The organism is Methylobacterium sp. UNC300MFChir4.1, assembly GCF_900110155.1.
Taxonomy (GTDB): Bacteria; Pseudomonadota; Alphaproteobacteria; order Rhizobiales; family Beijerinckiaceae; genus Methylobacterium.
This window is the reverse complement of the sequence record NZ_FOCS01000008.1, coordinates 113,696-165,826: the sequence shown is the minus strand read 5'-3', so window position 1 is coordinate 165,826 and position 52,131 is coordinate 113,696. Positions and strand designations below refer to the sequence as shown.

61 protein-coding genes and 1 pseudogene (2 of these 62 only partly in view) are annotated in these 52,131 nt (G+C 72.3%); 28 read left to right on the top strand and 34 right to left on the bottom strand.

The window, feature by feature from the left end:
- On the bottom strand, positions 1-1,490 hold the 5' portion of the coding sequence (locus tag BMY19_RS13505; RefSeq protein WP_100252024.1) for a L,D-transpeptidase family protein. It extends 25 nt beyond the left edge of the window; 1,490 of the gene's 1,515 nt are visible here — the first part of the coding sequence; it begins with the start codon at positions 1,488-1,490; its stop codon lies beyond the left edge, outside the window.
- Positions 1,491-1,931: 441 nt separating this feature from the next.
- Here BMY19_RS13505 and BMY19_RS13500 point away from each other — a divergent pair, with 441 nt between their 5' ends.
- Complete coding sequence (locus BMY19_RS13500; RefSeq protein ID WP_020095238.1) at positions 1,932-2,183, top strand: CCDC90 family protein; 252 nt, start codon at positions 1,932-1,934, stop codon at positions 2,181-2,183.
- Between the two features lie 57 nt (positions 2,184-2,240).
- Here BMY19_RS13500 and BMY19_RS13495 read toward each other — a convergent pair whose 3' ends face one another.
- The 5 genes from BMY19_RS13495 to BMY19_RS13475 all read right to left on the bottom strand — a co-directional run bounded on the left by BMY19_RS13495 (position 2,241) and on the right by BMY19_RS13475 (position 7,311).
- Positions 2,241-2,972 (bottom strand): DUF1796 family putative cysteine peptidase, encoded by a 732-nt coding sequence (locus BMY19_RS13495; protein ID WP_100252023.1) that lies wholly within the window; start codon positions 2,970-2,972, stop codon positions 2,241-2,243.
- Positions 2,969-3,931, bottom strand: coding sequence for an acetyl-CoA carboxylase carboxyltransferase subunit alpha (locus BMY19_RS13490; protein ID WP_020095236.1), 963 nt, complete (start codon positions 3,929-3,931; stop codon positions 2,969-2,971). Before BMY19_RS13490 ends, BMY19_RS13495 begins: the two co-directional genes overlap by 4 nt.
- Positions 3,932-4,068: 137 nt before the next feature.
- Positions 4,069-5,277, bottom strand: coding sequence for a DUF2252 family protein (locus BMY19_RS13485; RefSeq protein ID WP_091925984.1), 1,209 nt, complete (start codon positions 5,275-5,277; stop codon positions 4,069-4,071).
- A gap of 118 nt (positions 5,278-5,395) precedes the next feature.
- The gene (locus BMY19_RS13480) at positions 5,396-6,769 is read right to left on the bottom strand and encodes a PleD family two-component system response regulator (RefSeq protein WP_100252022.1); all 1,374 of its coding nucleotides are present in this window, start codon (positions 6,767-6,769) and stop codon (positions 5,396-5,398) included.
- A gap of 170 nt (positions 6,770-6,939) precedes the next feature.
- Complete coding sequence (locus BMY19_RS13475; protein ID WP_007560977.1) at positions 6,940-7,311, bottom strand: response regulator; 372 nt, start codon at positions 7,309-7,311, stop codon at positions 6,940-6,942.
- Positions 7,312-7,385: 74 nt separating this feature from the next.
- Here BMY19_RS13475 and BMY19_RS13470 point away from each other — a divergent pair, with 74 nt between their 5' ends.
- Positions 7,386-7,688, top strand: coding sequence for a DUF3572 domain-containing protein (locus BMY19_RS13470; RefSeq protein WP_307188484.1), 303 nt, complete (start codon positions 7,386-7,388; stop codon positions 7,686-7,688).
- A gap of 9 nt (positions 7,689-7,697) precedes the next feature.
- Here the strand turns inward: BMY19_RS13470 and BMY19_RS13465 are convergent, their stop codons facing one another.
- Both BMY19_RS13465 and BMY19_RS13460 read right to left on the bottom strand, forming a co-directional pair.
- Entirely contained in the window at positions 7,698-8,597 is a 900-nt protein-coding gene (locus BMY19_RS13465) for a cell envelope integrity EipB family protein (RefSeq protein ID WP_020095232.1), read from the bottom strand.
- A 119-nt stretch (positions 8,598-8,716) separates the two neighbouring features.
- Positions 8,717-10,609 (bottom strand): ABC transporter ATP-binding protein, encoded by a 1,893-nt coding sequence (locus BMY19_RS13460; RefSeq protein ID WP_100252021.1) that lies wholly within the window; start codon positions 10,607-10,609, stop codon positions 8,717-8,719.
- Positions 10,610-10,998: 389 nt separating this feature from the next.
- Between BMY19_RS13460 and BMY19_RS31780 the strand changes: the two genes are divergently transcribed.
- The 3 genes from BMY19_RS31780 (at position 10,999) to BMY19_RS13445 (ending at position 12,060) form a co-directional block, all read left to right on the top strand.
- Positions 10,999-11,310 carry a helix-hairpin-helix domain-containing protein gene (locus BMY19_RS31780; protein ID WP_207904145.1) on the top strand — a complete coding sequence of 104 codons (312 nt, stop codon included), beginning with the start codon at positions 10,999-11,001 and terminating at the stop codon, positions 11,308-11,310.
- A gap of 100 nt (positions 11,311-11,410) precedes the next feature.
- The gene (locus BMY19_RS13450) at positions 11,411-11,653 is read left to right on the top strand and encodes a type II toxin-antitoxin system VapB family antitoxin (RefSeq protein ID WP_056523954.1); all 243 of its coding nucleotides are present in this window, start codon (positions 11,411-11,413) and stop codon (positions 11,651-11,653) included.
- Positions 11,654-11,664: 11 nt separating this feature from the next.
- A complete protein-coding gene (locus BMY19_RS13445; RefSeq protein WP_012318852.1) occupies positions 11,665-12,060 on the top strand; it encodes a type II toxin-antitoxin system VapC family toxin in 396 nt (131 codons plus the stop codon).
- A gap of 63 nt (positions 12,061-12,123) precedes the next feature.
- On the opposite strand, the gene trpB is transcribed toward BMY19_RS13445, so the two are convergent.
- Positions 12,124-13,365, bottom strand: a complete 1,242-nt coding sequence (trpB, locus tag BMY19_RS13440; protein WP_100252019.1) for a tryptophan synthase subunit beta — start codon at positions 13,363-13,365, stop codon at positions 12,124-12,126.
- 142 nt (positions 13,366-13,507) lie between these two features.
- On the opposite strand from trpB, the gene msrA reads away from it, so the two are divergent.
- Complete coding sequence (msrA, locus tag BMY19_RS13435) at positions 13,508-14,236, top strand: peptide-methionine (S)-S-oxide reductase MsrA (RefSeq protein WP_020095226.1); 729 nt, start codon at positions 13,508-13,510, stop codon at positions 14,234-14,236.
- A 145-nt stretch (positions 14,237-14,381) separates the two neighbouring features.
- Here msrA and BMY19_RS13430 read toward each other — a convergent pair whose 3' ends face one another.
- Entirely contained in the window at positions 14,382-15,341 is a 960-nt protein-coding gene (locus tag BMY19_RS13430) for a prephenate/arogenate dehydrogenase family protein (RefSeq protein ID WP_100252018.1), read from the bottom strand.
- Positions 15,334-16,449: a pyridoxal phosphate-dependent aminotransferase gene (locus tag BMY19_RS13425; RefSeq protein WP_100252017.1), complete on the bottom strand. Its 1,116-nt coding sequence runs from the start codon at positions 16,447-16,449 to the stop codon at positions 15,334-15,336. The genes BMY19_RS13430 and BMY19_RS13425 overlap by 8 nt, the downstream gene beginning before the upstream one ends.
- Before the next feature lie 191 nt (positions 16,450-16,640).
- Here BMY19_RS13425 and BMY19_RS13420 point away from each other — a divergent pair, with 191 nt between their 5' ends.
- The 7 genes from BMY19_RS13420 (at position 16,641) to cysC (ending at position 22,013) form a co-directional block, all read left to right on the top strand.
- The gene (locus BMY19_RS13420; protein WP_056523934.1) at positions 16,641-16,934 is read left to right on the top strand and encodes a hypothetical protein; all 294 of its coding nucleotides are present in this window, start codon (positions 16,641-16,643) and stop codon (positions 16,932-16,934) included.
- Between the two features lie 170 nt (positions 16,935-17,104).
- Positions 17,105-17,272 (top strand): hypothetical protein, encoded by a 168-nt coding sequence (locus tag BMY19_RS30885; RefSeq protein ID WP_020095222.1) that lies wholly within the window; start codon positions 17,105-17,107, stop codon positions 17,270-17,272.
- A gap of 121 nt (positions 17,273-17,393) precedes the next feature.
- Complete coding sequence (locus BMY19_RS13415; protein WP_020095221.1) at positions 17,394-17,573, top strand: hypothetical protein; 180 nt, start codon at positions 17,394-17,396, stop codon at positions 17,571-17,573.
- Between the two features lie 162 nt (positions 17,574-17,735).
- Complete coding sequence (locus tag BMY19_RS13410) at positions 17,736-18,941, top strand: homoserine O-acetyltransferase MetX (RefSeq protein ID WP_100252016.1); 1,206 nt, start codon at positions 17,736-17,738, stop codon at positions 18,939-18,941.
- Between the two features lie 5 nt (positions 18,942-18,946).
- Positions 18,947-19,705: a methionine biosynthesis protein MetW gene (metW, locus tag BMY19_RS13405; RefSeq protein ID WP_244527037.1), complete on the top strand. Its 759-nt coding sequence runs from the start codon at positions 18,947-18,949 to the stop codon at positions 19,703-19,705.
- Between the two features lie 462 nt (positions 19,706-20,167).
- Positions 20,168-21,262 (top strand): hypothetical protein, encoded by a 1,095-nt coding sequence (locus BMY19_RS13400; RefSeq protein WP_100252058.1) that lies wholly within the window; start codon positions 20,168-20,170, stop codon positions 21,260-21,262.
- A 91-nt stretch (positions 21,263-21,353) separates the two neighbouring features.
- Positions 21,354-22,013 carry an adenylyl-sulfate kinase gene (cysC, locus tag BMY19_RS13395; protein ID WP_100252015.1) on the top strand — a complete coding sequence of 220 codons (660 nt, stop codon included), beginning with the start codon at positions 21,354-21,356 and terminating at the stop codon, positions 22,011-22,013.
- A 196-nt stretch (positions 22,014-22,209) separates the two neighbouring features.
- On the opposite strand, the gene BMY19_RS13390 is transcribed toward cysC, so the two are convergent.
- The 3 genes from BMY19_RS13390 to BMY19_RS13380 are packed head-to-tail and all read right to left on the bottom strand — an operon-like array spanning position 22,210 to position 24,557.
- Positions 22,210-23,565 carry a sensor histidine kinase gene (locus BMY19_RS13390; protein WP_100252014.1) on the bottom strand — a complete coding sequence of 452 codons (1,356 nt, stop codon included), beginning with the start codon at positions 23,563-23,565 and terminating at the stop codon, positions 22,210-22,212.
- A complete protein-coding gene (locus tag BMY19_RS13385; protein ID WP_100252013.1) occupies positions 23,562-24,230 on the bottom strand; it encodes a response regulator transcription factor in 669 nt (222 codons plus the stop codon). The genes BMY19_RS13390 and BMY19_RS13385 overlap by 4 nt, the downstream gene beginning before the upstream one ends.
- A 12-nt stretch (positions 24,231-24,242) precedes the next feature.
- Positions 24,243-24,557 carry a PepSY domain-containing protein gene (locus tag BMY19_RS13380; RefSeq protein WP_091980259.1) on the bottom strand — a complete coding sequence of 105 codons (315 nt, stop codon included), beginning with the start codon at positions 24,555-24,557 and terminating at the stop codon, positions 24,243-24,245.
- Between the two features lie 112 nt (positions 24,558-24,669).
- Here BMY19_RS13380 and BMY19_RS13375 point away from each other — a divergent pair, with 112 nt between their 5' ends.
- Together BMY19_RS13375 and BMY19_RS13370 are read left to right on the top strand one after the other, a co-directional pair.
- Entirely contained in the window at positions 24,670-25,248 is a 579-nt protein-coding gene (locus tag BMY19_RS13375; protein ID WP_100252012.1) for a thermonuclease family protein, read from the top strand.
- A gap of 85 nt (positions 25,249-25,333) precedes the next feature.
- Positions 25,334-25,585, top strand: a complete 252-nt coding sequence (locus BMY19_RS13370; RefSeq protein ID WP_100252011.1) for a hypothetical protein — start codon at positions 25,334-25,336, stop codon at positions 25,583-25,585.
- A 59-nt stretch (positions 25,586-25,644) separates the two neighbouring features.
- Here BMY19_RS13370 and BMY19_RS13365 read toward each other — a convergent pair whose 3' ends face one another.
- Both BMY19_RS13365 and BMY19_RS13360 read right to left on the bottom strand, forming a co-directional pair.
- Positions 25,645-26,637: a catalase family peroxidase gene (locus BMY19_RS13365; RefSeq protein ID WP_100252010.1), complete on the bottom strand. Its 993-nt coding sequence runs from the start codon at positions 26,635-26,637 to the stop codon at positions 25,645-25,647.
- Positions 26,638-26,894: 257 nt separating this feature from the next.
- A complete protein-coding gene (locus tag BMY19_RS13360; protein ID WP_100252009.1) occupies positions 26,895-29,243 on the bottom strand; it encodes a transglycosylase SLT domain-containing protein in 2,349 nt (782 codons plus the stop codon).
- Between the two features lie 200 nt (positions 29,244-29,443).
- Between BMY19_RS13360 and dapA the strand changes: the two genes are divergently transcribed.
- The 3 genes and pseudogenes from dapA to BMY19_RS13345 all read left to right on the top strand — a co-directional run bounded on the left by dapA (position 29,444) and on the right by BMY19_RS13345 (position 31,620).
- On the top strand, positions 29,444-30,343 hold the full coding sequence (gene dapA, locus BMY19_RS13355; RefSeq protein WP_100252008.1) for a 4-hydroxy-tetrahydrodipicolinate synthase: 900 nt from the start codon (positions 29,444-29,446) through the stop codon (positions 30,341-30,343).
- 15 nt (positions 30,344-30,358) lie between these two features.
- The gene (smpB, locus tag BMY19_RS13350) at positions 30,359-30,832 is read left to right on the top strand and encodes an SsrA-binding protein SmpB (RefSeq protein ID WP_020095208.1); all 474 of its coding nucleotides are present in this window, start codon (positions 30,359-30,361) and stop codon (positions 30,830-30,832) included.
- 219 nt (positions 30,833-31,051) lie between these two features.
- Positions 31,052-31,620, top strand: a pseudogene (locus tag BMY19_RS13345) (peroxiredoxin).
- 4 nt (positions 31,621-31,624) lie between these two features.
- Here the strand turns inward: BMY19_RS13345 and BMY19_RS13340 are convergent.
- From BMY19_RS13340 to rpoZ, 3 genes are all read right to left on the bottom strand, one after another.
- Positions 31,625-32,266 carry a LabA-like NYN domain-containing protein gene (locus BMY19_RS13340; protein WP_020095206.1) on the bottom strand — a complete coding sequence of 214 codons (642 nt, stop codon included), beginning with the start codon at positions 32,264-32,266 and terminating at the stop codon, positions 31,625-31,627.
- A gap of 361 nt (positions 32,267-32,627) precedes the next feature.
- The gene (locus BMY19_RS13335) at positions 32,628-34,901 is read right to left on the bottom strand and encodes a RelA/SpoT family protein (protein ID WP_091682570.1); all 2,274 of its coding nucleotides are present in this window, start codon (positions 34,899-34,901) and stop codon (positions 32,628-32,630) included.
- Positions 34,902-35,106: 205 nt separating this feature from the next.
- A complete protein-coding gene (rpoZ, locus tag BMY19_RS13330; protein ID WP_010685409.1) occupies positions 35,107-35,517 on the bottom strand; it encodes a DNA-directed RNA polymerase subunit omega in 411 nt (136 codons plus the stop codon).
- Positions 35,518-35,846: 329 nt separating this feature from the next.
- On the opposite strand from rpoZ, the gene fabD reads away from it, so the two are divergent.
- The 4 genes from fabD to fabF all read left to right on the top strand — a co-directional run bounded on the left by fabD (position 35,847) and on the right by fabF (position 39,577).
- A complete protein-coding gene (fabD, locus tag BMY19_RS13325; protein ID WP_091682547.1) occupies positions 35,847-36,791 on the top strand; it encodes an ACP S-malonyltransferase in 945 nt (314 codons plus the stop codon).
- 30 nt (positions 36,792-36,821) lie between these two features.
- Positions 36,822-37,559 (top strand): 3-oxoacyl-[acyl-carrier-protein] reductase, encoded by a 738-nt coding sequence (gene fabG / locus BMY19_RS13320; protein ID WP_056523896.1) that lies wholly within the window; start codon positions 36,822-36,824, stop codon positions 37,557-37,559.
- Positions 37,560-37,891: 332 nt separating this feature from the next.
- Complete coding sequence (locus BMY19_RS13315) at positions 37,892-38,131, top strand: acyl carrier protein (RefSeq protein ID WP_007559070.1); 240 nt, start codon at positions 37,892-37,894, stop codon at positions 38,129-38,131.
- Between the two features lie 183 nt (positions 38,132-38,314).
- Positions 38,315-39,577 carry a beta-ketoacyl-ACP synthase II gene (gene fabF, locus BMY19_RS13310; RefSeq protein WP_100252007.1) on the top strand — a complete coding sequence of 421 codons (1,263 nt, stop codon included), beginning with the start codon at positions 38,315-38,317 and terminating at the stop codon, positions 39,575-39,577.
- Positions 39,578-39,620: 43 nt separating this feature from the next.
- Here fabF and BMY19_RS13305 read toward each other — a convergent pair whose 3' ends face one another.
- Together BMY19_RS13305 and BMY19_RS31320 are read right to left on the bottom strand one after the other, a co-directional pair.
- Positions 39,621-41,465 carry an NACHT domain-containing protein gene (locus BMY19_RS13305; RefSeq protein WP_100252057.1) on the bottom strand — a complete coding sequence of 615 codons (1,845 nt, stop codon included), beginning with the start codon at positions 41,463-41,465 and terminating at the stop codon, positions 39,621-39,623.
- Between the two features lie 113 nt (positions 41,466-41,578).
- The gene (locus tag BMY19_RS31320) at positions 41,579-41,674 is read right to left on the bottom strand and encodes a hypothetical protein (protein WP_244534915.1); all 96 of its coding nucleotides are present in this window, start codon (positions 41,672-41,674) and stop codon (positions 41,579-41,581) included.
- A gap of 250 nt (positions 41,675-41,924) precedes the next feature.
- On the opposite strand from BMY19_RS31320, the gene BMY19_RS13295 reads away from it, so the two are divergent.
- Positions 41,925-42,191, top strand: a complete 267-nt coding sequence (locus tag BMY19_RS13295; RefSeq protein WP_100252006.1) for a DUF4926 domain-containing protein — start codon at positions 41,925-41,927, stop codon at positions 42,189-42,191.
- Positions 42,192-42,344: 153 nt separating this feature from the next.
- Here the strand turns inward: BMY19_RS13295 and BMY19_RS13290 are convergent, their stop codons facing one another.
- The 4 genes from BMY19_RS13290 to BMY19_RS13275 all read right to left on the bottom strand — a co-directional run bounded on the left by BMY19_RS13290 (position 42,345) and on the right by BMY19_RS13275 (position 45,800).
- A complete protein-coding gene (locus tag BMY19_RS13290; protein WP_100252005.1) occupies positions 42,345-43,058 on the bottom strand; it encodes a YidB family protein in 714 nt (237 codons plus the stop codon).
- A 75-nt stretch (positions 43,059-43,133) separates the two neighbouring features.
- On the bottom strand, positions 43,134-43,346 hold the full coding sequence (locus BMY19_RS13285) for a hypothetical protein (protein WP_100252004.1): 213 nt from the start codon (positions 43,344-43,346) through the stop codon (positions 43,134-43,136).
- An 83-nt stretch (positions 43,347-43,429) separates the two neighbouring features.
- The gene (locus tag BMY19_RS13280; RefSeq protein ID WP_020095199.1) at positions 43,430-43,699 is read right to left on the bottom strand and encodes a hypothetical protein; all 270 of its coding nucleotides are present in this window, start codon (positions 43,697-43,699) and stop codon (positions 43,430-43,432) included.
- 97 nt (positions 43,700-43,796) lie between these two features.
- Positions 43,797-45,800 carry a BON domain-containing protein gene (locus BMY19_RS13275; protein ID WP_244534914.1) on the bottom strand — a complete coding sequence of 668 codons (2,004 nt, stop codon included), beginning with the start codon at positions 45,798-45,800 and terminating at the stop codon, positions 43,797-43,799.
- A gap of 199 nt (positions 45,801-45,999) precedes the next feature.
- On the opposite strand from BMY19_RS13275, the gene BMY19_RS13270 reads away from it, so the two are divergent.
- The 3 genes from BMY19_RS13270 to BMY19_RS13260 all read left to right on the top strand — a co-directional run bounded on the left by BMY19_RS13270 (position 46,000) and on the right by BMY19_RS13260 (position 47,875).
- Positions 46,000-47,028 carry a hypothetical protein gene (locus tag BMY19_RS13270; protein ID WP_100252002.1) on the top strand — a complete coding sequence of 343 codons (1,029 nt, stop codon included), beginning with the start codon at positions 46,000-46,002 and terminating at the stop codon, positions 47,026-47,028.
- 79 nt (positions 47,029-47,107) lie between these two features.
- Entirely contained in the window at positions 47,108-47,356 is a 249-nt protein-coding gene (locus tag BMY19_RS13265; RefSeq protein ID WP_020095196.1) for a hypothetical protein, read from the top strand.
- Positions 47,357-47,518: 162 nt separating this feature from the next.
- Positions 47,519-47,875 (top strand): hypothetical protein, encoded by a 357-nt coding sequence (locus tag BMY19_RS13260; RefSeq protein ID WP_091682558.1) that lies wholly within the window; start codon positions 47,519-47,521, stop codon positions 47,873-47,875.
- A 28-nt stretch (positions 47,876-47,903) separates the two neighbouring features.
- On the opposite strand, the gene BMY19_RS13255 is transcribed toward BMY19_RS13260, so the two are convergent.
- A complete protein-coding gene (locus BMY19_RS13255; RefSeq protein ID WP_100252001.1) occupies positions 47,904-48,098 on the bottom strand; it encodes a hypothetical protein in 195 nt (64 codons plus the stop codon).
- A gap of 469 nt (positions 48,099-48,567) precedes the next feature.
- On the opposite strand from BMY19_RS13255, the gene BMY19_RS13250 reads away from it, so the two are divergent.
- Complete coding sequence (locus BMY19_RS13250; protein ID WP_056523875.1) at positions 48,568-48,819, top strand: hypothetical protein; 252 nt, start codon at positions 48,568-48,570, stop codon at positions 48,817-48,819.
- Positions 48,820-48,870: 51 nt separating this feature from the next.
- Here the strand turns inward: BMY19_RS13250 and BMY19_RS13245 are convergent, their stop codons facing one another.
- The 3 genes from BMY19_RS13245 to BMY19_RS13235 form a co-directional block, all read right to left on the bottom strand.
- The gene (locus BMY19_RS13245; RefSeq protein WP_020095193.1) at positions 48,871-49,113 is read right to left on the bottom strand and encodes a hypothetical protein; all 243 of its coding nucleotides are present in this window, start codon (positions 49,111-49,113) and stop codon (positions 48,871-48,873) included.
- Positions 49,114-49,195: 82 nt separating this feature from the next.
- Positions 49,196-49,417, bottom strand: coding sequence for a hypothetical protein (locus BMY19_RS13240; RefSeq protein WP_100252000.1), 222 nt, complete (start codon positions 49,415-49,417; stop codon positions 49,196-49,198).
- A 99-nt stretch (positions 49,418-49,516) separates the two neighbouring features.
- Positions 49,517-49,696, bottom strand: a complete 180-nt coding sequence (locus BMY19_RS13235) for a hypothetical protein (protein WP_020095191.1) — start codon at positions 49,694-49,696, stop codon at positions 49,517-49,519.
- 124 nt (positions 49,697-49,820) lie between these two features.
- Here BMY19_RS13235 and BMY19_RS13230 point away from each other — a divergent pair, with 124 nt between their 5' ends.
- Complete coding sequence (locus BMY19_RS13230; RefSeq protein ID WP_020095190.1) at positions 49,821-50,012, top strand: hypothetical protein; 192 nt, start codon at positions 49,821-49,823, stop codon at positions 50,010-50,012.
- A 95-nt stretch (positions 50,013-50,107) separates the two neighbouring features.
- Here the strand turns inward: BMY19_RS13230 and BMY19_RS13225 are convergent, their stop codons facing one another.
- The 5 genes from BMY19_RS13225 to BMY19_RS13205 all read right to left on the bottom strand — a co-directional run.
- A complete protein-coding gene (locus tag BMY19_RS13225) occupies positions 50,108-50,407 on the bottom strand; it encodes a PilZ domain-containing protein (protein ID WP_020095189.1) in 300 nt (99 codons plus the stop codon).
- Between the two features lie 241 nt (positions 50,408-50,648).
- Positions 50,649-50,831: a hypothetical protein gene (locus BMY19_RS13220; protein ID WP_020095188.1), complete on the bottom strand. Its 183-nt coding sequence runs from the start codon at positions 50,829-50,831 to the stop codon at positions 50,649-50,651.
- Between the two features lie 281 nt (positions 50,832-51,112).
- Positions 51,113-51,487 carry a hypothetical protein gene (locus tag BMY19_RS13215; protein WP_100251999.1) on the bottom strand — a complete coding sequence of 125 codons (375 nt, stop codon included), beginning with the start codon at positions 51,485-51,487 and terminating at the stop codon, positions 51,113-51,115.
- A gap of 85 nt (positions 51,488-51,572) precedes the next feature.
- Positions 51,573-51,848 (bottom strand): hypothetical protein, encoded by a 276-nt coding sequence (locus tag BMY19_RS13210; protein WP_026605251.1) that lies wholly within the window; start codon positions 51,846-51,848, stop codon positions 51,573-51,575.
- Positions 51,849-52,071: 223 nt separating this feature from the next.
- A protein-coding gene (locus BMY19_RS13205; RefSeq protein ID WP_020095185.1) for a Ros/MucR family transcriptional regulator crosses the window boundary here: on the bottom strand, positions 52,072-52,131 show its 3' portion. 408 nt of this gene lie beyond the right edge of the window; only the last 60 of its 468 coding nucleotides appear in the window; its start codon lies beyond the right edge, outside the window; the stop codon is at positions 52,072-52,074.

The window sequence follows — 52,131 nt, the reverse complement described above, 5'->3', positions numbered from 1 at the left end:
CCCTTCCGGAGGGCGGGCTTCTCCACCTTCGCGTCGGCCTTCGACTCACCCTTGCCCTCGACCTTCGCGGTCTTCACCGCGTGGGCCCTGGCGGCCTTCGGCGCGACCGTCTCGGCGGCGTGGGCGACCTTCGCCGGCTCCGGCGCCGCGGGCACGACCGCGGCGGCGACCGCCGGGGCCGCGGGCGCCGCCGGGGCCGGCTTGTCCTTGGCGAAGAGCTGGCCGAACAGCTTCTGGTAGCTGCTCGCATCGCCGTCCGCGTCCGCCACCGCGATGCGGGCGGGCTTGTCGGGCAGGGCCGCCGTGGTCTCGACCTGCGCGCCGGGATCGGCGCGGTTCGCCATGAGCGTCGTGGGCGTCGTGGGCGCCGCTGGCTCCCGCCCGTGCCCCTTGCCGCCGGCCTTCGCGGCGCGGGTCGCGGCCGCCGGCTCGGCGCCGGCCAGCATCGTGGGCTGGCCCTTCGGCGCGAGCTCGATCTCCTGCGGGCCGGCCGCCAGGGTCTCGGGTCGGCTCACGTCGCCGAGATTGTGACGGCCGTACTCCTTGGCGTCGTAGGGCAGGACCGTCTCGGTGCCGCCGAGGCTCGCGAAGGCGCTGGCGTTCTGCGGGCGGAAGACCGGGTTCTGGCCGCCGTCCTGGTAGACGACCCGCACCGCCGGCGTGCCCTTGGCGACGAGGTCGGCGACCGCGTGCGTGTCGCGCGCGCTCTTCTCCGCGACCAGCGGGTCGACACGGGGCTTGCACGAGCCGGCGGCCGCGTCGGCCCCGCCGAACACGTACTTGGTCCCGCACTGGCCGATCTTCGGCTCCTCGTGCAGGGCCTCGAAATAGTCGGACCCCTCCTTGAGGTTCTGCCAGAAGGCGATGTTCGGGTCGTTGCGGAACTTGGCCATGTTCTCGGCCGTCATCCGGAACGGGTAGGACTGGAACTGGAAGCTGCGCTGGCCGCCGATGAACGCGTCGCGGGCGACGGCGTAGATCTCCGCGATGGTGGCGTCGGTCATGGCGAAGCAGCCCGCCGACGAGCAGGTGCCGTGCACCATCAGGTACTTGCCGGTGCGCCCGTTGGCCCGGTCGACGGCGTTCGGGAAGCCCGTGTCGAACGAGAGGTAGTACGACGAGTTCGGGTTCATCAGGCCCGGGGTGATCGTGTAGAAGCCCTCGGGCGCCTGCCGGTCGCCCTCGCGGGTCTTCGGCCCGAGCTGGCCGGACCAGCGGCAGATCGGGTAGGTCTTCAGGAGGGCGTAGCGGCCGTCGCTCCCCCGCTTCCAGATCTCCATCTCCGCCTCCTTCTTGAAGGTTCGGATCAGGATCGGGTCGGAGGGCTGCATCCCCTTGGACTGCATCAACGCGACGGTCTGGGGGGCGATCGGCGCGAGGCTGCGCGCGCTCGGGCCGTTGATCCCGGAACCGTCCTGGCAGGCGGCGAGCGACAGGGCCAGCAGGGACGCCGCCGCCAGCAGTCGCGCGGTCGCGAGACGCGCCGTCATGGGGAACCTCGATCGTCTTACGCGCGCCCGCGGGCCTTGCTGGCCGCGTCGGGTGCCACTCCCCAACCCAATAGGCTCGTTAAGCTTGCGCCTTCCTTACCGCAAGGACCCGGCTGCAACACTGGATTGTTCTCGGGTGTGGAGAGCCCGCGCATGCGCGCTATCCACAGCGCGCCGCGGCGGGGTCGCGAGACGGCGCCGTTCGAGCCGCAGGGCCGCGCGGCGATCCATGCTGTGCTCGTGCGCGGTCCCGCCTGCGATCCGGCCTGCCGGCCCGGTGCGCGGACCGGTGGACTCCCTGGCGGAGCGGACGCGTGCGACCGCGCCGGGCGCCCAACTTTGAGCTGCTTGCCTCGGTGGGATGAAGGCGCCACGTTCGCGGAGGCTGCCATCCGGATTCGGCCGATCGACCCGGACGGCCCGAACACGCGAACGTCGCCCATGACGGCCCTCTCGCTCGACACGCACGCCCTCGTCCGTCGCCTGCGGGCGACCGGCCTGTCCGAGGATCAGGCCGAGGCGATCACCGCGGCGATCCGCGAGAGTCGGGATTCCGATCTGACGAACCTCGTCACCAAGACCGATCTGGCCGAAGCGAAGTTCGACATCATGAAATGGGTGATCGGCTCGATCGGCTTCCAGACGATCGTCATCGTCGGCGCGATCGTTGCCCTGTCGCGCGCCGCGCATTGACGGCCGCCCCGGGAGCCGACCGGCCGCCGCCCCGCAACGTCGCCCCCTGGCGCCCGCTCAGCCGAACAGGACCGGCCGCCGCGCCGCCTCGGCGCGGATGATCGCCACCAGCGCCGCGTCGTCGGCCGGGTCGGCGAGCCGCAGGCCGACCGGCTCCGAGGGCGTCTGCACGGTGAGCCAGCGCAGGGTGGGCCGGAGGTCGAGCGCCTCGACCACCGCCATGCGCGGGTACCCGGTCTCGAGCTGCACGAAGGTCAGGTGGTTGCGGCTGGCGCGCTGCCCGAGCAGGTCGTCGATCGCCTCGACCACGTCGCGGGGCGTGTGCAGATGGGTCATCATCCAGAGGCGGTTGTCGGTGCCCTGCGTGTCGAGGGCCCGGCGCAGCCGGCGCACGCCCTCGGTGAGGAAGGCGTAGTCCGCCTCGCTCGTCGCCGGGTCGTGGTGGTTGAACACGCACTCGAGGCCGTGCCGCTCCCGGTAGAGGCGGTGGCGCCCCCGCCAGATGCCGGGGCCGCGCCGCTCGGCCTCCGGGATGCTCTCCAGCTGGCCCCGGTCGACGAGCGCGGCGAAGTCGTCGGCGAGGCAGTCCCGGGCCATGCCGGGCATGGAGAAGATCCAGTCGAGGGGCCCCGACCACTGGCGCAGGTCGAGCGTCTTGAGGACGTGCGCCATCTGGCAATTGCAGCCCAGGGAGACGTGGTTGTGCCGGCCCGGCTCCCGCGCGTCGCGCCGGCCGAGCAGCCGGCCGAGCGCGCCGAACAGGCCCCCCGTCGCCCCGGGCTCGCTCACAGGGTCCGGCCGATCGCCAGGAACTTCTCGGCGCGCCGGTCGCGGACCTCGACGGGCGAGAGGCCGTCGAACTGCGCGAGGGCGTCGGCGATGGCGTCGCCCGCGGCCCGGATCGCCGCCTCGCGGTCGCGGTGCGCCCCGCCGGTGGCCTCCGGGATGATCGCGTCGATGACGCCGAGCCGCAGCAGGTCCTGGGCGGTGATCTTCATGGCGGTCGCGGCGTCCGACGCGCGGCCCTGGTCGCGCCACAGGATCGAGGCGGCGCCCTCCGGCGAGATCACCCCGTAGATCGCGTGCTCCAGCATCAGCACCCGGTTGGCGGTGGCGAGCGCGATCGCGCCGCCCGAGCCGCCCTCCCCGATCACCACGGCGACGTTGGGCACGCCGAGCGCGAGGCAGGCCTCGGTCGAGCGGGCGATGGCCTCGGCCTGGCCGCGCTCCTCCGCCTCGATGCCCGGATAGGCGCCGGCGGTGTCCACGAAGGCGAGGACCGGCAGACCGAACCGGTCGGCGGTCTCCATGAGCCGGACCGCCTTGCGGTAGCCCTCGGGCCGGGCCATCCCGAAATTGTGGCGCAGCCGCGCCTCGGTCGTGGCGCCCTTCTCCTGGCCGAGCACCAGGACCGGCCGGCCGCGGAACCGGCCGAACCCGCCTAGGATCGCCTCGTCCTCGCCGAAGCTGCGGTCGCCGGCCAGCGGGGTGAACTCGGTGATCAGCCCGTCGCGGTAGTCCACGAAGTGCGGCCGCTGCGGGTGGCGGGCCACCTGGGTCTTCTGCCAGGGGGTCAGATTCGCGTAGATCTCGGCGAGCGCCTGGCCGGCCTTGGCCTCGAGCCGGCCGACCTCCTCGGCGATGGAGACCGCGCCGTCGCGCGCGCTCACGGCGCGCAGCTCCTCGAGCTTGGCCTCCAGCTCGGCCACCGGCTTCTCGAAGTCGAGGTAGGTGCGCGTCACCGCCATCGTATCACAGGTCTTCCCGGGGTCCGCCGCGCGAGAGGCGGCGGGCGCGAGGTGTTGGCGATGGCGGGGATGGTGTCAACCGGCGGCGTGGCGGAAGCGCCCCGGGTCCGGGCCGGTGAGGGCCGCGTCAGGCCGCGTCAGGCCGCGTCCAGCGCCTCCCGGGCGATCCGGCGGCAATGCTCCAGGTAGCCGCGCTGGTGCGCGCCCATCAGGTCGGTGACCACCGACCAGAGCCAGCCGGGGGCGTCGGGGCCCGGGCCCGGCGCCCGCACGGCGTCGATCCAGGCCCGGCGGTCGGCCGCGCCCATCTGGCGGCCGTGGGCCCGGCCCAGGATGGCGGCGAGGTGCCGGGAGACGCGGACCGCCTCGCCGCGGGAGAACTGCTCGGCGTCGATCTTGAGATCCTGCGGCAGCAGCTCGCGGACCGTGACGGGCGTGCCGCCGATGTGGCCGGCGACCATCCGGTCGCCGAGGTTGGGCGACAGCGCCCGCGCCCCCGCGACGACCCGCGCGGCGTGGTCGGGCGGCACCGCGATCCCGGCGGCGGCCGGCGCGAGGTGCGGCACCGCCTCCTTGACGTCGAGGAGGGCGAGGTTCGGACGGTCGCCGCCCAGCACCTCCACCAGGGCGGCGTAGCGCAGACGCCCGAGGGAGCTGCAGCCCTTGATCCAGTAGGCGGCGTCGAGCAGCCGGATCTCGGCGTCGTCGGCCGCGCTGCCGAGCGCCAGGACGAGGCGGCGGATCTCCGGATCGCGGATCAGCGCCGTCAGCGCGTCCTGCTCGTCGGCGTCGAGGTCGAAGAACCGGCTGCCCCGCGGGAGCCGGGCGGCCTTGCCCTTCAGGCGCTCGCGCGAGAGGTGGCGCCAGCGCCGGCCGAGCGCCCGCCGCTTCGTCGTGACGACGATCTCGGACGGGTCGACGCCCCGCTCGGCCCCCTCGGGATCGGCGATCCCGTCGGCGTAGCCGTCCGCCATGGCGTCCATCATCCGGGCGGTGACGATGCCCGGCAGGGTCGCGTTGAGCGCCGCGGTGACCAGGGAGAGCGCGAGCCGGACGAGGTCGAAGGCCGGGTTCGCCACCACGGTCTGGTCGAGGTCGCGGATCTGGATGTCGATCCCGCCGTCCGGGCCGGCGAGCGCGCCGAGATTGCCGAGATGCGCGTCGCCGCAGATCCAGACGGGCGGCCCCTCGGGCAGGGTGCCGGCCGGCATCCCGGCGAGCAGCTCGTAGAACCGCGCCGTGCTGCCGCGGACGTAGGCGTGCGGCGAGGACGCGATCTTGCACAGGCGGCGGTGGTTCAGCACGCTCGCGTCGCGGCCGGATCGTGCCGGTACCTGCATGTCCATGGGTTCGGTCCCGCGCGCCGCTCCGCCGGCCTCGACGGGCCGACCGGATCCGATAACACGGCGAGGCCGGCCTTTTCATCCGCGCGCGCGGGCGCGCGGATTGACGCGGGGACGCCTGTCAGGCCGCCTGCGACTCGACCCGGTTCCGGCCCGCCGCCTTGGCCCTGTAGAGGGCGAGGTCGGCCCGGCGGAGCATGTCGGCGGGGCCGAGATCCTCGCCGCGGCGCACGGCGACGCCGATCGAGACCGTCACCGACACGGTCCGGGTCGCCCCCTGCACGGTGAACGGCACCGCCTCGACGCGCTCGCGGATGCGCTCGGCGATGCCCTGCGCCTCGACGAGGCCCGCCTCCGGCAGGATCACCACCACCTCCTCGCCGCCGTAGCGCGCCACGATGTCGATCGGCCGCGTGTGCTGGCGGACCCGCTCGGCGAAGCCGCGCAGCACCTCGTCGCCGGCCTCGTGGCCGAAGCTGTCGTTGATCCCCTTGAAGTGGTCGATGTCGAGGATCAGCGCGGCGAGGCTCGCCCGGCGGGCGGCCTCGTCGCCGAACAGGGTGCCGAGGTGGCTGTCGAGGTAGCGCCGGTTGTGCAGGCCGGTGAGCGCGTCGGTCACGGCCATCTGCAGGGAGGCCTGCATCGCCCCCCGGAGCGCGTCGGTGAAGCGCTTGCGCTTCACCTGGGTGCGGACCCGGGCCATCAGCTCGTTGCGGTCGACCGGCCGCATCAGGAAGTCGTGCACGCCGAAATCGAGCCCGCGGACCACCCGGGCGCGGTCGTACTCCTCGGCGAGCATGATCAGCGGCATCGCCCGGGTCCGGTCGAGGGACCGGAGCTGGCTGCACAGGCGCAGGCCGTCGAAGCCGGTGAGGTCGAGGCTCACGAGGGCGAGGTCGAAGGACTCCTCGGCGGCGAGGCGCAGGGCCTCCTGCGGGTCGGGCTCGACCGTGACCACGTGGTGCTGGCGCAGGGCCCCGGCGAGGCGCTCGGCCGAGCCGGCCCGGTCCTCGATCAGCAGGATCCGGGCGTCGAGGCCGGTCTCGGCGGTGGCGAGCGCCAGGGGATCGCCGATCCCGAACTCCCGGGAGGCGAGCGCGCGCTGGCGCAGCTCGTCCGTCACGGCCTTGAGCCGCACGAGGCTGCGCACCCGGGTGAACAGGGCGGTGTCGTCCACCGGCTTGGTCAGGAAGTCGTCGGCCCCGGCGTCGAGGCCGCGCAGGCGGTCGGCGGGCTGGTCGAGGGCCGTGACCATCACCACCGGGATGTGGGCCGTGAGCGGGTTGTTCTTGAGGTGCCGGCAGACCTCGAACCCGTCCATGCCGGGCATCATCACGTCGAGCAGGACGAGGTCGCAGAGGCCCTTCTCGCAGATCGCGATCGCGTCCCGGCCGTTCATGGCCGCGAGCGTGTCGAAATATTCCAGGCCGAGCTTCGTCTCCAGAAGCCTGACGTTCGGGAACAGATCGTCGACGATCAGGACACGGGCCGACATGGTTCCTCGTGCGGGCGCGGGTGAGCGGCCCGGACCGGGCGCCGTGTGCCGTGGGGGCGCGCCGCCGGTCGGCCGCCGGGGCCGGGGCGGACACGACGGGACGGACGGTTGAACCGGTCACCCGGCCCGGCGCGGCCGGGGGTCCGGTTCAACGGCACGCCTCGCCGGCGTCAACGCGGTTCAAGATAGGCCCGAACCGTTGCCAAAAACTTCGCGACCGAGATCGGCTTCGACAGGTAGGCCTCGCAGCCGCCCTCGCGGATCCGCTCCTCGTCGCCCTTCATGGCGAAGGCCGTGATGGCGATCACCGGGATGCTCTTGAGGTCGTCGTCCTCCTTGAGCCACTTCGTCACCTCGAGGCCGGAGACCTCGGGGAGCTGGATGTCCATGAGGATCAGGTCGGGGTGATGGGCGCGCGCCAGCTCGATCGCCTCGATGCCGTGGGCGGTCTTGAGCGTCGCGTAGCCGTTCGCCTCCAGGAGATCGTTGAACAGCTTCATGTTCAACTCGTTGTCCTCGACGATCAGCACCGTCTTCTTCATGATCCGTTGTCCCGGTGCGCGCCGATCATGATTAGCGGGCCGTGAAGCCCCTCCGTCACCTTTGTAGCGTTCACATGTTGATGAATGGCAAACCTCTTCAAGGGCATGAGTCGGCCGAACGGCTCGCCCTGGACGTTCTGTTGTGGATCGCTGGGGACGACGACCGTCTCCTGCCCTTCCTGGCGGCGAGCGGCCTGAGCCCCGACACGCTCCGCGCGAGCGCCCGGGAGCCGGCCTTCCTGGTCGGCGTCCTCGACCACGTGATGGGCGACGAGAACGTGCTGGTCGCCTGCGCGAACGGCCTCGGGATCAAGCCGGAGCGGATCGCCGCGGCCTGGCAGGCGCTCTCGCCGCGGCCGGACGACGCGTGGGCGTGAGGCGGGGCCTCAGGGCGTGCAGCCCTTGCCCGCCTCCCTGTCGGCCCGCCCCGCCTTGGCGTCGATGTCGAGGGCGGTCATGTCGCCCAGGATGGCGAAGTCGCCGTAATCGAGCTTGAGCGCGCCGCTGACGCCGTTCTCGTAGAGGTCGAAGCCGAGGGTGTAGATCGGCGTCCGCTCCCCGGCGCCCTCGGTGTAGTAGCTGAGGCGGACCGGCCAGCGCGGCATGGTGGCCAGCGACCCGTCGCGCAGGGGCTTGTCGCGGGTCGAGCCGGAGGCCGGGGCCGGGCCGGTCGCGGCGTGGCCGATCACCGCGAAGGTGTCGTAGACCTTCCGGCCGTCGTCGGAGCCGTCGAAGACCTTGACCGCGAGGGTCGACTGGCCGGCCCGCGCCGCCTCGATCAGGCGGCGCATGTGCTCGCTCGGGAACAGGACCGGCCCCTCCACGGTGAACGGCTTGGGGCCGCCCTTCAGCTTCACCGTCAGGGCGTCGCCCTGCTCGGAGGCGGTCCCGTCCACGGGGGCGGCGGGCTTGTTGTTGGTGAGCGTCGTCGTCTTGAACCGGAACTCGCGCCCCTGCCCGCCCTCGAAGGTGGTGCTGCGCATGTCGGACAGGCGCGCGCCGGTCTCGCCGGAGGACAGCTCCGTCACCTGGCGGGTCTGCATCGTGTAGCCGCGGCAGGCGTCGCCCCGGAAGTCGATGACGATGCGCCCGCGGGCGCTCTCCACCGAGCGGGTGCCGCCACCCTCGGCCAGCGACAGGTCGTAGACCGCGCGGTGGTTGGCGAGCACGATCTCGGGCGCCGGCGGCTTGGCCTCCGGTTCGGGCGCGGCGGGCGGGGCCGCGCGGGTGGGCCCGGCGCAGACGAGAAGACCGGCCGTCAGCAGTGGGAAGAGGCGCAGGCGCATGGACAACCCCGGTTCGGTCCGCCGCAGATAGCAGGCTCAGGGAATCGGGCAATGCTTGGGCCGCCCCCGAACCGCCGGGTACCCGCGCCGGACGGCGCACCGATCCGCCCGCGTCCGCCCTACCGGTAGCCCTCGGCCTGGAGGGCGAACAGCTCGGCGTAGCGGCCGCCCCGCGCCATGAGGGCGGCGTGGCTGCCCTCCTCCAGGACCCGGCCGCCCTCCAGGACGAGGATGCGGTCGGCCATGCGCACGGTGGAGAAGCGGTGCGAGATCAGCACCGTCGTCCGCCCGGCCGACAATTCCCGGAACCGGGCGAAGACGTCGTGCTCGGCCCGGGCGTCAAGGGCGGCGGTCGGCTCGTCCAGGATCAGGATCTCGGCCTCGCGCATGTAGGCCCGGGACAGCGCGACCTTCTGCCACTCGCCCCCGGAGAGGTCGAGGCCGCCGGCGAAGCGCTTGCCCAGCGGCTGGGCGTAGCCCCCGGGCAGGCGCTCGATCACCGGGGCCGCGAGCCCGCGGGCCGCCGCGGCCGCGATGCGGTCCGCGTCGTCGGCGGCCGCGATCCGGCCGACCGCGACGTTCTCCCCGGCGGTGAGGTCGAAGCGGACGAAGTCCTGGAAGATCGCCCCGATCCGCGCCCGCAGGTCGTCGAGGTCGTAGGCGGCCAGCGGCACGCCGTCGAGGAGCACGCGGCCCTCGTGCGGGTCGTACAGCCGGGTCATCAGCTTGACGATCGTGGTCTTGCCGGCGCCGTTGCCGCCGACCAGCGCCACCGTCTCCCCGGCCCGGACCGCGAAGGAGAGGTCGCGCAGCGCCCAGGCCTGCGTGCCCGGGTAGCGGTAGCCGACCCCCTCGAAGACCAGCCCGGAGCGGATCGGGCTCGGCACCGAAACGGGCCGCGCGGGCGAGCGGATCTGCGGCCGGATCGCGAAGAAGGCGTAGAAGTCCTCGAGGTACTGCGCCTGGCCGGTGATCTGGGTCAGCCCGAGGAGCAGCCCCTCCAGGCCGCCGCGCAGCCGCTGGAACGCGCCGGCCAGGAAGGCGAGGTCGCCCACCGAGAAGGTGCCCGCCACCGTCCGCCAGACGATCACCGCGTAGGCGGCGTAGTAGGCGAGCGTCCCGAGACTCGCGAAGGCGAAGCCCCAGCCGGCCCGGGCGACCGCGAGGCCGCGGTTCTCGGCGAGCAGCCGCCCCGCCACCGCGGCGTAGAGCCCGGTGACGTAGCCCGCGAGGCCGAAGAGCTTGATCTCCTTGGCGGTCTCGACGCTGGCGCCGAGGTAGCGCAGGTAGTCGATCCGCCGCCGCTCGGGGCTGCGGATCCAGGCGAGGCGGTAGCCGGCCTTGGTGAAGTGCCACTCGTTGAGCACCGCCGGGACCAGGGCGGCGGCGATCAGCACGACGAGCCAGGGCGTGAAGGCCGCGACCCCGACCGCCAGGGTCGCGAGGGTCAGGAGGCCCTGCAACTGGCCGAACACCGTGCCGATGAGGCCGGTGCGGCCGCTGACCTGCCGGCGGGCCCGCTCCAGCCGGTCCTGCTGGGCGCTGTCCTCGAACTGCGCGAGGTCGAGCTCGGCGGCGTGCGCCATCAGCCGCAGGGAGGCCGCGTTGGCGTAGAGGTCGCCGATCAGGGTCTCGACGAGGCTCGAGAGCCGGCCGGTCAGGTCCGAGAGCAGGGCGAGGCCGAACTCGGCGGCGACGAGGCCGGCGAGCCGCGCCCGGCCGGGATCGGCGAGCCACGAAGCGAGCCCCGCCTCCGGCGCCGGCCGGGCGTGCTCGGCCACGATCCCGTCGAGGATCAGCTTGGCGAGGTAGAGGGTCAGGACCGGCAGGCAGGCCGCCACGAGGCGCAGCGACAGGCTCGCCGCCAGCAGGCGCGGGCTCGCGGCGGCGATCTCCCGGAACAGGGTCGGCAGGTAGCGCAGGGCGCCGACGCGCGCGCCCAGGCGCTTGCCGAGTCGCTCACCCAGCCGCCGACGCAGTCCCGCCCCCGGCCGCGGTGCGGGCCCGCTCATACCCTGGGGATGACCCGCCGGGTTTCGGGCGTGGATTGGACGACGTGCAAGGATATCATTAACTGTAGATGCATATAGTTTTAATCCTCGTCGAGTGGTGCGTGCTCAGCGGTCCTGCAATCCTCAGAGTTTCGGTTCTCCTCATCATTGCCGGCATCCTCGCGGCGGTGGTGCAGGCCCTGCTGCCGAGCCCCGCGCCCGGACCGGCGATTCCGCCCGCGTCCGCTCCGGAAACACCGGCGGCCCCCCAGCCCTCGGCGACGGTCCGGCGCGTCGAGCCGCCTCCTGCGGCTCCCGCGGCGCCGCCCGCCCCGGCCGCTCCGTCCGCCCCGCCCGCGGCGGTCGAGCCCGCCCCCGCCCCGTCCGGCGGCGCTCCGGCGCCGACGCAGATGCCCTCCGACGCGACGGCCTTCCCCGCCGAGCCGCTCCCGCGGGAGGCGCAGCCCGAGCCGTCGGCGCAGGAGGCGGCCGGTCAGGCCGAGGTCGACCGGGCGGAGGACAGCGCCGGTCCCCGGGCCCTGGCCATCCTCGATCTCAACACCGCCTCGGTGGCGGATCTCAATCACCTGCGCGGCGGCGGCGCCATCGGCCGGGCGATCGTCGCCAAGCGGCCCTACACGTCGGTGGAGCAGCTCCTGTCGAAGCGCGTGCTCAGCCGGTCGGTCTACGAGAAGATCAAGGATCAGGTGACTGTGCGGTGACCGTGCGGTGAGCGGCCCCGCGCCCCGCTCCGGCCCGCTCCGTCTTGCGGCGTCCGAGGATATAAATTAGCGCTGTGCGGGATATCCCAGGGGGCCGCGCATGCCGCTCTACGTCAAGGATCCGCAGGTCGACGCCCTCGCGGCCCAGCTCATGGCGTTGCTGGGCACGAGCAAGACCGACGCGGTGCGCCGCGCGCTTCAGAACGAGATCGCCCGCCAGACGAACCGGCCCGATCTCGTCGCGCGGACGGCCGACTTCGTCCGTGCCCTGCACGAGCGTGCCGGTCCGGACCGGAAGCCCGCCGACGCGGCGTTCATCGACGGTCTGTACGAGCGCACCTGAGGCGGGACCCGATGTTCGTGGATGCGTCGGCCCTCACGGCGATCCTCACCGACGAGACGGATGCGGCCGCCCTGGCGGCCCGGCTTCAGCGGGCGCTGCGCCGCGTGACGTCGCCCCTGGCGGTCTGGGAAACCGGCGTGGCCGTGGCGCGCCACCTCGATCTCCCGGTCCCGGCCGCCCGCGAGGCGGTGCACGCCTATCTCGACCTCGCCGGCATCGAGATCCTGGCCGTCCCGCCGGAGGCCGAAGCGGGCGCGCTGGACGCCTACGACCGCTTCGGCAAGGGCCGGCACCCGGCCGGCCTGAACTTCGGCGACTGCTTCGCCTACGCCTGTGCCCGCGCCCACGGCGTCCCGCTGCTCTACAAGGGCAACGACTTCCCGCTCACGGACATCGAGACCGCTTGAGGCCGACGGTCCGGGCTCGGGACAGGCGGGGCGCGGCGGGCGGAAGACCGCCGCCGCGCGCCCTCAGATCTTCGTGCCGAAGATCTCGGCCACCTGCGGGATGTCCTTGTCGCCGCGGCCCGACATGTTGAGCACCATGAGGTGCTCGGCCGGGCGCTGCGGCGCGAGCTCCAGGATCTTGGACAGGGCGTGGGCCGGCTCCAGGGCGGGGATGATCCCCTCCAGCATCGAGCAGAGCTTGAACGCCTCCAGCGTTTCGGAATCGGTCGCCGACAGGTAGGTGACCCGGCCCATCTCGTGCAGCCACGCGTGCTCGGGGCCGATGCCCGGATAGTCGAGGCCCGCCGAGATCGAGTGCGCGTCGGCGATCTGGCCGTCCCCGTCCATCAGCAGGTAGGTGCGGTTGCCGTGCAGCACGCCCGGCTTGCCGCCGGTGAGTGAGGCCGCGTGCAGGCCCGACTGGACGCCGTGGCCCGCGGCCTCGACGCCGAAGATCTCGACCTCGCGGTCGTCCAGGAATGGGTGGAACAGCCCCATGGCGTTCGAGCCGCCGCCGATGCAGGCGACGAGGGAATCCGGGAGCCGGCCCTCCTGGGCGATCATCTGCTCGCGGGTCTCGCGGCCGATCACCGACTGGAAGTCGCGGACCATGGCCGGGTACGGGTGCGGGCCCGCCACCGTGCCGATGCAGTAGAACGTGTCGGCGACGTTGGTGACCCAGTCGCGCAGCGCCTCGTTCATGGCGTCCTTGAGGGTCTTGGTGCCGGATTCCACCGGGATCACCTCGGCGCCGAGCATCTTCATGCGGAAGACGTTGGGCGCCTGCCGGGCGACGTCGACCGCGCCCATGTAGACGACGCACTTGAGGCCGAAGCGCGCGCAGAGCGTGGCGGTTGCGACGCCGTGCTGCCCGGCGCCGGTCTCGGCGATGATCCGCGGCTTGCCCATGCGGCGGGCCAGCAGGATCTGGCCCAGCACGTTGTTCACCTTGTGGGAGCCGGTATGGTTCAGCTCCTCGCGCTTGAAATAGACCTTGGCGCCCTGCCCCGCCGGCGCCTTGGCGCGCAGGTGCTCGGTGAGGCGCTCGGCGTAGTAGAGCGGGCTCGGCCGGCCGATATAGTGGGTGCCGTAGCTCTCCATCTCGGCCTGGAAGGTCGGGTCCTGCTTGGCCGCGTCGTAGGCTGCCTCCAGCTCGAGGATCAGCGGCATCAGCGTCTCGGCGACGAAGCGGCCGCCGAAGATGCCGAAGCGGCCGCGCTCGTCGGGGCCGGTGCGGAAGGAGTTGGGCTCGGGGGCGATGGTCACGGGACGGATCCTGCGCGCGCGTGTCGATCTGTTGCCGGGTGCCTAGACCCATGTCGCCGTCACCGCAATGCGGCCAGCCGCGCGCGTAACCGGATCGGGCGCCGGCGCGAACGGGCTGTCAGCATCCGGCAGGAGGTTGACCATGGCCCTTCGCGACACGTTTCGCACCCTCTCCCGCCCGGTCCTCGGGGCGGGGCTCGGGCTCGGGCTCGCGGGCGCCGTCCTGCTCCCCCGGCTCCCGGCCTTCGCCGAGGAGGCGCCGCGGCGCCTGCCGGAGGCCGTGACCCGCTCCGCCGAGCCGCCGGGGCCGCGCGTGGCCGTCTTCGCCGGCGGCTGCTTCTGGGGCGTGCAGGGGGTGTTCCAGCACGTGCGCGGGGTGAGCGGCGCGGTGTCGGGCTACGCCGGCGGCACCCGCGCGGAGGCCGATTACCGCACCGTGAGCGGCGGCGGGACCGGCCACGCCGAGGCCGTGTCGGTCACCTACGACCCGTCGGTCATCCGCTACGACGAGCTGCTGCGGATCTTCTTCTCGGTGGCCCTCGACCCGACCCAGGTGGATCGCCAGGGACCCGATGCCGGGCGCCAGTACCGCTCGGCCCTGTTCCCGCAGGACGCCGACCAGGCGCGGGTGGCCGGGGCCTACATCGCACAGCTCGACGCGGCCCAGGCCTACGCGCGGCCGGTCGCCACCCGGATCGAGCCGGGCGCCGCGTTCTACCCGGCGGAAGGCTACCACCAGGACTTCATGGCCCTGCACCCCGGCCACCCGTACATCGCCGCCAACGACGCGCCGAAGCTCGAGGCCCTGAAGCAGCTGTTCCCGGAGCGGACGGCCGCGCAGCCGGTGCTGGTCAACCGCCCGCCGGCTTGAGCGCTCCCCGTCATCGCGAGCGCAGCGAAGCGACCCAGGGCAGCGCGACGCTCGAAGCTGTGGCGCGCCCCTGGATTGCTTCGCTGCGCTCGCAAAGACGGCGCTGAGGGACCCAGTCCGTGTGAGGGTCGGTCCGCCGCCTTCCCTATTCCTCCGGCGGACGCGGCCGGCCGAAATCCGGGGCCGCGGTCTCCTGGCCCTGCGCCACGATGCTGCGCCGGATCGCCCGAGTGCGGGTGAACATCGCGTGGAGCGCGTCGCCGTCGCCCCAGCGCACCGCCTTGGCGAGCGCCGAGAGATCCTCGTTGAACCGGCCGAGCATCTCCAGCACCGCCTCGCGGTTGTTGAGGAAGATGTCCCGCCACATGGTCGGGTCCGACGCCGCGATGCGGGTGAAGTCGCGGAACCCGCTCGCCGAGAACTTGATCACCTCGGACTGCGTCGCCGCCTCGAGGTCGGCCGCGGTGCCCACGATGTTGTAGGCGATCAGGTGCGGCAGGTGGCTGGTGATGGCGAGCACGTGGTCGTGGTGCTCGGCGCTCATCGTCTCGACGTCGGCGCCCATCCCCGCCCACAGGGCGCGGACGGTCTCGATCGCCGCCGGATCGGCGCCCTCGGGCGGGGTCAGGATGCACCAGCGGCCCTGGAACAGGGTCGCGAAGCCCGCGTCCGGCCCCGAGAACTCGGTCCCGGCGATCGGGTGCCCGGGGACCAGCGCGACGCCCTCGGGCAGGTGCGGCCGGACCGCCGCCACCACGGCGCCCTTCACCGAGCCGACATCCGACACGATCGCGCCGGGCTTGAGATGCGGCGCCATCTCGGCCGCCGCCGCCCCGATCGCGCCCACCGGCACGCACAGGATGACGAGGTCGGTGCCGGCGGCGCCCTCCGCCGGGTCGCCCGTGACGACGTCGGCGATGCCGAGCTCGCGCACCCGGGCGCGCACCGCCGCGTCGCGGTCCACCGCCACGATGGTCCGGGCGAGGCCGTAGCGGCGCGCCGCCCGGGCGATCGAGGAGCCGATCAGCCCGAGGCCGACGATGGCGAGGCGGCCGATAGCGGGCGCCTCGGTCCCGGGCGCCCCGGCCACGGACGTCTCAGCCATGCCGGCCCCGCACGAAGTCGCCGAGCGCGGCCAGGAAGGCTTCGTTCGCCTCGGCCCCGGCGACCGTCACCCGCAGGGCGTTGGGCAGGCCGTAGGCGGTGACCCGCCGGGTGATGAGGCCGCGCTCGGTCAGGAACGCGTCCGCGTCCTCCGCCGAGCGGCCCGGCGCGTCGGGGAAGTGGATCAGCAGGAAGTTCGCGACGCTCGGCGTGACCTCCAGGCCGAGCGCGCGGGCGCCCTCGGTGAGCTTCGGCAGCCACTCGGCATTGTGGGCGGCGGCCGCCGCCATGTGGGCCTCGTCGGCGATGGCGGCCGAGCCCGCGGCGATCGCCGGGCCCGAGACGTTGAACGGGCCGCGGATCCGGTTGACCGCGTCCGCCACGTGCGCCGGCGCGACCATCCAGCCGATCCGCACGGCGGCCAGCCCGTGGATCTTCGAGAAGGTGCGGGTCATCACGACGTTCTCGGCCTCGAGGGCCAGCTCGAGCCCGGCCGAGTAGTCGTTCGCCCGGACGTACTCGGCGTAGGCGCCGTCGATCACCAGCAGCACGTGCGGCGGCAGGCCGGCGTGGAGGCGGCGGATCTCGTCGAAGGGCAGGTAGGTGCCGGTCGGGTTGTTGGGGTTCGTGACGTAGACGATCCGGGTCCGGTCGGTGACCCGGGCCAGGATCGCGTCGACGTCGACGGTGAGGTCGCGCTCGGGCGCGACCACGGGCTCGCCGCCCGAGGCCAGGATGGCGATCCGGTAGACCAGGAATCCGTGCTCCGAGTAGATCCCCTCGGTGCCCGGCCCGCCATACGCGTAGGCCAGCAGCGACAGGAGCTCGTCCGAGCCCGCGCCGCAGACGATCCGCTCGGGATCGAGCCCGTAGCGCCGGGCGATGGCGGTGCGCAGCACCGTGGCGCGCCCGTCCGGGTAGGTCTCGAGCTTGGCAGTCGCCGCGTGGAGCGCCGCGAGCGCCGCCGGGCTCGGGCCGAGGGGCGTCTCGTTGGAGGACAGCTTGTAGACCTTGCCGCCCCCGGGCCGCCCGCTCTTGCCGGGTACGTAGGTGTCGATCGCCAGGACGCCGGGACGCGGTTCCGGACGGGCGGGTCGGGGGGCGGACATTGCGGTGCGACTCGGGATGCGCGGGGTTCGGTCGGTTCCGCGCCCGTCTACAGCATTTCCTCGGCCGGTGAACCCGGGGCCGACTCCGGAGGTGGCGGCCCGACCCTGCCGGGGCGACTTGTCCGGCCCCACGGAGTCGTGCCTGTATGCCGGCGCTCCGCCGACAGGCGCCCAACACGAAGGATCCCCGCATGCCCCTCGAACGCTACCTGGACGGCGGCGCCCACATCCTCCCCGCCGACGACTCGCTGATCCGCTTCGCTATGACGAACGGCCAGCGGGTGATCGCGGTCGAGGTCCCGGTTCCCGTGCTGCGCCAGCAGTTCGGCGGCGCCGACCTCGCCCCCCTGGAGCTGTTCGCCCGCAATCAGGCGGTGATCGAGGCCGCGGCGAGCCAGGCCTACGACCGGACCGAGACCCCCAACGACCTCCTCGATCTGGGCCCGGAAGATTTCGACACCCGGCCGGCCTCGGCCAGGACCTGATCGGCGGGACTTGATCGGCGGACTTCAACCAGCGCGATCCATCCGGGGCGCCGCGGCAAATCGGCGACGCGCAAATGCCGCGGGGCACTCGCCACGTTTCGGCCTGTTGAACCGGGAGAACAGGGGCGCGTCGGGCGTGCCCCGACCCGCAACCCCTGGATGGATCGACGATGCCCGGTGACCTGATCCCCTGCAGCCTCTTCCTGATCGGGATCCTCGTTTCGGTCGCCGCGGATTGCCGCCTGCGGCGCGCCGAGGCGGCGCCCTGGGCCAACGGCTGCATCACGGCCGCCGGCGCCGCCCTGGTCTTCGCGGCCTGCGCGGCCGCCATGCGCTGAGGCGCCGGCTGAGGCGTCGGCGAGGAACCGTCAGACACCGGACGGACTTTCCCAGCGGCAACCGGGGGCGCGCCGAGACGCGCGGCGCCCCCGGTCGCGCGGCTGTCCGGGCGAGGTTCCCATGGTTTCGATGCAGGCCCTGATCGGCTGCGGTCTCGTGCTCGCCGGCATGCTGATCGAGAGCGCGGCGAGCCGGCACTGGCGGGCGGGCGTCCGCGCGGACCGTCTGGATGCCCGGGCCGCCCTCGCGCTCGGCCTGCCCGCCCTGGGGCTCGCCGTGATGGCCGCCCCGATCGCGTGAGCGACCCGACCGGGCCTGACCGACCGGCCCGCCCGCGTTGACGCTCGGCCCCCCGCGCATTACCTCGGCGGGGCTGGCCGCGTCGGGCGAGTGCGGCGCGTCAGGCGATCCCGTGCTCTCCCGGTTCGGATCCGAACCGATACACGGTCGTCACGACCCGCCATGGACACCCAAACGGACACGGCCCTGCGGCCCGACCCGATCGATGAGCCGGCCCGGCGCGCGTCCGAGCGCTCGCAGGCGCTCGACCCGAGGAGCCCGGTGGCGCGCTTCGCCGCCGACACGCCGCTGCTCACCGACGCGGGCGTCGAGCTCGCGCCCTTCCAGATCGCCTACCAGACCGCCGGCACCCTCAACGCCGCGCGCTCGAACGCGGTCCTGATCTGCCACGCGCTGACCGGCGACCAGTACTTCGCCCACAACCACCCGGTGACCGGCAAGCCCGGCTGGTGGGAGACGCTGGTCGGCCCCGGCAAGCCGATCGACACGGACCGCTACTTCGTCGTCTGCTCGAACGTCATCGGCTCGTGCATGGGCTCCACCGGCCCGGCCTCGATCGACCCGGCGACGGGACGGCCCTACGGGCTGAACTTCCCGCTGGTGACGATCCGCGACATGGTCCGGGCCCAGGCAATGCTGCTGGAGCATCTCGGCATCCGGGACCTGTTCCTGTGCATCGGCGGCTCGATGGGCGGGATGCAGGTGCTGCAATGGGCGGCGCTCTATCCCGAGCGCGTCTTCGCCGCGATGCCGATCGCCACCGGCGCCCGCCACTCGGCGCAGAACATCGCCTTCCACGAGGTCGGCCGGCAGGCGATCATGGCCGACCCCGCCTGGGCGGACGGGCGCTACCTCGAGGCGGGCACCCGGCCCGCCAAGGGGCTCGGCGTCGCCCGGATGGGCGCGCACATCACCTACCTGTCCGAGCCGGCGCTCCACCGGAAGTTCGGCCGGCGCTTCCAGGGCGGCACGGCGCCGACCTTCTCGTTCAACGCCGATTTCCAGATCGAGAGCTACCTGCGCCACCAGGGCCTGAGCTTCGTCGAGCGCTTCGACGCCAACGCCTACCTCTACCTGACCCGGGCGATGGACTATTTCGACCTCGCCGAGGACCACGGCGGCGTGCTCGCCAACGCCTTCCGGGGCACCAAGACCCGCTTCTGCGTGATCTCGTTCACCTCGGACTGGCTGTTCCCGACCCGCGACTCCCGGGCGATCGTCCACGCGCTCAACGCCGCCGCGGCGCCGGTGGCCTTCGTGGAGGTCGAGAGCGACAAGGGCCACGACGCCTTCCTGCTCGACGAGCCGGCGATGTTCTCCGCGGCCCGCGGCTTCATCGACGCCGCCGCCCGGGCGCGCGGGCTGTGACGCGGATGGCGAGCGGCGGGCCCGGCAAGATGACCTTCGGCAAGCTGCCCCTGGGCAAGATCTCTTTGGGTAAGATCGCCTCGGGCAAGGTCCGCCACGGCGCCCCCTGGGAGGGCGCGGACGCCCTCCCCCACGCGGCCGAGGGCGGCGGCGCCCGCGTCGACCACCTCGTCGTGCTCGGCCTCGTCCCGGCCGGCGCCCGGGTGCTCGACATCGGCTGCGGCGACGGCTCGCTGCTGGCGCTGCTGCGCGACCGCCGCGGCATCGACGGGCGCGGGATCGAGCTGTCCCGCGAGGGCGTGAACGCCTGCCTCGCCCGGGGCCTGTCGGTGATCCAGGGCGACGCCGACACCGACCTCGCCAACTACCCGGACGGCGCCTTCGACGTGGTGGTCCTGTCCCAGACCATCCAGGCGACCCGCAATCCCCGGGTGGTGCTGGAGCACCTGCTGCGCATCGGCCGGCAGGTGATCATCTCGTTCCCGAATTTCGGGCACTGGCGGGTGCGCTCCGAGCTGGCCTTCCGCGGGCGGATGCCGGTCACCGAGATCATGCCGGACGCGTGGTGGGAGACGCCCAACATCCACCACTGCACGATCCGCGACTTCGTCGGCCTGTGCCGCCTGATCGGCGCGCGGATCGAGCACGCCACGGCGCTGGACGCCCGCGGCCGGCCGATGCGGTTCTCCATGCCCTGGTGGGTCTGGAACCTGTTCGGCGCGCAGGGCGTGTTCCTGCTCCGGCGCGAGGATGCCGGGCCCTAGAACCGCTCCCGAGCAAGGCGAGGCGGTGGCGCGTCGAGCCCGTGCCGGACGAGGCGCGGGTCCCCTCTCCCGTGCGGGAGAGGGGGCGTGGCGCGGATGTCTCGACCGGGGTCGTCGTCCTTCCCGACCGTTGCAACACGATCGGAAGCGGCCCCGGCATCGCGCCGCTGTTGTCCGGCGCTCGAGGGTCGCCGCGCGGCGCTGTCTCTCCCGGGCGCACCCGCGGCGCCCCGGCCCGGCGATTCCGCAATCCGTCTGAAATAGAGCAGAAACGGAGCTTGGCTATTTCTGGTCGCGTTCCCGTGATCGGACCGTGATTACGGATTCGTCCGGCGTTCATCCCGAGACGTGCGCGTCCACGAGGGGTCGTGGACTGTGCCCGGCTGCGCGGAAGACTTGCCGCAACCGCGAATTCCAGCAGGGTCGACAGGACACGTGCGCCGCGCGATCGTTCACATCGGGATGCCCCGAACCGGCTCCACCGCGTTCCAGGAGGTGCTGGCCCGCCTGCGCCCCCGCCTCGCCGCGGCCGGGATCTGCTACCCGAACCTCGCCCCGCCGGGCGCCCCCGGCAGCGACGACGTCAACCACTACCGGCTCGGCCAGGCGCTGGACCGGCGCCGCGGCGCCGCGGAGCGCCGCGAGGCCCTCGCGCGGCTCGACGCGATCCTGGCCGCCACGCCGGCCGACACGGTCCTGCTCTCCTACGAGGACTTCTCCGTCCAGCGCCCGTTCTGGCGCGTTCCCGAGATCCTGTCCGACCTGTTCGCGCGCCGCGGCTTCGCCCTGGAGGCGGCGCTCGTGGTCAAGCCGCAGGCCGAGCAGCTGGCCTCGGCCTACGCCCTGCGGGCGCAGGTCGTCGCCGAGGGCCGCACGTTCCGCGGCTTCCTGCGTTCCGAGGGCGAGTCCCGGCGCTACGACTACGCGGACCGGCTCGAGCCCTGGCGCCGCGCCGCCGCGGGGCGCGTCACCGCCCTGCCGTATCGCGACCGGCGGTCCGACGCGCCGCTGCTGGCGCGGCTGGTCGACGGGCTCGGGCTGGGCGAGCGCCTCGCGCCGCTCCTCGGCCCGGCCGACCTCGCCTACCGCACCAACCGGAGTTCCGGGCCGGTCGCGGTCGAGGCGTCGCGCCGCCTGTACCGGCTCGGCGTGCACCGGCAGGTGACCGGGCATCGCCGGCTGCTCGGCCACGTCCTCGACGACTGGGCCTGGGGGCGGGGGCTCGACGCGGAGCGGTTCCGCGGCGACGCCCCGGAGGGGCTGGCCCGCGTCGCGGCGCGCTACGCGGCCGGGAACGCGCGCTTCGCCGCCGCCTGCTGGGGGCAGAGCTGGGACGCGGTGATCGCGGCCGCGCCCGCCGCGCCGCCGAACGAGCTCGCCGCCGGGCCGGTCGCGCCCGAGACGGAGGCCGCGGTCGAGGCGCTGGTGCGGGCGGCGGCGGCGCGGGCCGCCTTCCGGTCCCCGCCCGCGTGGCGGCGGCGGACGGCCCACATCCTGGAGGAGTGCCGGGAGCGCCTCGGCGAGGCCGTCGGCTACCCGGTCTGGCGCGTGCCGTAGGGGCCCGCGCGTGTCGATGTCCGAGAACCGGCGGCCGCCCGCGCGGACGCCGCCCCAGGCGTGTGACCAGGCGGTGGACCAAGCGGTGGATATGTGCGTCGTGCAGAAGATCCCGCAGACGGTTCCGGCCGGCCTCCCTCCGGGCCCCGTGACCTGGCACCCCCTCCAGGCGCGGGAGGCGCGCTGGGCGCGCCTCGGCCAGGTGCCGGTGATCGCGTGGCTGACCGGCCTGTCGGGGGCGGGGAAGTCGACGCTGGCGGCGGAGGCCGACCGGACCCTGGTCGCGGGCGGCCGGCACAGCGCGGTCCTCGACGGCGACAACCTGCGCCACGGGCTCAACGCCGACCTCGCCTTCTCGCCGGAGGACCGCGCCGAGAACGTCCGGCGCACCGCCGAGGTGGCGCGGCTGATGGCCGAGGCGGGGACGGTGGTGATCGTCTCGCTGATCTCGCCCTACCGGGCCGACCGGGCGCTGGCGCGCCGGATCGCCGGCGACATCCCGTTCCTGGAGGTGTTCGTCGACACGCCGCTGGGCCTGTGCGAGGCCCGGGACCCGAAGGGACTCTACCGGCTGGCCCGCGCCGGCCGCATCCCGGGCTTCACCGGCATCTCGGCGCCCTACGAGGCGCCGGAGCGGCCGGACCTGACGATCGCCACCGAGGGCCGCGGCACCGCGGCCTGCGCCCGCGCCCTGAGCGCGCGGCTGATGCGGCTGAGCCGGGCGGGCGCGGGTGCGAAGCCGGGGCGGTGAGCGTGTGGTTCCCGACGCGCACACCGGGCCCTCCCAGCCATCCCATCATCCTGAGGTGACCGCGAAGCGGGGCTCGAAGGAGGGTTCCAGCCGGCCGCGCGATCCCTGGAGCCCGCCTTCGAGGCCTGCGCTTCGCTCCGGCACCTCAGCCGGCACCTCAGGATGAGGGCGCGAATTGGGAGGCGCCCGGCTCGCCCTACCCGCCCGGCCAGCGCAGCTCCGCCCGCAGGCCGCCCAGCGCCGAGCGGCCGAAATCGAGCCGGGCGCCGGCGGCCTCGGCGACGTCGCGGGCGATGGCGATGCCGAAGCCGGTGCCCGGCCGGCTCTCGTCCCAGCGCTGGCCGCGCCCGATCCCCGCGATGGCCGCGGCGCTCATGCCGGGGCCGTCATCCTCGACGGCGAGGCCCGGCTGGCCGGCTTCCGTCCCGGCTTCCGTCCCGGTGATCCGGACCCGCCGGTGCGCCCACTTCCGGGCATTGTCGAGGAGGTTGCCCAGCACCTCCATCAGCTCGCCCTCCTCGCCCGGATAGGCGAGGGTCCCGGGCACCGCCACGGCCCAGTCGAGGGACCCGCCCTCCGGCAGCCGCCGCAGGGTCGCGACGAGGCGTTCCGCCACCGGGGCGACCGGGCAGGACCGCCGCCGCAGGTCGCCCGCGGCCGCGACCCGCGCCCGGGCCAGCGCCCGCTCCACCTGCCCGCCCATGGCCCGCGCCTGCTCGGCGATCTCGGCCGCCAGCGCCGGGTCGGCCGGCCCGGTCCGGCGCGCCAGCGCGTCCAGCACCGCCAGCGGCGTCTTGAGGCCGTGGGCCATGTCGGCGGCGGCGTCGCGGGCGCGGACCAGGGCGCGCTCCTGCGCGTCGAGCAGCCGGTTGAGATCGGTGACCAGCGGCCGGACCTCGTCGGGGAACTGCTCCGGCAGCCGCGCCCGCCGCCCGGCATGGACCGCCAGGAGCTCCGCCTGCAGCACCCGGAACGGGCCGAGCGCCCGGTGCACGAACAGGCCCATCGCCAGGGTCAGGACGACGAATAGGGCGACGAGCGCCGGGACGAGCAGGCGCAGGAAGGTGGTCCGGCTCGCCGCGAGGCCGCGCCGGTCCTCCGCCACCGCGACCCGCAGCGCGGTCTCGGCGCCCGGCGCGCCGATCTGCAGCGGCCGCACCACCGCGATGAGCCGGCCGCCGTCGGGCCCGGTCGTGTCGAGGGTCGCGGGGGCCTGCGCGCCCGCCCCGGCCGGTCCCAGGTCGAGGCTCCTGTCCCAGAGGGAGCGCGAGCGCAGCGCGCGCGATCCCGCCTCGACCTGCCAGTACAGGCCGCCGTAGGGCGTGGCGAAGCGCGGGTCCGGCAGGTCCCGGGACAGGGTCGGCGTCCCGTCCGGCGCGAGGCCCACCCGGCCGGCGATGAGCTTGGCGGTCCGGTCCAGATCCGCGACGGTGCGGGCGTCGAGCACCCGGTCGAGGATCACCGTGAGGCCGATCCCGGCGAGCACCAGCGCCAGCGCGATCAGCGCGGCCGCCGCGAGGCCGAGCCGCAGGCGGAGGGAGTCGCGCCTCACGGCCCGTCCGGTCCGGTGATCAGGTAGCCCTGGCCGCGGCGGGTCTCGATCACCCCGGGCCCGATCTTGCGGCGCAGGCGCGTCAGGAGCGCTTCCAGGGCGTTGGCCTCGCGCTCGGTCCCGACGCCGTGGAGGTGGTCGAGCAGCTCGCCCGCGGGCACGACCTGCCCCGGCCGGTGCAGCAGGAAGGCCAGCAGCCGGTATTCCAGGGCGGTCAGCTCCGTGGGCCTGCCGTCGACGCTGACCGCGCGGGTGCGGGTGTCGAGCTCGACCGTGCCGGCGCGCAGCACCGGCGCGGCGTGGCCGGCGGTGCGCCGCAGGATCGCCCGCAGCCGCGCCACCAGCTCCTCCATGCGGAACGGTTTGGCGAGGTAGTCGTCGGCGCCGGCGTCGATGCCCTCGACGCGCTCGCGCCAGCCGTCGCGGGCGGTGAGGATCAGGACCGGCAGGGCGACCTCCGCAGCGCGCAGGCGGCGCAGCACGCCGAGCCCGTCGAGGCGCGGCAGGCCGAGATCCAGCACCATGGCGTCGTAAGGCTCGGTCTCGGCGCGGAACCACGCCGCCTCGCCGTCCGCCACCACGTCGGCGACGTAGCCGGCCCTCTCCAGCCCCTGCCGAATGTCCGCCGCGATGCGCGGCTCGTCCTCGACGATCAGGACGCGCACGGGCCGGCCTCCTCAATCATCGTCGTCCTCGTCCAGGATCTTCAGCGTGCCGGCATCGACCTTCACGGTCCGGCGCTTCCCGTCGGGCCCGAGGATGCGCAGCTTGTACAGCCAGTGCCCATCGTCGCGCTTGAGGTCGACCGACACGACGTCCCCCGGCACCGCCGCCCGGGCCGCCGCCAGCACCGCGTCGAGGGGGCGGATCTCGCCGCTCTCCAGCGCCCGGCGGGCCCGGTCGGCATCCTCGGAGGCGTGCAGGGGCCCGCCCGCGAGGGCGGCCAGCAGGCCGAGGGCGAGAACGAGGCGGCGGGGCGGGAACGGGCTCATGCGGGCGCAGGCTAGGCCGCACCGCCTGACGGGACGCTGACAGCCGGCGTCAGGGTCGCGGGGCGGCGCTTCGGCACAAGGGCCGCCATAGCCCTTCCGGAGACCTGAGACCATGTCGCTCTACGTCGGTATCCTCCTCGCCTGCGCGGCCGGCCTCGCCGGCACCCTCCTCTGCCCGGACGACAGGGGCGACCGCTCGCGCCTGCCGCTCCTCGCCGCGCTCGTGGCGGGCGGCCTCGGCTGGCACGGCCCCGCCCGGGCCGGCGAGATCCTGCGCGGCCCCGCCCAGGTGATCGACGGCGGCACGCTGCGCGTCGGCGCGCGGCAGGTCAGCCTGTTCGGGATCGCCGCGCCGGAGGCCGACGCGACCTGCGCGGACGCCCGGGACCGGCCCTACCCGTGCGGCCGCGACGCCGCCCGGGCGCTCGCCGACCGGATCGGCGGGGCAGCCGTCACCTGCGAGCCGCGGGGCGAGGCGGGCGCGGCGCTCTGCCGGGTCGGCGAGGCGGATCTCGGGGCCTGGATGGTGGCGCAGGGCCTCGCCCTGCCCGACCGGGACCTCGCGCCGGACTACGCGCCCGCGGCGGACCGGGCCTGGGGGCGCCGCCTCGGCCTGTGGTCGGGGGTGTTCCAGGATCCCGCCGAGCGGCGGGGCCGCCGCGCCGCCGCGGGCCTGCGCGCCGCCGGGTGACGCCCCGTCCTCACGGGAACGCTCCCGGACGCGCCCGGTTGGACCGGAGAGCCCGCCCGGGCGGCGGTGGACCCGCGGAGGCCCCATGAGGATCCTGACCCGTACGACGCTGCTCGCCGCCCTGCTCACCTGCGCGGCGGGGGCCGCTGACGCCGAGGGCCAGGGCAAGGCCGAGGGACGCAAGGATGCCGGCGCGCCCACGACCAGCATGGGCGCGGGCGGCCTCAGCGGCACCGGCGCCACCCGGGACGGCGCCCGCACGGGCCCGGTCGAGAGCAAGGGGCAGCCGGGCGGCGCGAAGCCGACCTCCGCCCCGAAGGCCGGGACGGGCCGCTGATCCGCTCCGGCACCTCGGGATGAGGCGACGGGTCGGAGACTCCGTCCGGCCGGGCCGCGCTACTGCGAGCGGCGGCTGAACGAGACCGCGTAGGCCTGGACGCGGGCGTCGATCAGCGGGTCGTCCGAGACCTCGATTCCGTCGGTCAGGTTGTTCGGCATGAACAGCAGCGCCTTCTCGGCCTCGGCGCTGTCGGGCACGACCTTGCTCACCGTCACGGTGCCGAGATCGACCGTCTTCCGGTCGTCTGGCCAGGGCTTGGTGGCGTCGTTGGTCGGGTCGCCCGGCTCGGCGAGCTGGGCCAGCATCCGGAACCTCGCCGGAGTCTTGGCGACCCGCGGGCCGATCTCGGCCATCAGGAAGTTCGGATCGCGCTTGGCAGCCTCTTCGGGCGGGAGGATCTCCTCGCCCTCCACCGGCACGAAGCGGAACCGGAACGGCTGCCGCTTGCCGGCGGCGTCCACCAGGATGAAGGCGTTGACGCCGTTGTAGGTCTGCCGGGCGAGGCTCGACGGGGTCCTGGCGGTCCCGCCCGCGGTGGCGGCGGCCGGGTGGGCGGCGGCGAAGCGCTCCAGCGCGGTCGGATGGGCGGCCTTCGGGCCGCTCTCGGCGGCGGCCTTCAGGAGGTCGCGGAACTCCTCGCCCGTGGCGACCGGGAAGTACTTCAGCGAGTTCGTGACGACGTCCATCTCGGAGCCGTCGCTCAGCTTGAACTTGAGAGCGAGGCCGTGCGGGTTGGCGTCGGCCGCGCCGTCCGGGATGGTCGGGACACCGGTGGCATCCGAGAACCGGATCGTCACCGGCACCGCCGGGCCCTGGAACAGGGAGGCCTTGCTGATCTTCGCCGCCTCGGGCGACGGGGTGAAGCTGCCCTCGGCGACCACGCCCTTGGCGTGGTTGGCCCGCGCCCCCGGATGCTTGCCGAACAGCGTGTTCATCACGTCGATCGTCTGCTCGGCGGTGGAGGCCTCCTGGGCCTGGGCCAGGGCCGGGGCGGCGGCCGCGAGCGCGGTGCTCAGCAGGAGGGCGAAACCCGATCTCGAACGCAGCATGGAAACCTCTCGGCAGCGCGGGCTCTCGGGAGCCGGTCAATGCGGACCGGCCCATCTTCTAGGGAGCGAGGCGCCGGAGGCACAACCAAAAGCTATGCCGCGGCGGAGCTGGGGTGTGGGTTACGTCGCGGCGGCAGGCCGCAGATCGAGAACTTCGTCTCTGCGAGCGGAGCGAAGCGACCCAGTCACGCCAGACCGCCGGTCTTCGCGTTGCCCTGGATTGCTTCGCTACGCTCGCAAAGACGGTGCGGAGCCCGCTACCGCGCGCCGCGGTGGAGGTCGCCCTCGATCAGCAGGGCGCTGCGGCTGTCGAGCCGCGAGCGGTAGACCTGCAGGTTCTCCATGACCCGCTGCACGTAGTTGCGCGTCTCCGTGAAGGGGATGCGCTCCACCCAGTCGATCACGTCGACGTCGCCCTTGCGCGGGTCGCCGTAGGCGTCGATCCACTTCTTCACGTTGCCGCCGCCCGCGTTGTAGGAGGCGAAGGCGAGCACGTAGGAGCCGCGCCAATCCTCCATCAGCTCGCCGAGATGGGCCTGGCCGAGCTTCGCGCAGTAGGCGGGGTCGCTGGTCAGGCGGTCGACGTCGAAGGCGGTCGAGACCCGGCGGGCGGTGCGCTGGGCGGTGGCCGGCATCATCTGCATCAGCCCCCTGGCGCCGACGCCCGACTGGGCGCGCGGGTCGAACTGGCTCTCCTGGCGGGCGATGGCGTAGACCATGGCCCGCTCGACCTGCGGGACCGCCGTGAAGGTCTCGTAGGTGGGAATGCCGATCGTCGGGTAGGCGTGGGCGTCGAGCGGCAGGCCGCGCTGGACCGCGAGCTTGCCGATCGCCACCAGGGCGCGGGCGTCCTTCATGTCGGTGGCGAGGTCGCCGAGCGCCTGGAGCTCGCGCGGGTCCGAGAGGTCCCGGGCGGCGTCGATGTAGAGCGGCAGGGCCAGCTCCTTGATCCCGGCCTCGCCGAGCAGGCGCAGGGCGCGGATGGAGAGCCGCCCGTCGAAGGCCTGGCGCTCCGCGCCCTCGAGGTCGGCCGGCGCCCGCAGGGGCAGGCTGGTCTGGCCGAGCCGGGCCCGGGCCACCTGGCCGTAATAGGCGATCGGCTGCAGGGCGGCGCGCTCGTAGAAGCGCTTCGCCTCCTCCGACTGGCCGAGCGCCTCGGCCGCCCGTCCCTGCCAGTAGGCGGCCCGCGCCACCGAGATCGGGCTCTCGGCGATCGCCGCCACCCGGGCGAAATGCTGCGCGGCGGCGGCGGGATCGCCGGCGAAGCGGAGCGCGATCCAGCCGGCGTGGAACTCGGCCTCGATGCGCTTCTCGGGCGAGCGCGCCGCCGGCTGGCTCGCCACCGCGTAGGCGGTCTTGGCATCGCCGAGGTCGAGGAGCTTGCGCGCCACGATCCGGCGCTCGATCCACCACTCGTCGCCGTCGACCAGCACGTCCGGGTTGCTCGGCGCCGTCGCGAGCACGGCGGCGGCGGCTTCGGCCTTGTCGGCCCGGCGGAGATACTGCGCCCGGGAGAAGATGTAGGACGCGTCCCCGCGCAGCGACGGCGGCACCGCGGCGAGCGCGGAAGCGGCGCCGGAGGACTTGTCCTCCACGGCCCGGCGGGCGCGCACGAGGCTGGCATAGGCGCCGCCCGCGTAGCCGGCGGCCCGGCCGGCGCTCTCCCAGTCGTCCTTCAGGAGCGCCCGCTCCATCCGGTAACGGTGGTCGACCCGGGTCAGCGCGTCCGGGAAGGCGTCGAGCACCTTGGCTTCGAGGCTGCGGCCGAAGCTCTCGGTGCGCCAGAGGTCGCGGACCATCTCGGCGGCGTCGGCGTCGCAGCCGTCGGCGCGCTGGGCCAGCGCCAGGGCGAACTTGCCCGGCGCGCTCACCGGCTTCGACGTGGCGAAGTAGGCCCGGACCGTCGCGGGCGCCTTCTTCTCGGAGAGCAGCGCCTCCTCGGCCCGGCGGCGCAGCAGCGGGCCGGCCGGCCAGTCCGGATTGGCCCGGACGAAGGCCACGGTGCGGTTGAAGCCGATCCCGGCGCCCGCGCGGATCGCCACCCACTCGAGAAGCGCCTTCGCGGCCGGGTCGGTGAAGCCGTCGCGCATCCGGTCGCCGTCGGCGACCCGGCCCTTGCGGTAGAGGTCGATGGCGCCGCGCAGCAGCGTCGGGTCGGTGTCGCCGGAGATCTTCGGGCGCGCGGGATCCGGCACCTCGGGCACCGGGGCCGCCGGGGTGACCGCGGCGTCCGGCAGCGGGAAGGCCACCGGGGCGTCGGGGTCCGCGGAGGCGTAGGCCGAGGCCGCGGCCGGCAGCGTCCGGGCGGGCTCCTCGCCCTTGTCGTCGCCGCTCGAGGCGTGGACCGGGTCGAGCTTCAGGGCGTCGGCCGCGACAGGGTCGCTCGCCTTCACGGCCTGCGCGCCTCGGACCTGGGCGGTCGAGAGGGCGGCGTCGCTCGCCGGCGGCGCGGGCTGCGTGGCCGGCGGCGTCGTGGGCGCGTCGATGCCGGCTTGGCCGGCTTGGCCGGCCGGGCCGGCGAGCGCCACGCCGACGGTGGCGACGAGCGCGGCGGCGGTGAGGGACGTGCGCTTCGGGGCCGGATGCGAGGCCGCGGGTCGGATCACGATTCCCCCCTACTGATCACCGGAGCGGGAAAGGTCGAGGATCGGGCCGTGACCATTAAGATCGCGTTAACCGTCCCCACGATCTGTTTGCGCGCCGTGACGCGACCGCCTATGTCTGCCGGTCCGTGCCCGTACGATGCGGACCACGCGCGGCGCCGAGACCGCCGAAATCCCAGCTGGGACCCTTTGGGACGCCTGAGATGACCGAGATGACCGGGAGCCGCCTGCGGGGCTCGCTCACCGCGCTTGTGACGCCCTTCCGCGACGGGGCCTTCGACGAGGCCGCCTTCCGGAAGTTCGTGCGCTGGCAGATCGAGCAGGGCAGCCACGGCCTCGTGCCCACCGGCACCACCGGCGAGAGCCCGACCCTGACCCATTCCGAGCACGACCGGGTGGTCGAGGCCTGCATCGACGAGGCGGGCGGGCGCGTGCCGGTCGTGGCCGGCGCGGGCTCCAACTCCACCGCCGAGGCGGTGGAGCGGGCGCAGCACGCCGAGCGCGCGGGCGCCGACGCCGTCCTCGTGGTGACGCCGTACTACAACAAGCCGACGCAGGCGGGCCTCTACGCCCACTTCAAGGCCGTCAACGACGCGGTCGGCATTCCGATCATCATCTACAATATCCCGCCGCGCTCCGTCGTCGACATGAGCGTCGAGACGATGGCCCGGCTCTTCGAGCTGAAGAACATCGCCGGCGTGAAGGACGCGACCGCCAAGATCGACCGCGTCAGCCAGCAGCGTCAGGCCATGGGTGAGAGCTTCATCCAGCTTTCGGGCGAAGATGCGACGGCGCTCGGCTACAACGCCCACGGCGGCCACGGCTGCATCTCGGTGGTGGCGAATGTCGCCCCGCGCCTCTGCGCCGACCTGCAGGAGGCGACGCTCGCCGGCGACTACGCCAAGGCGCTGACCCTTCAGGACAAGCTGTTCCCCCTGCAGACGGGCCTGTTCGCCGAGGCCAACCCGGCGCCGGTGAAGTACGCGCTGTCGCGGCTCGGCTACATGACCGACGAGCTGCGCCTGCCGCTGGTGCCGGTGACCGAGCCCACCAAGCGCATCGTCGACGACGCCCTGCGTCACGCCGGCCTTCTGGTCGACTGAGGGAAGTCACGCATCATGGCCCCGAAACCGGAGCCCAGTCGGCGCATCGTCGCCGACAACCGCGCCGCGCGCTATCACTACACGATCGAGGACACGCTCGAGGCCGGCATCGCGCTGACCGGCACCGAGGTGAAGTCCCTGCGCGGCGGCAAGGCGACGATCGGCGAGGCCTATGCGGGCCCCTCCGGCAACGACCTGATGCTGTTCAACGCCTACATCCCGGAATACCTGGAGGCGAACCGCTTCAACCACGACACCAAGCGCCCGCGCCGCCTGCTGCTGCACCGCCGCCAGATCAACAAGCTGATCGGCGCCACGCAGCGCCAGGGCTACACGGTGGTGCCGCTGAAGATCTACTTCAACGACAAGGGACGGGCGAAGGTCGAGCTCGGGCTCGGCAAGGGCAAGCAGGCCCACGACAAGCGCGAGGCGGTCAAGGAGCGCGACTGGCAGCGCGACCGGGCGCGGCTGCTGCGGGACCGGGGCTGAGGCCGGGCCGTCATCGCGAGCGCAGCGAAGCGACCCAGGGCAGCGCGAGTCCGCGGGCGTGGTGCCGCTGGATTGCTTCGCTCCGCTCGCAAAGACGATCGTTCCTACAGGGGGGGCGCGCAGGCCGTGATGCGCTCGCCTTGCGCTGACCGCGCGATGTCACAAGATCCCGGATTAGCCGGTGCGGCGTCCCGAGCCTGCGATCCTGCGGAGCGACCCATGCCCTCCACCCACGAGACCCTGCCCGACGACCTGCCGGTCCCCGTCGACGACGGCGCGGCCGATCACCTGCGCGGGTTGCGCCTGCCCGACGTGGCGCTCACCGCCACCGACGGCCGCACGGTCTCGCTGGCGCGGCTGCCGGGCCGCACCGTGGCTACGCCTACCCGCGCACCGGCGAGCCGGGCCAGCCGGGCCTGACGCCCGACTGGGACGCGATCCCCGGCGCCCGGGGCTGCACGCCGCAGGCCTGCGATTTCCGCGATCACCACGCCGCGCTGACGGCCCGAGGCGTCGCCCAGGTCTTCGGCCTCTCGACCCAGACGAGCGCCTACCAGCGGGAGGCGGCCGAGCGCCTGCGCCTGCCGTTCCCGCTGCTGGCCGATCCGCACCGGGCCTTCGCGATGGCGGCGCGCCTGCCCACCTTCGAGGCCGGTGGCCAGGTGCTGCTGCGTCGCCTCACCCTGGTGATCGACGACGGCGTCGTGAGCGAGCTGTTCTATCCGGTCTTCCCGCCGGACCGGAGCGCCCGGCAGGTCCTCGACTGGCTCGACGGGGGCAGCGCCTGAGGCGCTACTCCTCCTCGGCCTCCGGCTGGCGGATGCCGTAGCGGTTCTCCAGGCCCGGATTGGCCCTTCCCTCCCCGCGGTAGCGGGTCGGCGCCTCGCCGGAGGCCCGCGCCGGGCGCTCGCCGGGCTCGCGCCCGATCCGGCCCGCGAGGCTCGCGAGGTCGACGAACTCGTCGGCCTGCCGCCGTAGCTCGTCGGAGATCATCGCCGGCTGGGTCTGGATCGTGGAGATCACCGTCACCTTCACGCCGCGCCGCTGCATCGCCTCGACGAGCGAGCGGAAATCGCCGTCGCCGGAGAACAGGATCATGTGGTCGATGTGCGGGCTGAGCTCGAGGGCGTCGATCGCCAGCTCGATGTCCATGTTGCCCTTGTACTTCCGCCGCCCCATCGAGTCCGTGAACTCCTTCACGGGCTTGGTCACGACGCGGTAGCCGTTGTAGTCGAGCCAGTCGATCAGCGGCCGGATCGAGGAGTATTCCTGATCCTCGATCATGGCTGTGTAGTAGAATGCCCGCAGGAGGTTCTCCCGCGACTGAAATTCCTTGAGCAGCTTCTTGTAGTCGATGTCGAAACCGAGGGCCTTGGTGGTGGCGTAGAGGTTGGCGCCGTCGATGAAGATGGCGCTGCGCTGGGTGACTGGCATGAACAGGTCAGGTCCCGAAAAATCGTGGGTGACAGGAAATCGTCTGAACAATCGGTCAGGGTTCGCCCGGGGCGAAAGGCCGGGGCGCGTGGCCGGGACGGTGCGCCGCGATCGCGGCCGCCGCGCTCTGCAAACCGGGGTGGACCGGCGCGGTCGATGACCCGCGCCACCGACGCCCCGTCCGCTGGACCATTCGTTTCAAACGGGTCCGTGTCAAGCAGAGCACGGGATTGTGCGGTCGTGAAAAACTGAACTCTCGGGGCGGATTAATTGACCACGACAGGGCTTCGTCGTGAAAACGGTGGTTTACGTAAGTTGATCCTGTAAACCTCAGATGCGCCGCACACCGCGCCCCTCGACCTCAGCCGTTCACGCGCTCGACGCTGTTGACCGGGCGCTTGCCGCGCAGTTCGGCGATGATCGCGTTGAGATGCTGGAGATCCCAGACCGACAGGTCGATGGTGATGTCGGTGAAGTCCTGGGTTCGCCGCTTCATCGAGATGTTGTCGATGTTGCCGTCGTGGTCGGCGATCACCTGGGCGATCTGGGCGAACACCCCGGGCTCGTTGATCGACTTCAGCGCCAGCCGGGCGGGGAAGCGCTCGCCGCCGAGCGCCTCCGTGTCCCAGCGGACGTCGAGCCAGCGCTCCGGCTCGTTGTCGAAGGCCGCGAGTGCCGCCGACTGGATCGGGTAGACCGTCACGCCGACGCCGGGGGTCAGGATGCCGACGATCCGGTCGCCCGGGACCGCGCCGCCGTTCGGCGCGAAGGTGACCGGCAGGTCGCCCGCGAGGCCGCGGATCGGGATGGCGTCGCTGCGATCCGCGTCCTCCCCCTCCTTGCCGCCTTCCTTGCCGCCCTCGGCGCCCGGGAAGGTCAGCCGCATGGTCTGGTCGGAGGAGCGCACGAGCCGGCCGGCGCCGCTGGCGGCGCCCTGCGCGGCGGAGGGCCGGCGCTCGTCGCGGTGGTCGGGATAGACGGCGCGGACGACGTCGCCCGAGAACATCTCGCCCCGCCCCACGGCGGCGAACACGTCCTCGGTCGTCGCGCGGGCGAGCCGCGGCAGGGCGCCCCGGAGCTTGTCCTCCGAGAAGGTCTTGGCGGCGCGCTCGAAGGCCCGGTCCAGGATCTGCCGTCCGAGGCCGGCATATTGCCGCCGCACGGCGGTGCGGGTCGCCCGCCGGATCGCCGCGCGGGCCTTGCCGGTCACCACGAGGGATTCCCAGGCCGCCGGGGGCGAGGCCCCGTCGGAGCGGCTGATCTCGACCTCGTCGCCGTTGGCGAGTTCGTGCAGCAGCGGCGCCATCCGGCCGTTGATCTTGGCGCCCACCGCGGTGTTGCCGACGTCGGTATGGACCGCGTAGGCGAAGTCGATCGGCGTCGCGCCCCGCGGAAGGGCGATCAGCCGGCCCTTCGGGGTGAAGCAGAACACCTGGTCCTGGAACAGCTCCAGCTTGGTGTGCTCCAGGAACTCCTCGGGGCTGTCGCCCTCGGCGAGGAGCTCGATGGTCCGGCGCAGCCACTGGTAGGCGCCGCTCTCCGCGGCGAGCCGCGGATGCACGCTGCCCTCGGCGCGGGCCGGGTCCTTCACCAACTCGGTGCCGATCTCCTTGTAGTGGGCATGCGCGGCGATGCCGTACTCGGCGATGTCGTCCATGGCGCGGGTGCGGATCTGCAGCTCGACGCGCTGGCTCTTCGGTCCGATCACCGTGGTGTGGATCGAGCGGTAATCGTTCTGCTTCGGGGTCGAGACGTAGTCCTTGTACCGGCCCGGAACCATCGGCCAGCTGGTGTGGACGATGCCGAGCGCCGCGTAGCAATCCTGCACGGTGTCGACGACCACGCGGAAGCCGAAGATGTCGGAGAGCTGCTCGAAGGCGACGGACTTGCGCTCCATCTTCGACCAGATCGAGAACGGGCGCTTCTGCCGGCCGCTGACCTCGGCGGTGATCCCCTGCGCGCCGAGCTTCTCGGTGAGCACCTGCGCGATGGTCTCGACGACGGTCTCGGACTTGGCGGAGAGCCGCGTCAGGCGCTGGGTGATGGTGGCGTAGACCTCCGGCTCCAGGTTGCGGAAGGCCAGATCCTCCAGCTCCTCGCGCAGCTCCTGCATGCCCATGCGGCCGGCGAGCGGCGCGTAGATGTCCAGGGTCTCTTGCGCGATGCGGCGACGCTTGTCGTCGCGCATGTGCTGGAGGGTCCGCATGTTGTGCAGGCGGTCGGCGAGCTTGACCAGCAGCACGCGGACATCCGCCGCGACCGCGAGCAGCAGCTTGCGGAAGTTCTCACCCTGCGCGGCCTGCTTGGAGACGAGGTCGAGGCGCTTGAGCTTGGTCAGGCCGTCGACCAGGGCGCCGATCTCCGGCCCGAACAGCCGGCGGATCTCCTCGAGCGTCGCCTCGGTGTCCTCGACGGTGTCGTGCAGCACCGCCGCCACGATGGTGGCGTCGTCGAGGTGGAGGTCCGTGAGGATCGCCGCCACCTCGAGGGGGTGGGCGAAGAACGGGTCGCCCGAGGCGCGCTTCTGCGTGCCGTGCGCCTGCATGGCGTAAACGTAGGCGCGGTTGAGCAGCGCCTCGTCGGCGGCCGGGTTGTAGCGCTTGACCCGCTCGACGAGCTCGTACTGGCGCATCATCCGCCGGGACGGGGCCGGCGCGTCCGGGGTCGTGCGCGGGGTCTGGATCACGCGCGATTGTTCCGCAACCGCCGGGACGGCGCCAGCCCCCGGCGGCGGGGCCGCGCCGGATGCCGGCGGGCCGGCCACGGAACGAGAGAACCCGGCGTCTCCGCCGGGTCCGGTCTCTGTCAGGTCGCGCCCATCCAGGCCCACGTGTCCAGGCTCACTCGCCCTCGTCGTCGGTCTCGACCGGCGGGGCGAGGTTCTCGAGGCCGCGCAGCAGGTCCTCCTCGCTCATGCGGTCGAACTGGACCGCCGCGTCGTCGCTGGAGGATTGCGGCGCCACCGCGGCGGCGGCCGGCGAGCTCGACAGCAGCGGCACGGTCTCGGCCTCGGGCTCGTCCACCTCGACGTACTTCTGCATCGAGTGGATCAGCTGCTCCTTGAGGTCGTCGGCCGTGATCGTCTCGTCGCCGATCTCGCGCAGCGCCACGACCGGGTTCTTGTCGCGGTCGCGGTCGATGGTCAGCGGGGCGCCGGCGGCCAGGAGGCGGGCCCGGTGGCTCGCCAGCAGCACCAGCTCGAAGCGGTTCTCGACCTTCTCGATGCAGTCTTCGACGGTGACGCGCGCCATGCGGGGCGGCTCCTTGGGCTTGAGCGACGGGTGATGTCGGGTATGGCGCCACTCTACACCGGATGCCGTTGTGCAACAAGCACAGCGGGTTGCGCGGCGCGCGCGTCCGGCGCGAACCCGGCGCGCGTCCGGCGCGCGTGCCGGTCCGGTCGGGCCGGACGCCGAGGGGCCGAACGCCGAGGGGCCGGAGGACCGCGTCGCTGCGGCATCATGGTGCGGCGCATTGTTGACACCCAGCGCCGCGGGTGCGAGTGCGCGCGCCATTCCAGAGTTTCGGCCGACACGGGCGGCGTTCGCGCGCCGCGCGGCGCCGGCGACCAGGACGCAACATGCGCGCACTCATCTTTCCGGGCCAGGGCAGCCAGGCGGTCGGCATGGCGCGGGACCTCGCCGAGGCCTTCCCGCAGGCCCGGGCCGTGCTCGACGAGGTCGACGCCGCCCTGGGCGAGAACCTGTCGCGGCTGATGTTCGAGGGGCCGGTCGAGGCGCTGACCCTCACGACCAACGCCCAGCCGGCCCTGATGGCGGCGAGCCTCGCGGTGCTACGCGTGCTGGAGGCCGAGCGCGGCCTCGACCTCGGGCGCGACGTCGCCTGCGTGGCCGGCCACTCGCTCGGCGAGTACGCCGCGCTCGCGGCCGCCGGCAGCCTCACCGTCGCGGACGCCGCCAGGCTGCTGCGCCTGCGCGGCGAGGCCATGCAGGCGGCCGTCGCGCCGGGCGCCGGCGCCATGGCGGCGCTGATCGGCACCGATCTCGAGGCCGCCCGGTCCGTCGCCGAGGCGGCGGCCGACGAGGCCGGCGACGGCGCGGTCTGCGACGTCGCCAACGACAACGGCGGCGGCCAGGTGGTGCTCTCCGGCGACCGCGCGGCCGTGGAGCGCGCCGTCGGCATCGCCACCGGCCGCGGGATCAAGCGCGCCGTGATGCTCAACGTCTCGGCGCCGTTCCACTGCCGCCTGATGGCCCCGGCCGCCGAGGCCATGGCCCGGGCGCTCGCCGAGGTCGCGCTGGCGGCCCCGCGCGTCACCCTCTACGCCAACGTCGCGGCCGCCCCGGTCACCGATCCGGAGGCGATCCGCGCGGCCCTGGTCGAGCAGGTCACCGGCACCGTGCGTTGGCGCGAGAGCGTCGCCGCCATGGCGGCCTCCGGCGTCGACCGGTTCTACGAGCTCGGCGCCGGGAAGGTGCTGACCGGCCTCGTCAAGCGCGTCGCCCCCCAGGCGAGCGCCGCCGCAATCGGCACCCCCGCCGACGTCGCCGCCTTCGCGCTCTGACCCGCGCGCTCTGATCCGACGGAGTCCCGCATGTTCGATCTCACCGGCCGCAAGGCCCTCGTCACCGGCGCGACCGGCGGCCTCGGCCAGGCGATCGCCCGGGCCCTGCACGCGCAGGGCGCCGCCGTGGCGCTCTCGGGCACGCGGCCCGCGGCCCTGGAGGCGCTCGCCGCCGAGCTCGGCGAGCGCGCGAGCCCCGTCGCGGCCGACCTGTCCGACAAGGACTCGGTCGAGGGCCTCGTCCCGGCCGCCGAGGCCGCGATCGGCCCGCTGGACATCCTCGTGAACAATGCCGGCATCACCCGCGACAACCTCTTCATGCGGATGAAGGACGAGGAGTGGGAGCAGGTGATCGCCGTCAACCTCACCGCCGCCTTCCGCCTGTCGCGGGCCGCCGTGAAGGGCATGATGCGCCGCCGCTCCGGGCGGATCGTCAACATCGGCTCGGTGGTCGGCAGCACCGGCAATCCCGGCCAGGGCAACTACGCCGCCGCCAAGGCCGGCCTCGTGGGCATGACCAAGGCGCTCGCCGCCGAGGTCGCCTCGCGGGGAATCACCGTCAACTGCATCGCGCCGGGCTTCATCAGCTCGCCCATGACCGACGCCCTCAACGAGAAGCAGCGCGAGGGCATCCTCGCCCGCGTGCCCGCCGGGCGGCTCGGCGAGGGGTCGGAGGTCGCGGCGGCCTGCCTCTACCTCGCCTCCGCGGAGGCGGGCTACGTCACCGGCCACACGCTGCACGTGAACGGCGGGATGGCCATGTACTAGGGCGCGTATACCGGTTCCCGACCGGCGGGAACGGCGCGCGAATCACCCCCGCCGACACGCAAGTGCCACACCCATGAAGGCTTTCTGAACGGGCCCTCGCCAGGGCTGGAACCCTGTGCTACCACGCCCCGCAGCCGTACAGGGGGTTGACGGTTCAGCGGGTTTTCAGTCCAAGGCCCTCCGGCGGGGGCGTCCCGGCTCACGCGCCGGTTCACCTCAGAAGCACGCGCGATCGGACACCGGCCCGTCACAACAAGCCCGCAGGGGCGCGACGCGGCCACGGCACCACCCCGAGAAGACTGACAGACCAGAAGGACGAGGACGGAAGACCGATGAGCGATATCGCTGAGCGCGTGAAGAAGATCGTCGTCGAGCACCTGGGCGTGGAGCCCGAGAAGGTGGTCGAGAGCGCCAACTTCATCGACGACCTCGGTGCCGACAGCCTCGACACGGTCGAGCTGGTCATGGCTTTCGAGGAGGAATTCAACGTCGAGATCCCGGACGACGCTGCCGAGACGATCCAGACGGTCGGCGACGCCGTGAAGTTCCTGGAGAAGAACTCCGCCGCCTAAAGGCGCCGGGGACCGGGTTTGACGCGGCGCGGGTGAGGCGAAACAGCCCCCGCGCCGTTATGCGTTTCAAGGCTCGGAGTCGTGACGGGGCCCGCGGGGACCGATTCTGCCTCCGAGCGAGTTAGGACGATGCGCGACCGCGGCGGTGCCGGCGGGGCGGCGCCTCAAGACGGGACAGGGCACATGCGGCGGGTGGTGGTCACGGGTCTGGGGATGGTCACGCCGCTGGGCAGCGGGGTGGAGCACACCTGGAGCCGGCTGATCGCGGGCGACAGCGGCGCCGGCCCGATCCGCGGCTTCGAATCCGCCGACCTGCCCTGCCGGATCGCCGCGCAGGTCCCGTTCGGCGACGGCACCGACGGCACCTTCAACCCCGACCTCGTGATGGAGGTGAAGGAGCAGCGCAAGGTTGACCCGTTCATCGTCTACGCGATGGCGGCGGCCGACGAGGCGCTAAAGGATGCCGGCTGGCTTCCTAAGAGCCACGAGGACCAGTGCGCCACCGGCGTGCTGATCGGCTCCGGCATCGGCGGCATCGGCGGCATCTACGACGCCTCCGTGACCCTGCACGAGAAGGGCCCGCGCCGGATCTCGCCGTTCTTCATCCCGGGCCGGATCATCAACCTCGCCTCCGGCCAGGTCTCGATCGCGTACGGCCTCAAGGGACCGAACAACGCCGTGGTGACGGCCTGCTCCACGGGCGCCCACGCCATCGGCGACGCGAGCCGCCTGATCGCGCTCGGCGACGCCGACGTGATGGTGGCGGGCGGCGCCGAGTCGCCGGTGAACCGCCTGTCGATCGCGGGCTTCTCCGCCTGCCGGGCGCTGACCACGGGCTTCAACGACACGCCCGAGAAGGCGTCGCGTCCCTACGACCGCGACCGCGACGGCTTCCTCATGGGCGAGGGTGCCGGCATCGTGGTGCTGGAGGAGTACGAGCACGCCAAGGCCCGCGGCGCGAAGATCTACGCCGAGGTGGTGGGCTACGGCCTCTCGGGCGACGCTTACCACATCACCTCCCCGTCCCCGGACGGCGACGGCGCCTTCCGCTGCATGACCGCCGCGGTGAAGCGCGCCGGAATCGCGCCGTCCGAGATCGGCTACATCAACGCCCACGGCACCTCGACGCCCATGGGCGACGAGCTGGAGCTGAAGGCCGTGGAGCGCCTCCTGGGCGACGCCGCCGCGAACGCGACCATGTCGTCCACCAAGAGCTCGGTCGGCCACCTGCTGGGCGCCGCCGGCTCGGTCGAGGCGATTTTTTCCATCCTCGTCCTGCGCGACAACGTCATCCCGCCGACGCTCAACCTCGACAACCCCTCCGTCCAGACCAAGATCGACCTCGTGCCGTTCGAGGCGAAGCGCAAGCAGATCGACGTGGTGCTGTCGAACTCGTTCGGGTTCGGCGGGACGAATGCGTCGCTGGTGATGCGGCGGGTGATTTAAGTGTTTTACGATTGGATTTCTTCCAGAAAATTCTGATTAGAAATCAGATTGGCTCAAATTTTAGAATCTCGGCTAATTTTTCACGTGAATTTACATTTTTCTCCGCGAGCTTCAGTGCGGCTTTCAAACCGTCACGGTGCCATCGGGCGTAAGTAGCTAGCTGACTTTCTTGCAACCAAGGAGTTACATTTTTATCGATTATAATAGGTTTTCTCATTGTCCCCCTGCTGGTTGTTTCCGGCAGCGAGCTCTTTGGTAAAATCTTGCGGCGCCTCATCTCTTCAACGATTGATTGATTTAGATTTGCCTTTCCATCCAAGTCGATTTGTTTGGCGGCATCGAATACTTGATTATATATCTGAGTGATATATCTCGTAAAGCTTGACCAATTAGACTCTCGTTCAATGTGGAATCGGAACGCCTGTTCGGCCTGAATATAGTGAATCGCAATGTCCCCAAAGACAATACGAAGGTAGGGTGACTCGTCTGCCGGATTATCTATTTTAAGTATTTCATCATTAAGTTCGCGTAGTTTTGGCAAAATCCATTCCCGTTCAAGAAGTGCGCTATTCATGTCGTATGCCATAATTAACGCGTTATCTGATTGTCGTCTAACTATATTATCGGCTAGCTTTGAAATGTCTTTGAATGAACCTCGCGATATGAAATGTGCGGCAAAATATTCCTGGAATGATCTATGCGTGAATGATATGTGCAAGCCTTCTTTCTGCATGATGCAAACTGACTCGATCAAATCTTTAATAAAAAGATTTGATTCCACATCATGATTCTCAAGCTTAAGGGCTTGCTGAATATGTTTTTTAAGCTCCTCCTCAGTGAACGTAAATTTCTCATTCACATATGAAGTTATGCAAGCAATTGAGAAACAGTTCTTGAATGCATCGCTAGCGAGTTGAGTATACATTTTTCTCTGATACCCAGGTTGCTTTGATGAATCGTGCAAAGAAAATAATGTCTCAAATGCTTGGTGGTAGAATAGATGGATTTTATCGGGTATGTTTGGATACAGATCGTAAGTGAGGAGCATGATTGTTGCCAACAGCGGATTTGACATGAAGCTTCGATGGCGAATATATAATCCGCCGCGAACAGCTTTAATAAATTTTTTCTTTACCTCATTATCATAGTTAAGGCTTTCGATAAGATCAATAACTTGATCGATTTCCATTGGTCGAACGTGCCAGATCCTAAAATCAGTCCACGATGAAAATCTATCATCCGGGCGGCTCGAAACGACCACAGATACTTTTGGGTATCTTTCGCTTAATTCGATAATGTTTCTCTCGACACTAGTTCGATGATTAAAATCGATCTCGTCGAAGCCGTCTAGAATGATTACAAAAGATCCCTCCTTCAAAACGTTCTTGAAGACCTCCAGGCTCACAAATCCATCGTTTTTATTTACTGAGTAGTGTAAAAATGAAACGATGTCTTTGGACTCGAGGCTATTGAGTTGCCGGAGTTCGCATACAATAGGTATCTTGTTTTTCTCGTTCTCAATCAGATTCAGCAATAAATAACGCATGAACATAGACTTGCCGCAGCCTCCAGTCCCAATTACACAGCATCGTGATCCTTCCAATACCTTATCAAGTAGATCTTCATCGGTGCATTGTTCGCCGGCGGATGCAAATAACGTGCTAGTATAGATTTTTAGGGTCTGCATCGCCTCATCGCGATTGAGAACAGTTCTAACCGTGGAATACTTCCGGTAAGAATCCTCAAGATGCTGGGAAAAATTGCTTCTAATTTTATCCCAAAGTCGACTCAATACTTGAGGAGATGCATTGACACCTTTTGTGATCTGCTGTTCTGCGAGTTTTTTAAAAGCTGAGGCTACGATGCCGGTGAAAAAACCAGAATCCATCTAAGTCGTTGCCTCCCTCGCAGCTTATATCCGCTGCTGAATTCTCCTAGATTAATAAAATTGTCACAAAGGATGTCAATGAGCTATCTCAGGTAAATTCACCACCCACGCCGCTACGCTCCTTCCAGCACCCGCCCCTGCGGCGTGCGCGTGTGCACCATCTCCGGCAGCGCCTGGCCCAACTGGGAAATAAGCGTCTCGCGGTCCATCCCGGTCTGTTGCTGGAGGGTGTCCACCGTGTCGGGGCCGAACGCCCGGGCCAACTGGTCGTGGCCACCGGGCGGTCGGCGGCGTGGCCGATCCAGGACTCGATCATGTCGCTGAGGCCTCCTGCCGGAAGCGGTCCACCCGCCCGTCGGGCCCCCCGAGATCCCCGGCGACAGTCGCGCTCACCAGAAAGTTCGGCGTTCCCGGGCAGCACCCGTTTGCAAAGCCGAGGCCGGCACGTATCTTCGCGCCATGGTGTTGGCCTGTGCCTATCAGTTCCGCCAGGACGACCTCCGATCGGACCTTCGGGATCTCGATCGCGTCACGCTAACGGCTGCGGTGGTTAGCGACGACAGGGACGCGCTGCCGCCCGGGTCGGAGGGCACCATCGTCAGCGTCTACCGCGACGGGGAGGCCTACGTTGTGGAGTTTCCTACACCGCTGGGCGCCCTGGCGACGGTTCGGCCCGGCGATCTGACGCTCATCGATAAAAATATCCCACCCGCGACCTCATCCTGAGGTGCCGCGCAGCGGCCTCGATGGAGCCTTCCAGAGATCGCAGGTCTTTCTGGAGGTCTCCTTCGAGGCCTCCGCTGCGCTGCGGCACCTCAGGATGAGGGCAAGGGTGGGATCGTCGTCAGGTCGCGCGGCATCCTTCAAGCGGCCGGCCGCTTACCACCCCCGCCGCTCGGCCTCTCCCGGCACCCGTCCCTGCGGCGTGAGCGCGTGCACCACCTCCGGCAGGGCCTGGGCGAGCTGCGACAGCAGCGTCTCGCGGTCCATCCCGGTCTGCTGCTGGAGGGTGTCCACCGTGTCGGGGCCGAGCGCCCGGGCGAGCTGGTCCGGGGCCACCGGGCGGTTGGTGCCGTGGCCGATCCAGGACTCCATCACGTCGCCGAGGCCGCCCTGGCGGAACCGGTCGACCAGCCCGTCGAGGCCGCCGAGATCCCCCTGCCCGTCCGGGGCGGCGCGGCTCGGCGGCGGGGCGTCGCCGGGGCCGTCGAGCATGCCGGAAAGGTCCGAGAAGTCGCCGGGCGGCAGGGACGGGTCCGACGGCCCGCCCGGGCCGCCGTCGCGGCGGCCGCCGTACTGGTCCCAGCCGCCGATGTCGCCGCCCTCTTCCGGAGGACGGCGCCCGCCGGCATCGGCGGGGTGCTGGCCGGGATCGCGCCCGTAGGGTCCGGCGCCGCCGGAGCGGTCGGCCTCGGGGCCGGGCTCGCCCTGGCGCCCGCGGCCGAAGATGTCGCCGAAGCCGCCGCTGGCGCCCTTGGCCAGCAGGAGCATCAGGAGTGCCTTGACCAGGGGCGACATGCCCCCAGACCCTTGCTTCTGCCCGCCGAACACCTGACCGAGCACGCCGCCGATCGCTGATTCGAGCAGTCCCATGCGCGTCTCCCCCCTAGGCCCGGGCCGGACGGGCCCGGGCGAACAACATTCCGGGGCGGGCGCGGGTTGCCTCGCTCAGCGGGCCGGCGTCGCGAGCGCCGCCTGCGCGGTGCCGCCGCCGGTGCCGCTGCCGGTGGTGGCGTCGGCGGGCTCGACCAGCGGCACCGTCGCGGCCGAGAGGATCAGTCCGGCCAGGAACAGGCCGGTGGCGGCGGCGCCGGCGCGGGGCCGCGGCAGGCGAACGGCGCGGCGTCGCGCGGGATGGGGACGGTCGACGGTCCTGGGCATCGCGGCCTCTCCGGGTTCGGGGCGGGCCCTGGGGCCCTGTTGCCGGAAAAACGCCGTCGGGGGGCGGAGAGGTTCCCGCGCCGTCAGGTCCGGCCGGCGAGGCGGCGTCCCAGCGCCCCGAGGAGGCAGGCCGCGCAGTAGACCGGCAGCATCAGGGCCGCGCCGTCGAGCCACAGGCCGGGCAGCCCGGGCACGAACCCGGCGATCGCCGCCGCGGCCACGAGCCCCGCGACCACGCAGAGCCCCAGCGAGGCGGCGAGGCGGTCCGGCCAGCCGACCAGCGCGCCGACCACGAGGCCGAGCGCGGCCGCCCCGGCGAGCCCGGGCCAGAATCCGGCGAGCAGCAGCGTCACGGCCGTCCGGCCTCCCTGCGGGCGCGATGATGGCGCGCGGCCGGGCGCGCGGATGGGCGCGGCCCGGCTGGCGGGCGCGCGGCGGAGCGGATCTCCCTCACGGCAGCAGCGCGAAGACGACGGGGCCGGCCGGCCCGTCCGGCCCGGCCGTGACCTGCTCCGGCCGGGCTCCGGCCTGGAGGAGGTACTCCACCACCGCCTGGGCGCGCAGGCGCGGCAGGTCGACCGGCGGCTCGTCGGGGGCCTCGGCGGGCTTCTTCGCCGCCGCCTTGCCGGGCCCGGCCGGCTCCTTCCTGGCCGCGCCCGCCTTGCTCCGATCCTTCGTCGCGTCCTTGGCCGCGATTTTGGCCGCGTGCGTCGCGGCTTCCTTGGGCGCCGGGGCCGGCGGCGCGGGGGTGGCCGGCTTGGCGGCGTCGGCGACCCGGGTCGGCTCGGCGGTCGCGCCCTCCCCCGGTGCCGGTCCGGCGGCCGGGGTCGCGGGCGGCTTCGCCGGGTCGGCGGGGCCGGAGACCGCGACGCGCAGCGACGGGCAGGTCTTCGCCAGGGCGGCCAGCGCGTCGAGGGTCGGGTAGAAGGCGGGCGTGAGCACGGCGCCGCCCGCGGGGAAGTGCAGGTCCGCCCCCGCCAGGGCGGCGGTGAAGTCGGCGCGGCAGGTGGCGGGGTCGCGCCGCTCCGCCGCGTCCCGGGCCGTGACGCTGGCCTGCCCGGTCCAGCCCGGGGGCAGCGCCTCGGCGAGCCGGTCGGGGGTGCGCGCGGCGCCCTCCCGGTAGAGGCTCTCGCCGGTGAGCGTCACGGCGCGGTCCGAGACCGCGACGGTCCCGCCCGCGAGGTTCGTCACCAGCGGGGCGGCGGCGGCCAGCGCGTCCCCGAGATCCGGCGGGGCGCCGTCGGCGAGGCGGGTGCGGTCGATGACCGGCTCCCGGAACAGGCGCGGGCGCAGGGCGGCCAGCACCCGCTCCCGGGTCGCCGCGTCCGGCAGGTGGCCGGTGAGGGTCACGGCGTCGGCAGTCCGGCGGATCGCCACCCGGTAGGGCGAGAGCGGCCGCGCCGTGAGCGCCACCCGCCCGGCCGCCACGCCGGCGGGCCGGCCGTCGCGCATCAGCGCCTCGGCGTCGGGAAGCGCCTGCCCGTCGATGGCGTCGCCGGTCACCGAGACCGCCCCGTCCCGGAACACGACCTGCCCGGACTGGATCAGCTCGGCGAGCTTGAACGCGAAGGCGATGAGGCTCTTCGGGTCGATCGCCGGGTCGAGCCCCCGGGCGGCCAGGAGCCGGTCCTCCACGGTGCCGCCCGCGGCGGCCTCGGTGGCGGCGCGCAGGGCGGCCTCGCGGTCGGCCGCCGAGGGGGCGAAGCCGTCGAGGACGATGCCCCGGCCCGATTTCTCCACGACGAACCGGTACGCGGTCACCTTCGGGGGCAGGATCTCGACCCGCCCGACGCTGAACCCCTCCGGCGGGTCCGACAGGGCGGCCCGCAGGGCCTCGTAGGCCGGCACGTCGAGGGCCTCGCCCGACAGGCTGAGCACGGTGTCGCTGAGCGCCGCCCGCCCGCCCTTGGCGAGACCGGAGAGCCGGGCCGCCAGGAACGCGGCCGCGCCGGCGAAATCCGGCGGCGCGCCCCGGGCGGCCCGGGCGGTGTCGTCGAGGCCGGTGCCGGGATCGAGGGCGCCGGCGATCCGCGCCTCCAGGGCCCGCCGGCCGATCTCCACCGGGCGGCTGCCTTCGAGGGCGATCCGGTTCTGACCCGTGCGGATCGCCGCCCACTGGAAGGGCGCGGCGGTCTCCACGATGCCGAGTTCGGAGACGATGCGGCGCGGGCCGTCGAGGGCCGCGAGGCGGGACAGCACGGTGGCGCGCTCGGCGACGTCCGGCGCCTCGCCGGCGGCCACGAGGTCGCGCCCGACGGCCTCCAGGCGCAGCCACGGCTCGCCGGTGGCGGTGGCCGTGCCGGCGGCGATCGCCGCGCCCTCCGCCGCGAGGCCGTCGGCGATCCGCGGGGCGGCGTAGAGGGTCGCGCTCGCCCAGATCAGCGCGAGGGCCGGGAGGCCGGCGAGCCAGCCGGCGCCGCGCAGGCCTTGGGCGAGAGTTTCGGGCAACGGCACGGTCGCAGGTTCGGGCGCGGGTCGGGACGTGGGGGCAGGCGGATCCGGTGCCGAGAGCACACCGTCTTTCCGGCAGCATGAAGGCCGGCGGCCTCCTTTCTCCCACGGGCCAGCGCCGCGCCGCGTCCCCGCGCCGCCGGAACCGGCCGGACGCCCTCCGGTTTCCGAGCCAGACCCCGTCCCCGCTGAGGAGCGTGCCATGCGATCCATCCTCGCCGCCGCCCTGCTCCCGGCGATCGCCGTCCCGGCCGGGGCCCAGAGCCTGTCGGCATCGCTGGAGCCGATCGCCCCCGTCGCCAATCCGGGCCAGCTGAGCCTCGGCGGCAGTTCCACCACCGGGCCGTTCCCGACCGTCTCGGCGCAGACCGGCGGCCTCGTGAATGCCGGCCAGCTGAGCTTCGGCGGGGGCGGCGGCGGCGGCCGCATCGGCGCGTCGGGCGGCCTCTCGGCCGGGACGACGCTCGGCGCCACGACCGCCGGTTCGGGCGGGGCGGGCCAACTCGGCGGCCTGGGATCCACCGCGACCGGCGGTGCCGGCGTCACCGGCACGACCCTCGGGACCGGCGGGACGATCGGCGCCACCGGTGCCCGCAGCGGCCTCAGCGGCGCGTCCCGCACGGGCCTGGGCTCGACCGCGGGGAGCCTCCTGACACCGACCCTCGGAACGGGCGGTCTCGGGGGTGGGTCGGGCCTGTCCCCCGGCCTGGGCACCGGGCTCTCGGGAGCCGGCCCCGGCGCAGGTGTCGGCGCAGGTGTCGGCGCAGGTGTCGGCGCAGGTGTCGGCGCAGGCGTTGGAGTAGGTGTCGGCACGGGCCTCAACGCTGCCGGAAGCCTCGGCTCCTCGCTCGCGACCGGCTCGTCCGGCGTCGCGTCGGCCGGTCTCGGCAGCGGCGTGGCCGCGTCGGGCATCGGCGCGACGGGTGCCACCCTGTCCCCCGGCGGTCTGTTCGGGCTGTTCGGACTGTTCGGGCTCGGGACCGGAACGGCCGCGAGCGGAGCCACGGCCGCGACGGTTTCCGGGACGGGCGGCGCCGGCACGGGCGGCGCCGGGATCCCCGGGACGCCCGGGCTGCCCGCGGACGATCGCGCCCAGGCGGCCCGCACCCTGCCGACCGGCGGCGGGGCGATCGGCGGTGCCGGGATCGGCGGCGCGGCGGCCGCGCCGGTCCGGACCGGCGACCTCTGCGGCGGGCCCTTCGCGGAAGCCTGCCTCGGCCAGGGGTTCTGAGCGGCCTCCGGGGCCGGAACCGCGCCGAACCGCTGCCGTTCCTTCCGTGCCGGCACCTCGGCCGGGACAGGAGACAGAGATGAACGTCATGCTGGGCCGCGTCTCGCTCGCGGCCGCTCTCGTGATCGGCGTCTCGGGCGCTGCCCTGGCGCGCGATGCCGGGCCGAAGGCCCACGGCGCCAAGGGCACGGCCGGCCTGCACGGGATCGGCTTCAACGAGCCGAAATTCCGCTCGGACCTGCGCACCGGCAAGGAGCAGCCCTATACGTGGCCGGTGAGCGACCGCTATCGCCCGGTCTCGCAGCCCTTCTACGGTCGGGCCTACTGAGCCGCCCGGCGCACGCTCCGCCGAATGGATGAGTGGCGGCGCCCAGCTCCGCCGCGCACAACCGGGGCCGGCCCCGTTCCGTCATCGGAGCGGGCGCCGATCCGGCAATGGCCCAGAGGCACGGGGTCCGTGGCGTGCCGGCTCCCGAGGCAGGAGAGTGTGATGCATCCGCTGAACCGGCGCGTCGTCGCGGTCCCGGCCGTCGCGCTTCTGGTCGTCGCGCCCCTGCCGGGGCGCGCGGGCGAGTTCGCGCAGGTCCCGCCGGTGCCGGGCATGGCCCTGACCCTGCCCGATCCCGGCATGGCCAACGGGGCGCCCGCGCCCGCTCCGACGGCGGCACCGACCCCCGCCGCGGCCGCGGAGCCGCCCGCTCCGGTCAGGGCGGCCTCCGTTCCGGCGGTCGAGCGCCGGTTCCGGGGCCTGGGCAGCGGGCTCTCGTCGATCGACGGGCAGCTCCCGAACCAGCGCACCGGCCAGCGTCACCAGCACGTGGTCCGCGACATCTGCATCGGCTGCTGACCCGATCCGCCCCCGGTGCGGGCGCCGGCTAGTGCGGCGCCCGCGCTCGGGAATTCGCCTGGATCCAGCGCGGCGAGAGGATGTCGCCGGCCTCGGTGATGATCCAGGGTTGGGCCTCGCCGGATTCCATCGCTGCGATCGCGACGGCGAGGGCCTCGCGCAGGGTCGCGAACGGCCGCCCCTCCGCGGCGCGGGCCGGTTTGCCCTTGGGCCAGATGGTCATTTCGGCTCGTCTGTCGAGGTCGGAGGGCGTCTTCGGCGCTCTCGTGGTGCTTCGCAGGGTGCTTCGGCGGGATGTGGGCGTTCTACCGGGCCTGTGTGCGTGCCCGTTTGACGCGGATCTGGCGCCGCGGTCTCCGATTCGTCCCACGGGCCGCGACGCCAGCAACGCGCGCGCTCGCACGGCGGTTTCGATCGGTTCGGGGGCGCGCGCGAAAAACAAATCACCCGCTCCTCAAGTTTGATTTGAGAACGTGCCGGTGGAAGTTTAGTTCATTTGCATCGAATGCATGGCGCGCGGGATCGGTGCCTGAATTCACGGCTGAGAATTTCCGGAAAACACTGCAGTACCGTGCCGTCCTGGCGATATGGTGCAATGCGAAAAACGCATGCCGCGACGCACAAATCCGTAGTCTCATGCGCTGGTCGATCGCATCCCGCGGTCGACACCGCGATCGAACCGGAGACGCACCATGCGCACGATCCTCATCCTCGCGTCGGCCGCGCTCACCTCGGCGGCCTTCACGGGCCTCGCCGCCGCCGACGACCGCCTGCACCTGACGCCGCCGCTCTATCGCGATCAGGCCCGGCCCGCCCAGCAGATCCGCGCGATCCACGATCTGACCACCACGCCCCAGCCCGTCGCCGCGCCGGCGACCGTCAATCGGACGGTCTCGTCCCTCGGCCGGCCGATCGTCCAGGCCGCCGTCGAGGCGAGCCGCTGAGCCGGCTGCCGGAGACGGAGCGCCCCGGGCGGCTCCGTCTCCGGCCGACGCTCAGACGATGTGCAATTCCTGCGCGGCCACCGACGGTTCCACGCCGCGACGGATCAGGCGCCGCGTCCGCGCCCGCTGATCCCGCGCGGTGCTGAGGGCGGTCCCCGCCGCGCGGTACCCCTCGAACCACAGATCCGCCCACGCATACTGCGCCGCCATCGCGAGCAGGACGGCGTTCTCGGCCTGTCTCAGGCCCAGCCGCAGGCTCTCATCCGCCAGGCGACCAACCTCCCCGTACATCATCTCCAACTCCGCGTCCGAACACGGCCGGCAGCGCCGCGAAGGGCCGCCGGCCACCCGCCCAGAGGCCGCTCGGCTCTCCCGCTCAGTGCGACGCCGCCCCGGCAGCGTCGCGAGCCGCGGCCGCCGCTTCCCGGGCCGCATCCTGCCCTCGCACCACTTTCGTGCCGACCCTGTCGGAGGCGCGGCGCGCCGCTCCGACGACGCTTCCGAAGGCCGTCCGGGCCTGCGCGAGACCGGTCCCGGCGACGTCGCGGATCTGGGTCGGGACCTCGTGGCCCGACGACTGTGCCCTGCACTGTGCCATGCGTGGTCTCCTGTCGGCCGCCATCCGGGTGCGGCCGGCCCGTTTGTGCATCGCACATGGACCGGCGTCCAGGGATCGCCCGCGCGTCGGCGCGACCGGTCAGATCTCCGTCTCGCGCCGGACGATCGCCTCTTCCCCGCTGCCCTTCTGCGCGAGGCCGACCTCGGGATCCTCGGTCGGGATCGTGGCCGGCGCCGCCTTGACGCGCTCCGCCGGAGGCTCGTCCGCCTCGCGCGCGTCCGGTCCGCGGCTCGTCGGGTCTGCGGTCTCGCGCGTCATGCGGTCTCTCCCTGCCTGCAGCCAACGCGACGGGGCGTGTGCGGGTCCCGGGGCTCCGTCACGATGGCGGGAGGCGCGACGCGGATCGCGGCTCTATATGGGACGTGCGAGCAGGGAGAGTGGTGTGTTCACCGTCAAGGGGATTGATCCGTCCGGGCGCGTCATGACGTTCGCCTGCGGGACGGACGAGCAGGCGATGGAGAAGACCTGGGAGCTGGCCCGGCGCGGCTTCCGCGAGATCACGGTCGCCGATCCGAAGGGCAAGGAACTCTCCGCGGCCGCCTTCGAGCGCTCGCTCAACATCGACTGGGAGTGACGCGCGTCGGCGCGCGCCGGGAGCCCCGCCGCCCCCGACCCTGCCGACGACACTCTGGCCGCGCCGAGCGCCGGCCGACCCGAGGCAGGCGCCTGTCAGGTCGCCTCGAGTTCGCGCCAGAGGTTCGCGCGGCCCGACCGCGCCGTCTCGGGGATGTCGGTCGTGGCGCCGATCTCCTCCGCCTTGCGCCAGATGGCGCGGCAGACGAGGATCTCGCTGCTCGCATCGATGCTGAGGATGAAGCTGTCCGGAACGATCTCGGCATCCGGGAGCGCGACCCGCACGCCGCCGGCCGACCGGTCGTAGACGATGCACGGCAAGCTTCGATGCTCGTCGACCGAGATGCTGCCGGTCTCGTTGAGAAGCGTGCGTGGAGCGCTGCGTCGTTCGAACATCACCGCCTCGAGAACCTCTGCCCGACAGGATCGGTCACCCGGGTTCAAGGGCGGTTTGCGAAATGCCTCGAATTGTCGGGAAGCTGCCGTCCCTGTGAATTCTGCGCTCTTCATGCGCGCTCGGCCGGAGGCCGGATGCGCGGAGCACCGCCGCCCGCCGAGCGACGGGGGCGACGGATCCGCAGGGACGGAGCGGCCTCGGTCGGACCGCTCGGCGCGTGTGACCGGCCTCAGGATCGACCTACTCGGTCACGACCTCCACGAGGGTGGTGAGAAAACCCAGCGCGACGGCCCCGATGCCGCCCATGAAGGCCGCATCCCACCCGGCGAACTCCCTCGACTGGGGCGCGCGCAGGAAGGCGAACAGCGTCACGGCGGCCCCGCAGACGACGAGAGCGAGGGCCAGCAGGATCGATCGAGACATGGCGTTTCCCTATGCGCCGGTCTCGCGGCCCTTGAGGGCTCTTGTAAACGGACGAGTGCGACCGGCTTGATCTGTTCAGTCTCGTCCGTCGTCGAAACATGACAGACGAGAGCACGGTGAACAAGGTGTTCATCTGTTCTGCACTGCGGAACAGCGGCCGGAATGACGCTCTCATCTGATCCGCACAGGACTGAAGTCGCGCGCGGCCAGGGCTGCCCTTCACGAGGGGCATCGACCGGCCGGCCGCGGGGAGTGCCCCGCCGGGACGGGATCCGGCGCGGTCAGTCGATGAAGACGCGGACGCCGTCCGTGTTGAGCAGGTCGCGCTGGTCGGCGCACCATTGCTCCGGTCCGACCGCGGCGATCTCGTCCGCGACCCGCCGGCCCTCCTCGGCGATGGCCTTCCGGGCACGCTGGTGGCCAAGGCCGGCGTCGAGGGCTCGGCGGACCGTGCGGGACAGGCCCTCGGACACCGTGTCGTCGATGGTGTAGAGCTTGCGGCAGTGCAGGACGATGCCGGCCTGCGCGCCGACGATCCGCACGAGACCCCGGATCGTCTCCGCGCGCTTGGTGTCGTCTGCCTCCTCGGCAGCCCGGGCGGTGCCCGGCACGACCGCCGTTCCCAGGAGGGCGGCGAACAGCAGGGCGCGAGTCATCCGGGGCATTCCTTCTGGCCGATGCCGGAGCCGTCTCCGGAACGCCGCACCGGGCGGCCGCGCCCGCCCCGTCAGATTCGGCCGGTCACTTCCGGGCGGCCATCAGGTCGTGGGTCAGAACGGTCAGCTTGCCGATCAGGTTGCTGATATCGGAGCCCTTGCACGACCATTGCGTGCCGACCGCCTCGCCATCGGCCGAGACGGAGACGACCGCCACCGAGCGCAGGCGACCCTCGCGGGCCAGGGCCAGCTGATCCTGCAGCACGGCGATGATCGACGCGGTGTCCTCGTCCACGACAGCGGGCGCGATATGCGCTGGGAACGGCACGACCGAACTCGTCATCGTCTGCTCTCGCTTCATCTCGCCGACCCCTTCGGTAGCATCCTCGGGCCCCGGCGTGCGCATCAGCTTTGTGCAGAGTGTGGCAGCTTGTCCGTGTCCCGCGATGTCCTGGACGTGTGTGGCGACGATGCAACGGTCTCGGCGCGGCTCTGGGCCGCGCGGCGGCACGAGGCGCCGGGCTCCGCGGCGCTTCGTTACGAGGGGGCCCCGCCGAGCGGGGCGCCCCCGGAGGTCGTCATCCTCAGGCGGCCTTGCGGCCCTTGCGCTCGCGCTCGGCCATGGCGCCGGGCTGGCCCAGGCC

What these genes read in the sequence shown, in the direction of transcription:
- BMY19_RS13500 (WP_020095238.1), top strand. Translation starts at nt 1,932, where the DNA reads ATGACGGCCCTCTCGCTCGACACGCACGCCCTCGTCCGTCGCCTGCGG.
- BMY19_RS13490 (WP_020095236.1), bottom strand. Translation starts at nt 3,931, where the DNA reads ATGGCGGTGACGCGCACCTACCTCGACTTCGAGAAGCCGGTGGCCGAG.
- BMY19_RS13485 (WP_091925984.1), bottom strand. Translation starts at nt 5,277, where the DNA reads ATGGACATGCAGGTACCGGCACGATCCGGCCGCGACGCGAGCGTGCTG.
- BMY19_RS13480 (WP_100252022.1), bottom strand. Translation starts at nt 6,769, where the DNA reads ATGTCGGCCCGTGTCCTGATCGTCGACGATCTGTTCCCGAACGTCAGG.
- BMY19_RS13475 (WP_007560977.1), bottom strand. Translation starts at nt 7,311, where the DNA reads ATGAAGAAGACGGTGCTGATCGTCGAGGACAACGAGTTGAACATGAAG.
- BMY19_RS13470 (WP_307188484.1), top strand. Translation starts at nt 7,386, where the DNA reads ATGTTGATGAATGGCAAACCTCTTCAAGGGCATGAGTCGGCCGAACGG.
- BMY19_RS13465 (WP_020095232.1), bottom strand. Translation starts at nt 8,597, where the DNA reads ATGCGCCTGCGCCTCTTCCCACTGCTGACGGCCGGTCTTCTCGTCTGC.
- BMY19_RS13460 (WP_100252021.1), bottom strand. Translation starts at nt 10,609, where the DNA reads ATGAGCGGGCCCGCACCGCGGCCGGGGGCGGGACTGCGTCGGCGGCTG.
- BMY19_RS31780 (WP_207904145.1), top strand. Translation starts at nt 10,999, where the DNA reads ATGCCCTCCGACGCGACGGCCTTCCCCGCCGAGCCGCTCCCGCGGGAG.
- BMY19_RS13450 (WP_056523954.1), top strand. Translation starts at nt 11,411, where the DNA reads ATGCCGCTCTACGTCAAGGATCCGCAGGTCGACGCCCTCGCGGCCCAG.
- BMY19_RS13445 (WP_012318852.1), top strand. Translation starts at nt 11,665, where the DNA reads ATGTTCGTGGATGCGTCGGCCCTCACGGCGATCCTCACCGACGAGACG.
- msrA (WP_020095226.1), top strand. Translation starts at nt 13,508, where the DNA reads ATGGCCCTTCGCGACACGTTTCGCACCCTCTCCCGCCCGGTCCTCGGG.
- BMY19_RS13430 (WP_100252018.1), bottom strand. Translation starts at nt 15,341, where the DNA reads ATGGCTGAGACGTCCGTGGCCGGGGCGCCCGGGACCGAGGCGCCCGCT.
- BMY19_RS13425 (WP_100252017.1), bottom strand. Translation starts at nt 16,449, where the DNA reads ATGTCCGCCCCCCGACCCGCCCGTCCGGAACCGCGTCCCGGCGTCCTG.
- BMY19_RS13420 (WP_056523934.1), top strand. Translation starts at nt 16,641, where the DNA reads ATGCCCCTCGAACGCTACCTGGACGGCGGCGCCCACATCCTCCCCGCC.
- BMY19_RS30885 (WP_020095222.1), top strand. Translation starts at nt 17,105, where the DNA reads ATGCCCGGTGACCTGATCCCCTGCAGCCTCTTCCTGATCGGGATCCTC.
- BMY19_RS13415 (WP_020095221.1), top strand. Translation starts at nt 17,394, where the DNA reads ATGGTTTCGATGCAGGCCCTGATCGGCTGCGGTCTCGTGCTCGCCGGC.
- BMY19_RS13410 (WP_100252016.1), top strand. Translation starts at nt 17,736, where the DNA reads ATGGACACCCAAACGGACACGGCCCTGCGGCCCGACCCGATCGATGAG.
- metW (WP_244527037.1), top strand. Translation starts at nt 18,947, where the DNA reads ATGGCGAGCGGCGGGCCCGGCAAGATGACCTTCGGCAAGCTGCCCCTG.
- BMY19_RS13400 (WP_100252058.1), top strand. Translation starts at nt 20,168, where the DNA reads ATGCCCCGAACCGGCTCCACCGCGTTCCAGGAGGTGCTGGCCCGCCTG.
- cysC (WP_100252015.1), top strand. Translation starts at nt 21,354, where the DNA reads ATGTGCGTCGTGCAGAAGATCCCGCAGACGGTTCCGGCCGGCCTCCCT.
- BMY19_RS13380 (WP_091980259.1), bottom strand. Translation starts at nt 24,557, where the DNA reads ATGAGCCCGTTCCCGCCCCGCCGCCTCGTTCTCGCCCTCGGCCTGCTG.
- BMY19_RS13375 (WP_100252012.1), top strand. Translation starts at nt 24,670, where the DNA reads ATGTCGCTCTACGTCGGTATCCTCCTCGCCTGCGCGGCCGGCCTCGCC.
- BMY19_RS13370 (WP_100252011.1), top strand. Translation starts at nt 25,334, where the DNA reads ATGAGGATCCTGACCCGTACGACGCTGCTCGCCGCCCTGCTCACCTGC.
- BMY19_RS13365 (WP_100252010.1), bottom strand. Translation starts at nt 26,637, where the DNA reads ATGCTGCGTTCGAGATCGGGTTTCGCCCTCCTGCTGAGCACCGCGCTC.
- dapA (WP_100252008.1), top strand. Translation starts at nt 29,444, where the DNA reads ATGACCGAGATGACCGGGAGCCGCCTGCGGGGCTCGCTCACCGCGCTT.
- smpB (WP_020095208.1), top strand. Translation starts at nt 30,359, where the DNA reads ATGGCCCCGAAACCGGAGCCCAGTCGGCGCATCGTCGCCGACAACCGC.
- BMY19_RS13340 (WP_020095206.1), bottom strand. Translation starts at nt 32,266, where the DNA reads ATGCCAGTCACCCAGCGCAGCGCCATCTTCATCGACGGCGCCAACCTC.
- BMY19_RS13335 (WP_091682570.1), bottom strand. Translation starts at nt 34,901, where the DNA reads ATGATGCGCCAGTACGAGCTCGTCGAGCGGGTCAAGCGCTACAACCCG.
- rpoZ (WP_010685409.1), bottom strand. Translation starts at nt 35,517, where the DNA reads ATGGCGCGCGTCACCGTCGAAGACTGCATCGAGAAGGTCGAGAACCGC.
- fabD (WP_091682547.1), top strand. Translation starts at nt 35,847, where the DNA reads ATGCGCGCACTCATCTTTCCGGGCCAGGGCAGCCAGGCGGTCGGCATG.
- fabG (WP_056523896.1), top strand. Translation starts at nt 36,822, where the DNA reads ATGTTCGATCTCACCGGCCGCAAGGCCCTCGTCACCGGCGCGACCGGC.
- BMY19_RS13315 (WP_007559070.1), top strand. Translation starts at nt 37,892, where the DNA reads ATGAGCGATATCGCTGAGCGCGTGAAGAAGATCGTCGTCGAGCACCTG.
- fabF (WP_100252007.1), top strand. Translation starts at nt 38,315, where the DNA reads ATGCGGCGGGTGGTGGTCACGGGTCTGGGGATGGTCACGCCGCTGGGC.
- BMY19_RS13305 (WP_100252057.1), bottom strand. Translation starts at nt 41,465, where the DNA reads ATGGATTCTGGTTTTTTCACCGGCATCGTAGCCTCAGCTTTTAAAAAA.
- BMY19_RS31320 (WP_244534915.1), bottom strand. Translation starts at nt 41,674, where the DNA reads ATGGACCGCGAGACGCTTATTTCCCAGTTGGGCCAGGCGCTGCCGGAG.
- BMY19_RS13295 (WP_100252006.1), top strand. Translation starts at nt 41,925, where the DNA reads ATGGTGTTGGCCTGTGCCTATCAGTTCCGCCAGGACGACCTCCGATCG.
- BMY19_RS13290 (WP_100252005.1), bottom strand. Translation starts at nt 43,058, where the DNA reads ATGGGACTGCTCGAATCAGCGATCGGCGGCGTGCTCGGTCAGGTGTTC.
- BMY19_RS13285 (WP_100252004.1), bottom strand. Translation starts at nt 43,346, where the DNA reads ATGCCCAGGACCGTCGACCGTCCCCATCCCGCGCGACGCCGCGCCGTT.
- BMY19_RS13270 (WP_100252002.1), top strand. Translation starts at nt 46,000, where the DNA reads ATGCGATCCATCCTCGCCGCCGCCCTGCTCCCGGCGATCGCCGTCCCG.
- BMY19_RS13265 (WP_020095196.1), top strand. Translation starts at nt 47,108, where the DNA reads ATGAACGTCATGCTGGGCCGCGTCTCGCTCGCGGCCGCTCTCGTGATC.
- BMY19_RS13260 (WP_091682558.1), top strand. Translation starts at nt 47,519, where the DNA reads ATGCATCCGCTGAACCGGCGCGTCGTCGCGGTCCCGGCCGTCGCGCTT.
- BMY19_RS13255 (WP_100252001.1), bottom strand. Translation starts at nt 48,098, where the DNA reads ATGACCATCTGGCCCAAGGGCAAACCGGCCCGCGCCGCGGAGGGGCGG.
- BMY19_RS13250 (WP_056523875.1), top strand. Translation starts at nt 48,568, where the DNA reads ATGCGCACGATCCTCATCCTCGCGTCGGCCGCGCTCACCTCGGCGGCC.
- BMY19_RS13245 (WP_020095193.1), bottom strand. Translation starts at nt 49,113, where the DNA reads ATGATGTACGGGGAGGTTGGTCGCCTGGCGGATGAGAGCCTGCGGCTG.
- BMY19_RS13240 (WP_100252000.1), bottom strand. Translation starts at nt 49,417, where the DNA reads ATGGCACAGTGCAGGGCACAGTCGTCGGGCCACGAGGTCCCGACCCAG.
- BMY19_RS13235 (WP_020095191.1), bottom strand. Translation starts at nt 49,696, where the DNA reads ATGACGCGCGAGACCGCAGACCCGACGAGCCGCGGACCGGACGCGCGC.
- BMY19_RS13225 (WP_020095189.1), bottom strand. Translation starts at nt 50,407, where the DNA reads ATGTTCGAACGACGCAGCGCTCCACGCACGCTTCTCAACGAGACCGGC.
- BMY19_RS13220 (WP_020095188.1), bottom strand. Translation starts at nt 50,831, where the DNA reads ATGTCTCGATCGATCCTGCTGGCCCTCGCTCTCGTCGTCTGCGGGGCC.
- BMY19_RS13215 (WP_100251999.1), bottom strand. Translation starts at nt 51,487, where the DNA reads ATGACTCGCGCCCTGCTGTTCGCCGCCCTCCTGGGAACGGCGGTCGTG.
- BMY19_RS13210 (WP_026605251.1), bottom strand. Translation starts at nt 51,848, where the DNA reads ATGAAGCGAGAGCAGACGATGACGAGTTCGGTCGTGCCGTTCCCAGCG.